This window comes from Parabacteroides caecihominis (genome assembly GCF_023656785.1).
Lineage (GTDB): Bacteria > Bacteroidota > Bacteroidia > Bacteroidales > Tannerellaceae > Parabacteroides > Parabacteroides segnis.
On the sequence record NZ_JAMOKS010000042.1, the window covers coordinates 1 to 57,071 of the forward strand.

At 42.5% G+C, this 57,071-nt stretch carries 39 protein-coding genes; 33 read left to right on the forward strand and 6 right to left on the reverse strand.

Going from position 1 to position 57,071, the window contains the following annotated elements:
- Both NBH14_RS24535 and NBH14_RS24540 read left to right on the forward strand, forming a co-directional pair.
- Positions 1-213, forward strand: a 213-nt coding sequence (locus NBH14_RS24535) for a hypothetical protein (RefSeq protein WP_250817823.1), incomplete at its 5' end; no start/stop codon positions are given.
- Positions 167-976 carry an alpha/beta hydrolase gene (locus tag NBH14_RS24540; RefSeq protein ID WP_186958535.1) on the forward strand — a complete coding sequence of 270 codons (810 nt, stop codon included), beginning with the start codon at positions 167-169 and terminating at the stop codon, positions 974-976. The genes NBH14_RS24535 and NBH14_RS24540, both read left to right, overlap by 47 nt.
- Positions 977-1,012: 36 nt before the next feature.
- On the opposite strand, the gene NBH14_RS24545 is transcribed toward NBH14_RS24540, so the two are convergent.
- The gene (locus tag NBH14_RS24545; protein WP_010801405.1) at positions 1,013-1,333 is read right to left on the reverse strand and encodes a YbjQ family protein; all 321 of its coding nucleotides are present in this window, start codon (positions 1,331-1,333) and stop codon (positions 1,013-1,015) included.
- Between the two features lie 10 nt (positions 1,334-1,343).
- Positions 1,344-3,602, reverse strand: coding sequence for a GH92 family glycosyl hydrolase (locus NBH14_RS24550; protein WP_186958534.1), 2,259 nt, complete (start codon positions 3,600-3,602; stop codon positions 1,344-1,346).
- 166 nt (positions 3,603-3,768) lie between these two features.
- On the opposite strand from NBH14_RS24550, the gene NBH14_RS24555 reads away from it, so the two are divergent.
- From NBH14_RS24555 to NBH14_RS24575, 5 genes are all read left to right on the forward strand, one after another.
- Positions 3,769-4,023 (forward strand): sigma factor, encoded by a 255-nt coding sequence (locus tag NBH14_RS24555; RefSeq protein WP_007655888.1) that lies wholly within the window; start codon positions 3,769-3,771, stop codon positions 4,021-4,023.
- Between the two features lie 18 nt (positions 4,024-4,041).
- Entirely contained in the window at positions 4,042-4,362 is a 321-nt protein-coding gene (locus NBH14_RS24560) for a PG0215 family putative anti-sigma factor (protein ID WP_128134000.1), read from the forward strand.
- Between the two features lie 80 nt (positions 4,363-4,442).
- Positions 4,443-4,721 carry a LysO family transporter gene (locus NBH14_RS24565; protein ID WP_007655885.1) on the forward strand — a complete coding sequence of 93 codons (279 nt, stop codon included), beginning with the start codon at positions 4,443-4,445 and terminating at the stop codon, positions 4,719-4,721.
- Positions 4,718-5,344, forward strand: coding sequence for a LysO family transporter (locus NBH14_RS24570; RefSeq protein WP_186958533.1), 627 nt, complete (start codon positions 4,718-4,720; stop codon positions 5,342-5,344). Before NBH14_RS24565 ends, NBH14_RS24570 begins: the two co-directional genes overlap by 4 nt.
- 36 nt (positions 5,345-5,380) lie before the next feature.
- The gene (locus tag NBH14_RS24575) at positions 5,381-5,977 is read left to right on the forward strand and encodes a restriction endonuclease subunit S domain-containing protein (protein WP_186958532.1); all 597 of its coding nucleotides are present in this window, start codon (positions 5,381-5,383) and stop codon (positions 5,975-5,977) included.
- A 116-nt stretch (positions 5,978-6,093) separates the two neighbouring features.
- Here NBH14_RS24575 and NBH14_RS24580 read toward each other — a convergent pair whose 3' ends face one another.
- Positions 6,094-9,378, reverse strand: a complete 3,285-nt coding sequence (locus tag NBH14_RS24580) for a S41 family peptidase (RefSeq protein ID WP_186958531.1) — start codon at positions 9,376-9,378, stop codon at positions 6,094-6,096.
- Between the two features lie 268 nt (positions 9,379-9,646).
- Here NBH14_RS24580 and NBH14_RS24585 point away from each other — a divergent pair, with 268 nt between their 5' ends.
- The 22 genes from NBH14_RS24585 to NBH14_RS24690 all read left to right on the forward strand — a co-directional run bounded on the left by NBH14_RS24585 (position 9,647) and on the right by NBH14_RS24690 (position 46,097).
- Entirely contained in the window at positions 9,647-10,312 is a 666-nt protein-coding gene (locus tag NBH14_RS24585; protein ID WP_186958530.1) for an MIP family channel protein, read from the forward strand.
- Positions 10,313-10,442: 130 nt separating this feature from the next.
- A complete protein-coding gene (locus NBH14_RS24590; RefSeq protein WP_186958529.1) occupies positions 10,443-13,685 on the forward strand; it encodes a S41 family peptidase in 3,243 nt (1,080 codons plus the stop codon).
- A 175-nt stretch (positions 13,686-13,860) separates the two neighbouring features.
- Positions 13,861-14,433, forward strand: a complete 573-nt coding sequence (locus tag NBH14_RS24595) for an RNA polymerase sigma factor (protein ID WP_186958528.1) — start codon at positions 13,861-13,863, stop codon at positions 14,431-14,433.
- A gap of 85 nt (positions 14,434-14,518) precedes the next feature.
- Complete coding sequence (locus NBH14_RS24600; RefSeq protein ID WP_186958527.1) at positions 14,519-15,526, forward strand: FecR family protein; 1,008 nt, start codon at positions 14,519-14,521, stop codon at positions 15,524-15,526.
- A 511-nt stretch (positions 15,527-16,037) separates the two neighbouring features.
- Positions 16,038-19,169, forward strand: coding sequence for a SusC/RagA family TonB-linked outer membrane protein (locus tag NBH14_RS24605; protein ID WP_250817824.1), 3,132 nt, complete (start codon positions 16,038-16,040; stop codon positions 19,167-19,169).
- A gap of 12 nt (positions 19,170-19,181) precedes the next feature.
- Entirely contained in the window at positions 19,182-20,684 is a 1,503-nt protein-coding gene (locus NBH14_RS24610) for a RagB/SusD family nutrient uptake outer membrane protein (RefSeq protein ID WP_186958525.1), read from the forward strand.
- Between the two features lie 83 nt (positions 20,685-20,767).
- On the forward strand, positions 20,768-21,946 hold the full coding sequence (locus tag NBH14_RS24615) for a sialidase family protein (RefSeq protein WP_186958524.1): 1,179 nt from the start codon (positions 20,768-20,770) through the stop codon (positions 21,944-21,946).
- A gap of 90 nt (positions 21,947-22,036) precedes the next feature.
- A complete protein-coding gene (locus NBH14_RS24620; RefSeq protein WP_186958523.1) occupies positions 22,037-24,322 on the forward strand; it encodes a family 20 glycosylhydrolase in 2,286 nt (761 codons plus the stop codon).
- Positions 24,323-24,337: 15 nt separating this feature from the next.
- The gene (locus NBH14_RS24625) at positions 24,338-25,360 is read left to right on the forward strand and encodes a nucleoside hydrolase (protein ID WP_186958522.1); all 1,023 of its coding nucleotides are present in this window, start codon (positions 24,338-24,340) and stop codon (positions 25,358-25,360) included.
- A 115-nt stretch (positions 25,361-25,475) separates the two neighbouring features.
- Entirely contained in the window at positions 25,476-26,624 is a 1,149-nt protein-coding gene (locus NBH14_RS24630; RefSeq protein WP_250817825.1) for a Gfo/Idh/MocA family protein, read from the forward strand.
- A gap of 285 nt (positions 26,625-26,909) precedes the next feature.
- On the forward strand, positions 26,910-27,464 hold the full coding sequence (locus NBH14_RS24635; RefSeq protein ID WP_250817826.1) for an RNA polymerase sigma factor: 555 nt from the start codon (positions 26,910-26,912) through the stop codon (positions 27,462-27,464).
- Positions 27,465-27,488: 24 nt separating this feature from the next.
- Entirely contained in the window at positions 27,489-28,742 is a 1,254-nt protein-coding gene (locus NBH14_RS24640) for a FecR family protein (protein ID WP_186958520.1), read from the forward strand.
- Positions 28,743-28,896: 154 nt separating this feature from the next.
- Positions 28,897-32,370: a TonB-dependent receptor gene (locus NBH14_RS24645; protein WP_250817827.1), complete on the forward strand. Its 3,474-nt coding sequence runs from the start codon at positions 28,897-28,899 to the stop codon at positions 32,368-32,370.
- Between the two features lie 26 nt (positions 32,371-32,396).
- Complete coding sequence (locus NBH14_RS24650) at positions 32,397-33,863, forward strand: RagB/SusD family nutrient uptake outer membrane protein (RefSeq protein WP_186958518.1); 1,467 nt, start codon at positions 32,397-32,399, stop codon at positions 33,861-33,863.
- 24 nt (positions 33,864-33,887) lie between these two features.
- Positions 33,888-36,002 carry a nucleoside hydrolase gene (locus NBH14_RS24655; protein WP_186958517.1) on the forward strand — a complete coding sequence of 705 codons (2,115 nt, stop codon included), beginning with the start codon at positions 33,888-33,890 and terminating at the stop codon, positions 36,000-36,002.
- 170 nt (positions 36,003-36,172) lie between these two features.
- A complete protein-coding gene (locus NBH14_RS24660; RefSeq protein WP_186958516.1) occupies positions 36,173-37,183 on the forward strand; it encodes a nucleoside hydrolase in 1,011 nt (336 codons plus the stop codon).
- A 56-nt stretch (positions 37,184-37,239) separates the two neighbouring features.
- Complete coding sequence (locus tag NBH14_RS24665) at positions 37,240-37,914, forward strand: SGNH/GDSL hydrolase family protein (protein ID WP_007655849.1); 675 nt, start codon at positions 37,240-37,242, stop codon at positions 37,912-37,914.
- 145 nt (positions 37,915-38,059) lie between these two features.
- Positions 38,060-38,638, forward strand: a complete 579-nt coding sequence (locus NBH14_RS24670; protein ID WP_186958515.1) for an RNA polymerase sigma-70 factor — start codon at positions 38,060-38,062, stop codon at positions 38,636-38,638.
- Positions 38,639-38,709: 71 nt separating this feature from the next.
- Positions 38,710-39,735 (forward strand): FecR family protein, encoded by a 1,026-nt coding sequence (locus NBH14_RS24675; protein WP_186958514.1) that lies wholly within the window; start codon positions 38,710-38,712, stop codon positions 39,733-39,735.
- A gap of 169 nt (positions 39,736-39,904) precedes the next feature.
- Entirely contained in the window at positions 39,905-43,237 is a 3,333-nt protein-coding gene (locus NBH14_RS24680; protein WP_186958513.1) for a SusC/RagA family TonB-linked outer membrane protein, read from the forward strand.
- A gap of 12 nt (positions 43,238-43,249) precedes the next feature.
- Positions 43,250-44,917, forward strand: coding sequence for a RagB/SusD family nutrient uptake outer membrane protein (locus NBH14_RS24685; protein WP_186958512.1), 1,668 nt, complete (start codon positions 43,250-43,252; stop codon positions 44,915-44,917).
- 7 nt (positions 44,918-44,924) lie between these two features.
- A complete protein-coding gene (locus NBH14_RS24690; protein WP_186958511.1) occupies positions 44,925-46,097 on the forward strand; it encodes a purple acid phosphatase family protein in 1,173 nt (390 codons plus the stop codon).
- A gap of 338 nt (positions 46,098-46,435) precedes the next feature.
- Here the strand turns inward: NBH14_RS24690 and NBH14_RS24695 are convergent, their stop codons facing one another.
- Positions 46,436-46,807, reverse strand: coding sequence for a hypothetical protein (locus NBH14_RS24695; protein ID WP_186958510.1), 372 nt, complete (start codon positions 46,805-46,807; stop codon positions 46,436-46,438).
- Positions 46,808-46,906: 99 nt separating this feature from the next.
- On the opposite strand from NBH14_RS24695, the gene NBH14_RS24700 reads away from it, so the two are divergent.
- Complete coding sequence (locus tag NBH14_RS24700) at positions 46,907-47,434, forward strand: 3'-5' exonuclease (protein WP_186958509.1); 528 nt, start codon at positions 46,907-46,909, stop codon at positions 47,432-47,434.
- A gap of 146 nt (positions 47,435-47,580) precedes the next feature.
- Here NBH14_RS24700 and NBH14_RS24705 read toward each other — a convergent pair whose 3' ends face one another.
- Both NBH14_RS24705 and nhaC read right to left on the reverse strand, forming a co-directional pair.
- A complete protein-coding gene (locus tag NBH14_RS24705) occupies positions 47,581-48,771 on the reverse strand; it encodes a dicarboxylate/amino acid:cation symporter (RefSeq protein ID WP_186958508.1) in 1,191 nt (396 codons plus the stop codon).
- Positions 48,740-50,206 (reverse strand): Na+/H+ antiporter NhaC, encoded by a 1,467-nt coding sequence (gene nhaC, locus NBH14_RS24710; RefSeq protein ID WP_186958507.1) that lies wholly within the window; start codon positions 50,204-50,206, stop codon positions 48,740-48,742. The genes NBH14_RS24705 and nhaC overlap by 32 nt, the downstream gene beginning before the upstream one ends.
- A gap of 338 nt (positions 50,207-50,544) precedes the next feature.
- Between nhaC and NBH14_RS24715 the strand changes: the two genes are divergently transcribed.
- From NBH14_RS24715 to NBH14_RS24725, 3 genes are all read left to right on the forward strand, one after another.
- Positions 50,545-51,543 carry a FecR family protein gene (locus tag NBH14_RS24715; RefSeq protein ID WP_186958506.1) on the forward strand — a complete coding sequence of 333 codons (999 nt, stop codon included), beginning with the start codon at positions 50,545-50,547 and terminating at the stop codon, positions 51,541-51,543.
- A gap of 122 nt (positions 51,544-51,665) precedes the next feature.
- A complete protein-coding gene (locus NBH14_RS24720) occupies positions 51,666-55,061 on the forward strand; it encodes a TonB-dependent receptor (RefSeq protein ID WP_186958505.1) in 3,396 nt (1,131 codons plus the stop codon).
- A 12-nt stretch (positions 55,062-55,073) separates the two neighbouring features.
- Positions 55,074-56,696, forward strand: coding sequence for a RagB/SusD family nutrient uptake outer membrane protein (locus NBH14_RS24725; RefSeq protein ID WP_186958504.1), 1,623 nt, complete (start codon positions 55,074-55,076; stop codon positions 56,694-56,696).
- Positions 56,697-57,071: the final 375 nt, after the last annotated feature.

The following is a 57,071-nucleotide window of genomic DNA, read 5'->3' on the forward strand; positions in this document are numbered from 1 at the left end:
GAGAAGTTAAGCCCAACCACGTCGATGGTACTGCGTAAAAGTGGGAGAGTAGATAGCCGCCGTTTTAGAGTCACAGACTCCAAACAAATGAAAGGAATCAATCGTAAGGTTGGTTCCTTTTTGCATTTAGATAAATCGTTTATCTTTGTCCAAAAATCAATGCTTTATGATCAAGTCTTATATCTTATTTGTTTTCTTTTTTATCTCCGCTAGTCTTTCTGCACAGGAGAGTATTAATTATGCTGTAGTAAAAGATATCCCTTACCGGACTACAGGTGACCCGTATGGTCTGGAACGTTGCAAGCTGGATGTCTATTATCCTGAAAACGGGAAGGACTTCGGGACGGTTGTTTGGTTCCACGGAGGTGGTTTATCCGGTGGAAGTAAATTTATCCCGGAAGAGTTGAAGAACTGTGGTTTGGCTGTTATTGCTGTAAACTACCGCTTATTACCGAAGTGCAGTATTAAAGACTGTATTGATGATGCAGCAGCTGCGGTAGCTTGGACTTTTAAAACGATAGAGAAATACGGAGGTAGCCGGCAACGGATATTTGTTTCAGGCCACTCTGCCGGTGGTTATTTGACCAATATGATCGGATTGGATAAGAAATGGCTTCAGGTCTATTCTATAGATGCTGATTCTATCGCTGCATTAATACCTTTTAGTGGGCACGCTATCAGCCATTTTGCTTATAGGGAGTCTTTGGGCATGAAAGAAACGCAACCTAGTATCGATGAATATGCTCCGCTTTATTATGTGCGTCCGGATGCTCCTCCTTTGATTATTGTATCAGGCGACCGCGAAATGGAAATGTTGGGGCGTTATGAAGAGAATGCTTATTTCTGGAGAATGATGAAGGTGGCCGGGCATAAAGAGACTTATATCTATGAATTGGATGGATACGATCATGGCTCGATGGCGGCACCGGCTTTTCATATACTAAAGAACCATGTCAGAAGAATTTTAGGGGAATAGAAACAGATGGGGGACTTTTTATCCCCCATCCGTATTTTATTCATATCGAACTGCGGTACCGGCAGCTGTAACCATCAGCATGCTTCCACTTCCTCCTACAGTTTCATAATCCAGATCGACAGCAATAACGGCATTGGCTCCCATTCGTGCAGCCTGCTGGCTCATTTCCTGTAAAGCCGTTTCTTTTGCTTCACGCAATACGCTTTCATATGAACCGGCTCGTCCGCCTACTATATCGCGTATTCCGGCAAAGAAATCTTTGAATACGTTTGCTCCTATAATTGTTTCACCGGAAACGATCCCGTAATATTGGGTAATCTTTTTCCCTTCGATGTTGTTTGTTGTAGTCAGTAACATAATTTTCTTTTTATGGATGCGTATTGGTCATTTCAAATACGAGTTTGCCGCCTTTCGCCATTTCGGCATGTGAGAAGAACGGGGTTTCGAGCTCCTTTCCATTCAAAGTAACCGTCCGGATATATTTGTTTTCCGGACTGTTGTTTTTAACCACGATCTCGAAAATGCCGCCTTTTACGTGAATTAAGGCGTGATCTACCATCGGACGGCCCAATGTGTAAACCGGAATACCGGGAGCAACCTGATAGAATCCCAGGGCACTCATTACGTACCATGCTGACATCTGTCCGCAGTCTTCATTCCCGATGATACCGTCAGGCTTGTTTGTATAGAACTCGCGCATAATATAATCCAGACGTTCCTGACCTTTCCATGGGGAATCTGTCCAGTTATACAGGTAAGCCATGTGGTGGCTCGGTTCGTTTCCGTGGGCATACTGACCGATCAGGCCGGTGATGTCGCCGGATGCATGTTCGCCGTCAACCTGTGAAGAGGTAGTAAACAAGGTATCCAGACGTGTTTCCAGTTCTTTCTTGCCACCGATCGTAGCAATGAAGTTGTCCATATCGTGCGGAGCAAAGAAACTCCACTGGAAAGCATTTCCTTCCGTATAATCGCTTCTCATATGAGCCGAATAACGCGGATTGAACGGTGTACGGAATGAGCCGTCACCCATGATCGGACGCATCATCTTTGTTTCCGGGTCCAGATAACGTTTGTAATATTCTCCTTTGGCAGCATAAGCCTGAGCCAATGAATCCAGTCCCGCTTTGGCTGCGATCTGCGAGATACACCAGTCTTCGTAGGCCATTTCCAGTCCCCATGAAACGGATTCGGGAACAGAGTCGGCAGGAACGAAGCCATATTTCTCTTTGAAGTACGGATGGAGGGTAATCAGATCCAACTCACGTGTCCCTTTGAACTTTTCTGCCAGGTCTTCACGGTATACGGAAGAACGGGCACCGGCTTCCGCCCATGTTTTCAGGTCACCGTCTGCCAGGTCTTTGGAAACCAGGTCAGCCAGAACAGATACAGCCGGGTAGCCGACCATACAGCCGGTATAGCTTGAAGCCAACGGCCATTTGGGAAGAATACCACCTTCTTTATATCCTTGTACTAACACTTTACCCCAGTCGGCAGCCAGTTCCGGATTGATGATCGTCATCAGCGGGTGAAGGGCACGGAAAGTATCCCACAGGGAGAATACGGAATAATTAACGTATCCCGGTTCCGCCTTATGCACCTTTTTGTCCATACCCAGATAGCGGCCGTCTACGTCCTGATAAGCGAACGGTGCGATCATCGTATGATATAATGCCGTATAGAAGTTGACCATTACGGTCGGGGCAGCGCTCTGAATTTCAATTGCGTTCAGGGCATCGTTCCATATTTCAGCCGATTTGATGCGGGTCGCTTCGAAATCCCATCCCGGAAGTTCTGCTTCCAGATTCTTTTCGGCTCCGTCAGTATCAACCATGGAAAGGGCTACCTTTACGTACAGAGGTTCCGCCTTTTCCGGGAACTTATAATGGAATTTCAGGTCTTCTTCCGTATTGATGCGCAGGAACAAAGAATCCTGACGTAATTTGCCCCCGATATATTGGTAAACGGTTTCGATTGGCTCAGAGAAAGTAATCCGGTAAGAAACCGAATGGAAATGTGCCCATCCCTGTGTACGTACCGTACCTTCTACCGTCGAGTCGTTAACAAACAGGTAACTGTTATCTACCAGTTTGTGTCCCCAGTTCGGTTGCAGGATATGTCCCAGGTCGAGCATGACACGGCGGTCTTTGGGATTATCGTAAGTATATTTATGAAAACCGACCTTGTCAGTACTCGTCAGCTCCACGTTTACACCGAAGTTATCCAAACGTACGGCGTAATAACCCGGAGTCGCTTTTTCGGTATCTTTATTAAAAAGTCCGACCGGTTTGATCGAATCGCCTCCGGAGAAAGGCAATAGAGCCACATCACCCAGGTCGCCGATACCGGTACCGGAAAGGTGCGTATGACTGAACCCATAGATTTCGCGATCGTCATAATGGTAACCGCTGCTGGCATCCCAGCCCATGATATGCGTATCCGGACTGACCTGTACCATAGCAAACGGGCGGGTGGCACCGGGGAAAGTATGTCCGTGGAATCCGGTTCCTATGAACGGGTCGACATACTTGATTTCGTCACTTAATAACCCACTGTTGGGAGCCGGCTTGCATCCTACCAGCAGGCAAAGTAAAACTGCCTGAAAGAATAAGATCGTTTTCTTCACTGTTTATTTTGATTTAGTTTAAAATTAGCGGACTAAAACTATTTAATTAGCACAGCTACAAATATAGTGAAAAAGAACTATATACAGATCTTTTTCCTCTCATGAATGAAAAAAGTCACAAAAAACTGCAACCTTTTACCGGGCTGTCTCGTCTAATATAACAGAGATGAAAACAGATGAGTTCATAACAAGGATATTGCCTTTAAAAGACAACCTGTTGCGGGTTGCTTACAGGATCACCGGAAATGCAGAGCGTTCCGAACAGATCGTTCAGGACGTGATGTTGAAGGTCTGGGGAGAGCGTGCCGCCTGGATTGTGATAGAGGACATTCCATCTTATTGCCTGATGGTGACACGTAATATGGCGCTGGATACTATTAATTTGCAACGGAAGCGGACAGAAAGTTTTACCGTCAGATAACTCTTTTATAGAAATAATATGGATTATAACCGTATTACATCGTTATTAGACAAATACTGGGAATGTGCGACCACCATTGAGGAAGAACGGGAGTTACGTCACTTTTTCTCGTCAGACGCATTACCGCCTGAGTTGCGTCCTTATAAGGCATGGTTTCTGACACCAGGAGCAGAGACACTGCCGCCTTTAGGGAAAGAGTTTGACTTGAAGGTGTTACAGCAGATCACCCGGGAGAAAAAGCTACGCCGCCTCCGTCTATTTTATTCTTTTTCGGCATTGGGGCTGGTCATACTGGTTCTTTTGACAATCCTCTTGCTGACATCTTCTTTTATGTTGTAAAGTTGCTGTGTTTAATATGAAGCCTTGCGGATTTGTTCTGCAAGGCTCTTTCTGTTACCTTTGCGGAAAAATAACAAACTATGTTCACGGTAATCGGAATCATGTTCGGAGGCATCGCCGTAGGATATCTATTGCGCAAAGTCGAACTGCTGCAAAAGATAGGCAAACCTATTTCTTATACGATCCTGCTATTGTTGTTCCTGCTGGGTATTTCGGTGGGGGCCAACGATGCTATTGTAAACAACCTGACAACATTAGGCGGACAGGCTTTCCTGATCGCTCTGGCCGGAACGACCGGAAGTGTTTTAGCCGCCTGGGGAGTCTATCATTTCTTTTTTAAGGAAAGGAGGAGAGAATGAAAGGGAGCCTGATTGTAGTCGGTTTCTTCGCGCTGGGCTGTATTCTCGGGTGGAGCGGGTATCTGCCGGAGGTGGTCGTTAAGAACGATATCACCATGTATGTGCTTTACTTGCTGATGTTTCAGGTCGGGCTGAGTATCGGGAGTGATAAGAAGCTGAAAGATATATTGTGCAGTATCCGTCCCAAGCTGTTACTGGTTCCGTTGGCTACTATTATCGGGACGCTGACGGCCTCGGCTTTGGTGAGTTTACTGATTACAAAATGGAGTGTGTTCGATTGCCTGGCGGTAGGAAGTGGTTTTGCCTATTACTCATTGTCTTCTATCCTGATTACGGAGTTGAAAGAGGCGTCGCTGGGTGTACAGATGGCGACGGAGTTAGGAACAATCGCATTGATCGCCAATATCATCCGTGAGATTATGGCTTTGCTGGGAGCTCCCCTTTTTGTCAAGTATTTCGGACGATTGGCTCCTATCTGTGCCGGTGGTGCCACGACGATGGATACAACATTACCGATTATTACGCGTTATTCAGGAAAGGATCTGGTATTCGTTTCTATCTTTCACGGCATTCTGGTCGATTTTACGGTACCGTTCTTTGTCTCTTTTTTCTGTTCAATATAAAAATGCTGTTGATTAACAAATAGAGTAGGAGCTTTTATGAAACACTTACTGATCGTTCTATTGCTGATAGTCTCATTCGGTGTAACCGCTCAACCGGCACGAAGACTGGAAAAGCCGGCTGCGGATGGTCCTATCCCTGTAGGACAAGCTGTTTTTTACGGTGAATTTGTTCAGCGACTGAAGAAATTCAAAAGTGGCGGTTATCCTCAGGATATCCGGTTGATAAATATTGAAACGAACGAGGTGCTTGTCTTCCGGGTGAAGTCGACCTTTAAGACTTCGAAAGAAAATCAATTCTGTTACCTGATCGAACCGGGAACGTATGCAATCTTGAATTATTGGTGGACCGAAAGCAAATGGTATGGCGGCCGTTCTTATATGGAACCTATTTATAAGGGGGAAGATTCCATTCAGGAAACCGAACGGAAAATAAAAAGCAAAGAACAACGCCCCGATGAATTAGTCCTGTTCAAATTCACTGTCGCTGAAAATACATTGAATTATGTTGGAACATGGCATTTCGAGAACTCCCCCGTTTTCTTCACCAACGACAAGGAAAAAACTGACGAAGAAATGCAGGATAAATACAAAAAACTTGATTTTCGGTCTTCCCGCACGGCTATACCGGATTAATCGTTATTCTGTTTATCTGTAATAGCGACCTGTTTGTCGGGTATAAAACGGGTATAAAAGAAGGAGGTTGTATCAATAAAAACTTTGATGCAACCTCCTTTTTTATGTTCTGATTCTTATTTCTTTACCGTCTGCAACATAACTTTCACGGCTTCTTCCAGTTGATGGTCTTCACCTTTCAACTGCGATTCCGGAGTGTTGTAGATTTCGATATCCGGTTTCAGTTCATGGTTTTCCAGGTAATTGCCCTGCATATCCTGAACGCCTACCTGTGGAATACCGAATACGATGGACGGGTCGATCTGTGATTCCCACCATACGGCAGTCATGGTTCCCGGGACAGGAGTACCGATCAGTTTACCGATACCCAGAGTCTTGTATACCCAAGGGAAACCATGTGCATTCGAGTAGTTGTCTTCGCAAACCAGTACGCACGACGGTTGCAGCCATTTGTTGAACGGATCGCTGCCGATGTACTGCCCGCGAGGCATGAAACGTTGGTACTCTTTACCACTCAACAGGGTTGCCAGGTCGTCGTGCAACCAGCCTCCGCCGTTATGACGGGTATCTACAATCACTGCTTCCTTATTGCGGCAACGTCCCAGCAGTTCGGAATAGACTTCGCGGAAACTTTCACTGTTCATGCCCTTAACGTGTACATATCCGATCTTGCCACCGGACAGTTCATCCACTTTTTTGCGGCAGTTTTCTACCCAGCGTTTGTACAACAGATTGGACTGTTCGCCGTAAGAGATCGGTTTCACCTGTTCTTCGAAACGTTCTTTTGTTGCCGGGTTGTAGACGGACAACAGTACTTTCTTTCCGGCTTTGCCGCTCAGTAACGGATAATAGTTCTCACCGCTCTTGATAGGTTTCTCATTGATCTTTTCAATGATGCAACCCGGTTTGATCTTCGTATCAGCTAATGTCAACGGCCCTTTGGCTATAATCTCGGCAATCTTTAATCCGTCGCCGGTATAGCTGTTATCGTAGAATGCACCCAGGCAGGCTGTAGCCGGAGCGGATGACGATGAATAATACCGGGCACCGGTATGTGAACCATTCAGTTCGCCCAACAGTTCGGACAACATTTCCTGGAAGTCGTAATTGTTGTTGATATGCGGCAAGTAACGGGCATATGCTGTTTTGTATCCTTCCCAGTCGATGCCGTGGATAGTCGGATCGTAGAATTTATCTTCCACCTGACGCCATATATGATTGAAAATATATTCGCGTTCCTGCGGCGGGCGATAAGAAAATTCAGCCTTGAAGGGGATACCTTTGGTTTTGCTGTCTTTGATCTCCACCTTTTTCAGCTGGCCACCGGATACCAGGAACAGGTTCTCACCCTTCTTGTCGGCAAACATTCTTCCGCCACCGACACCTTTTATCAGTATTTTGGTTGAATTTTCCTTGAAGTTACGTTCCCACAGGTCGTAACCGCTTTCGAAAGCTGCACAATAGTAGAGTTTGTCTCCTTTCGGTGTCAGTATGGCATCACCCATATTTGAAGAGTTGATAGTCAGACGAATGATGCGGTCTTTACGGTTTTCCAGATCAAATTTCAATGGTTCGACAGGCTTGTCCGCATCGTCTTTCTTGTCTTTATCATCTTTCTTCTTGTCATCTTTTTTAGCTTTGGAATCCTTTTTATCCTCCTTTTTGCCGTCTTTCTTATCCTTGTCTTTGTCCTTATCTTTTTCTTCATCTTCCGCCAGGGCAAGTTCTTCCTTGCTCAGGCGGAATTTGTCGTATGCTTCGGCATCGAAAAACATGATATAGGTATCATCCTGTGCACCCCAACTGCCGTGGCTACGGTAACCGGCACGGTCGGACGACCAGATCATGGCTTTACCGTCGAGCACCCATTTCGGATCACCATCAGAGTATCCGCTTTCGGTCAGGTTGGTAATATCTCCGCTGCCATCCGCCTTTACCAGGGCAATATCCTTATTGTTCCATCCGCCGATAGCGATATATTGCACCAGGAACCATTTACTGTCGGGTGACCATTGGTAAGTCTGGTCGCCATCAGCATATGAATAATTGTATTTACCATCCAAGACAGTACGTACTTGCTTGCTTTTCAAATTGATGACGCGTAAAGTGGTACGGTCTTCCAGGAATGCTACTTCTTTACCGTCAGGAGAATAAGTAGGCTGGAAAGAAGTCTTGTCGGTAACTACCAGCGGTTCTTCCTTGATCTCTTGTGCGTAAGTAAAATATTTGTCGTCTTTACGAACCAGGCTGCTTTGATAAATGCCCCATGTCTCGCCGCGTTCAGCCGAGTAAACCAATGAACGGCCGTCAGGACTGAAATCTATATTACGCTCTTGCTGCGGCGTATCGGTGATCTGACGGGTTGTTTCATATTCAACCGATGTAACATATACATCTCCTCGTACGATAAAGGCAACCTCTTTCCCGTTCGGAGAGACAGCGATACTGTTTGCCCCGTTCGACATCAGGCGATGAATCAGATTATTCTCGGTCTGGTCGGAGATGATGTTCACCTTTACCTTAGCGGGTTGTCCGCCTTCTTTAACCGTATAGATCTCACCGTCGTAGCCATAGCACAAAGTCCCGTTCTTGTCGGAAGTCAGGAAACGGACCGGGTGTGTCGTATGGTTTGTTATCTGTTTGCCGCTCTTGCCGGTCAGGTCATTCTTAAAGATATTGAAACTGCCTTTTTCTTCACTCAGATAGTAAAAGGCATTTCCGTCCGGAGACCATACCGGATCGCGGTCTTCTCCACGGAAAGAGGTAATCTTTTTGAATGTACGGTCATTATCTAATGTACATAACCAGATATCGCGGGTAATGGAGGATTGGTGGTGTTTACGCCAGGGATCTTCATATCCTTTGGAATCGTTATACAACACCTGTTTTCCGTCTTTACTGAATGCCAGATTTTCCATAGCCAGCGAGGAGAATAATTCCGGGCGTCCTCCTTGGGTGCCGACCTGATATATCTGGGCGAACAGGGAAGAAGGGAACTGACTGTCTTTTACATCCTGCTGGATAGAAGCTGAATAAAGGACATGGTCGTTGTCGCTGAATGTTTCCGGATATTCGTTTGCCGAATGTACGGTCAATTGCGTAGGGGCACCTCCTTCTTTATTCATGATGAATACATCGAAATTTCCGTTGCGGTCGGAAGCGAATGCGATCTGTTTTCCGTCGGGCGACCAGACCGGACGTGTGTCGTGGGCCGGATGGGTTGTCAACTGGGTGGCTTTACCACCTGTGGTCGGAACGGTATAGATATCCCCTTTATAGGTAAAGGCGATCATCTCCCCGTTCGGAGATATTGCCGGATAACGCATCCATAGCGGATCGTTCTCTGCAAATGCGGACCCTGTCAGCAAGAGGGCCGATGTTAAGATCAGTAATTTTTTCATGCGTTTATTAATTTCCGTAAAAATACGAGATTATTTTCATACAAATGTCATATTTAACATATTCCTAATAAAAACTGTTCCGGGGATATAATTCAACAGCACGACAAGAGATCGTATTCCTTCCTCTTTTTTATGTTCGAAAAACGGAACTAAAATGCCGAAACAAAGCAAGATAAGCGAATGTTTTATAAATGAAGTATAGTCAATAAGGCGAGATAGTTTATTTATTCCTATACAAATACTATTTAAAAACAAATTTAGGTCACTAATGAAAAAGTATGTAGCAGAAATGATCGGGACGATGGTACTTGTCCTGATGGGTTGTGGTAGCGCAGTATTTGCCGGAACCATTCAACCGTTTTCTTCAGTAGGTACGTTGGGCGTTGCTTTTGCCTTCGGGCTGGCCGTTTTGACGATGGTTTACACGATCGGGAAGATTTCCGGTTGTCATATTAATCCGGCTATTACGCTGGGTATGTTACTCTCCAAAAGGATTTCAGGAAAAGATGCGGGAATGTATATGATATTCCAGGTGATCGGGGCGATCATCGGCTCGTCCATCCTGTTTATTTTGGCTAAAGATTCCGGTTCGGCGACAACATTGACCGGAGCAAACGGTTACCATGATCTTGTTCCGGCCTTTGTGGCAGAAACAGTCTTTACGTTTATCTTCTTACTGGTGGTTTTAGGTTCAACATCCAAAGGTGCCAATACCAAGTTTGCCGGTATCGCTATCGGTTTAGCATTGGTTTTGATCCATATTGTTTGTATTCCTATTACCGGAACATCGGTGAATCCGGCACGTAGTATCGGTCCGGCTTTGTTCCAGGGAGGTGAAGCTCTCTCACAATTATGGTTGTTTATCGTAGCCCCATTCCTGGGAGCGGCTATCGCTGCATTCGTCTGGAAAGGGATTGATACGGAAGAAGCATAATCCTTATATATTATATTTATATTTTATTCCCCCGGCAGGTTATACTGTCGGGGATTTTTCTTTTAACAAAATGATATTGCCGTACCATGTAATTTTTTACCTTTGCCTGTAGACTAAACTAAAATATAACATGAACAAGAAACTTATTCTTTCCTTGCTCGCTTTAGCCGGTGTTTCTGCCTTGATGATGGCAGCGGATGATGCACGCCTGTTGCGTTTCCCGGCGACGAACGGTAATGAGATTGTTTTCTCGTATGCCGGCGATCTTTATAAAGTTCCTGCAAAAGGAGGTGAAGCTCAACGTCTGACCTCGCATGTCGGGTATGAGATGTTTCCCCGCTTTTCTCCTGATGGTAAAACAATTGCTTTTACAGGACAGTATGATGGAAATACGGAAGTGTTCACTATTCCTTCTACCGGAGGCGAACCTTTGCGTGTAACCTATACGGCGACTAACGCACGTGATGACCTGGGGGACCGCATGGGGCCGAACAATATCGTGATTGCCTGGACACCCGACGGCAGTCGTATTGTTTACCGTAACCGCATCAGCAGCGGCTTTGACGGTAAATTATATACGGTAGATAAAGAAGGAGGCCTTTCAGAAGTTATACCTTTGCCTGAAGGTGGTTTCTGTAGTTATTCTCCGGATGGAAAACAGTTGGCTTACAACCGTGTAATGCGTGAATTCCGTACCTGGAAATATTATAAGGGAGGTATGGCTGACGATATCTGGATTTATAATCCGGAAAAGAAGTCTGTCGAAAATATAACGGATAATGTGGCTCAGGATATTATTCCGATGTGGATAGGTGATGAAATATTTTTCCTTTCTGACCGCGACCGGACAATGAATATCTTTGTTTATAACACAAAAACGAAACAAACGAGCAAAGTCACTGATTTTACAGAATATGATGTAAAGTTCCCTAGTGCGAATGGTAAGACTATCGTATTCGAGAACGGTGGTTATATTTATAAAATGGATGCTACGGCGAAAAAGCCGGAAAAAGTAGAGATCAAACTGACTTCCGATAATATCTATGCCCGTAGTGAAATAAAGGATGGTTCGTCATACCTTACCAATGCTAGTATTTCTCCTGATGGAGAACGTGTGGTAGTAACTACACGTGGTGAAGTTTTCAACCTGCCTGTGGAGAAAGGTGTGACAAAAAATATTACCCGTTCGCCCGGACAGCATGACCGTGAAGCCCAATGGTCGCCTGATGGAAAATATATTGTTTATATTTCGGATAGTACGGGCGAAACAGAACTTTACCTTCAGGATGCCACTGGTGGTGAACCTGTTCAATTGACAAAAGATAACGATACTTATATCCGTTCTTTTGAATGGAGTCCCGATTCAAAATCAATTGTTTATACCGATCGTAAGAACCGGGTAAACCTGCTTGATGTAGCTGGAAAGAAAACAACCGTATTGTTTCAGAACCCGATGGCAGAGATACGTGACGTAACCTTCTCACCGGATAGTAAATGGTTGACTTATAGCCGTCCGGCGGAAAACCAAGTAAGTATGGTGTATGTTTATGATATTGCTGCACGTAAGGAATATCCAGTTACGGATAAATGGTACGACTCTCATTCTCCTGCCTTTAGTACAGACGGAAAATACTTGATCTTCGCCTCTTCACGTGACTTTAATCCGACTTATGGCTCTTTGGAATGGAACCATGTTTATAATAATATGGGTGGTGTTTATCTGGCGTTGCTTCAAAAAGATACTCCTTCTCCATTCCTTCAGAAAGATGCCGAAGTAAAAGTTGCTAAAGAAGAGACGGCTAAGAAAGAGGATAAAAAGAAAGAAGATAAAGATAAGAAAGATGTTTCGGCAGAAACCGTTGTAAAGATTGATCAGGAAGGTATAACCGATCGTATTATCAAACTTCCTTTACCGGGCTCTTACTATGGCGGTTTTTATTCGGATGGTGAAAAAATCTGGTATTATGGTCGCGGCGGAGCAAAAGTGTACGATTTGAAAAAGCAAAAGGAAGAAACTGTTGCTGACGGAGCCTCCATGTCTGTTACACCGGGAAGTAAAAAGGCTCTTTTCTATAAAGGAGGACAGATCTATGTGACCGACATACCTTCCGGCAGTGTTGATCTGAGTAATGCTGTCGATCTTTCCAATATGAAGATTACGGTGGATTATCCGAAAGAATGGGCACAAATATTCGATGAGGCATGGCGTGCTTACCGTGATGGTTTCTATGTGGAGAACATGCATGGCGTGGACTGGAAAGCGATCAAAGAAAAATATGCCGTTCTTCTTCCTTACGTGAAGACTCGTCTGGATCTGAATTATGTGATCGGTGAAATGATTGGCGAACTGAATTGCGGCCATGCTTATGTGAATCCGGGTGAACTGGATCGTCCGGAGCGTGTGCAGACTGGTCTGTTGGGTGCTGAGATTTCACGTGACAAGAGTGGATTCTTCCGTCTGGAAAAGATATTACCGGGAGCATCCTGGAGTAAAGACCTGCGTTCTCCGTTGACAGAGCCGGGTATCGAGGCGAAAGCCGGAGAGTTTATCGTGGCTATCGACGGGATTCCGACTAACAGTGTAAAGGATATGTATTCTTTGTTGGTTGGTAAAGCCGGTATCCCGACAGAACTTTCATTGAACAGCAAGCCTGAATTGGGGGGAGCTCGTAAAATTGTGATCAGTCCGTTGGCTGAAGAATATTCGTTGTATCATTACAACTGGGTACAGGATAATATCAAGAAAGTGGATAAAGCGACTAACGGCCGTGTGGGATATATCTATATTCCGGATATGGGCGTAGACGGTTTGAATGAATTTGCCCGTTATTTTTATCCGCAGTTGGATAAAGAAGGTCTGATCATCGACGACCGTGCCAATGGTGGTGGAAATGTATCTCCGATGATTCTGGAACGTCTTTCCCGTGAACCGTATCGTCTGACCATGCGTCGTGGTTCGAACCATATCGGTACTGTTCCGGATGCCGTACAGGTGGGTCCGAAGGTTTGTTTGATCAATAAATATTCTGCATCGGATGGCGACCTGTTCCCCTGGGGATTCCGTGCTTTGGGACTGGGTAAGCTGATTGGAACCCGTACCTGGGGTGGTATCGTCGGCATTAGCGGCCCACTGCCTTACATGGACGGAACAGATATCCGTGTACCTTTCTTCACCAGCTATGATCCGAAGACGGGGCAGTGGATTATCGAAAACCACGGTGTTGACCCGGATATCCTGATCGACAATGATCCGGTAAAGGAATGGAATGGCGAAGACCAGCAGCTGAACAAGGCAATCGAAGAAGTAATGAAAGATCTTCAGAACCGTAAACCGTTGGCTCCGGTTCCGGCTCCGAGGGATTTCAGCAAGTAATGTAAATCTTTCAATATATATAGAAAGGATATCTCACACATGGGGTATCCTTTCTTTATTTACAGGCGCAAATCGCTTTTTCTCTAATACGAAGAATATGCAATAATTTGATTTGCGATGAATAAAGTTTATTATTTCATATATTTGTGACCATTAATAAGGAAATGGGGAAAGCATGTTAGAGGAAAGGAGATTATTGAAAGAGTTAACCGAAGGATCAGAGTTTAGTTTTAATACTCTGTATAACCTATGGGCCTCCAGACTGTACCATTTTGCATTCTCATATTTGAAATCAGACAGTGCGGCGAAAGATGTCGTACAGGAAACATTTGTAAAGATCTGGTCTAATAGAACGGGTATTAATCCGGATGCCTCTTTTAAGGCTTATTTATTTACTATTTCCTATCATTTTTTATTGAAAGAACTTCGCCGTCAATTGAATCATCCGCAGATGGAGGATTATCTGGACTTTAAAAAAGAACTTATTTCGACTGATGACGTAGAAGCTAAATATGATTTCGACCTTTTTCTAAAAGAGTTGGAAGCTGCCAAGCAGAAACTGACACCCCGGCAAAGGGAAATCTTTGTTTTGAATAAGGAATATAATCTTTCCGTTACAGAAATCGCTTCCCGGCTATCTATAACGGAGCAAGTGGTGCGTAACCAACTTTCTGCCGCATTGAAAGTGTTGCGCAACGAATTATCCAACTATTCCTATTTATTTATACTTTTCACGATTTATTTCTGAAAATATGTTTTATAGCATGCAGAAGCGTATGTTATAAATTTAACCTTTCAGGATATTACTCATAAACGAACGAAATTTCCAGTTTATGAGTACATCATTATATAGAAATTTGAAAGATTGGTTAACGAAATATCAGACTGAACAAATTAGTCGGGAAGAATTTCGTGAACTCAGGAAAGAAATCAATAATCATTCGGATGAGGAACTTTTCCCTGTATTGTTTGATAGTTGGAATAGTTGGGATAATAACGGAAGTTTATCGTCTGAAGATGCCCAAAGTTTATTGGTTCGTATCCGGCAAGAGGTGAATATAATACCTGCTTCTAAAGTTCGAAAATTTAACTGGCGACAAATTGCTGCAGCTATAGCATTTCTGATTATGGGAAGTTTGTCAGTTTATTTATATGTAGATAACCGTGAAATTACTCAGTTAGCGGACCGGATCATGGAAGTTAAAGTCGGAAAAGGAGAGCGAGTTTCAATTACTTTACCGGATGGAACGGCTGTAAAGCTTAATTCAGAATCTATACTTTCTTATAAACAGGATTTTGGGAAAAAAGACCGGCGTGTATCTCTTTCCGGTGAAGGATATTTTGATGTGCAAAAAGACGTGCAAAAGAAATTTGTAGTGAATACCGAATTTATGGATATTGAAGTAACAGGGACTTCGTTCAATGTATATGCTTATTCAAATAAGGATATATTGGAAATGGCATTAGTGCAGGGGAGTGTGACTGTTTCTTCTGTTTGTCCTCCTTTTGAGAGACTGAATGTGGTTCCAAATGAGAAAGTAATTTATGATAAAAAAACGGGGACAATGAAGAAAATAACGACTTCGAATGTATTGGAAACAGCCTGGGTAAGTAAAGAATTAGTGTTTAGATCGGAACCGATGGATGCAGTATTAAAGAGAATAGGGCGGAAATATGGTGTCTCTTTTGAAATTATGGATTCCTCACTTGTTAAGGATACCTATACCGGTGTGTTTGATAAGGAAGAGATTGAAGAGGTTATAGATATATTGAAAGTGCACTATGGTTTTGATTACAAAATAAAAGGGAATGAAGTTCAACTTTTTGCGACAAATAAATAGAGTGTTAACCTTAAAAAAATAAGAATTATGAAAACATAGGAAAGGGAAAAAATATCCGGAAAGCGGGCAGGCTCTCCGGATAAATCGTCGAATTCAGTTTCGCGAAGCTATGTGATAGCATAGCAGTAAAAAACTAAAAGTCAACTTTAAATTTTTTATTATGAATATTATTCAACACTTAATTAAGTTAAGACGTAAAAGTACGAATTTTTGTGTAACAAACTTGTTACTTGTACTAAGTTTTATCTTTTTAACAACTATACCAGCGAATGCGCAAACAGGTAATGTTAACCTGAAACTAAAGAATGTCACATTGCCTCGTCTTTTTCAGGAAATAGAAAAGCAATCAACTTACCGTTTTTCTTATCGGGATGCTGATCTTGCGGGAAAAGCCCTTGTTACAGTATCAGTGAAAGAACGATCACTAGAAAGTGTATTAACTGATATTCTATCGAAACGACATCTTCAATATCAGATATCGGGTAATAAGATTCTGATAACTGTTTCTTCTATGCAAACTCCGAAATCGACAGAAAAAAAAGAAGTTAGCGGAGTTGTCGTTGATGAAAGGGGCGAACCTGTTATCGGTGTCAATATTTCGGAGAAAGGAACGACCAATGGAACTATTACGGATATGAATGGTCGATTCTCTTTCAAAGTAGGCAATAATAGTAGTTTGCTCGTTTCCTATATCGGATATGACGGTCAGGAAATATCCGTTAGAGGGAAAAACCGGTTTAATATTACTCTAAAGGAAAATCTTCAGGCTTTGGATGAAGTTGTCGTTATCGGATATGGTACGCAATCACGTGAATTGTTGACGACGTCAGTTTCAAAGGTTGATAATAAAGTGCTGGAAAACGTGCCTTATGGTAATCTGGCATCTGCTCTGCAAGGGGCTGTTTCCGGAGTGAGGGTACAAAGTACTTCTGGACAACCCGGTGAGGCACCCCGTATTGTTGTACGTGGTGGTACTTCTATTCAAAATCCGGACGGGGCTGCTCCTTTATATGTGGTCGACGGCATTACTCGTGATGACATCAATCATTTGTCAAGCAATGATATCGAATCCATACAAGTATTGAAAGATGCTGCGTCTACTTCTATTTATGGAGCAAAAGGATCGAACGGTGTTGTTATTGTAACGACTAAGTCGGCTAAGGCTGGTAAAGCTTCGGTTTCTTATTCATATGACTTTACCATATCGACTATAGGAAAAAAATATGAAATGGCGAATGCTAAAGATTATTTGACTTTGCATCGTACAGGTATGGTCATGCAGGATAAATTCCCGGATGCAACCAGTGAATTAGGACTGGCAAAAGGCTATGGTACGGGAAATAATTTAACGAATCAAACAGCATTCACAACACAGTATCTGAATGATTCGAACAGACATAAACTGAATGAGGGTTGGATAAGCATGCCGGACCCCATAGATCCTTCTCAGACGTTGATATTCCAAGATAATAAAATGTCGGATTTGGCTTATCGCACCGGCTTTTCCCATAATCATCATGCAGAAGTGAGTGGTAGTTCCGAACGGGCAAAATTCTTGGCCGGTATAGGTTATCTGAAAAACGAAGGTACTTTACGTGCAACGGATTATAATCGTTTTTCTTTCAATATTAATGGTGAAGTAAAGGTTTTGGATAATTTGAACGTTACAGGAAGAGTGTATTATTCTAATACAAGAACTCACACGTCGCCTTTTAACTCTGCTGTTTCGTTTTATAGAAATGCCAGTTTGGCTCCGACTGCCAAGATTTATTTTGAAGATGGCTCGTATGCTCCCGGTTCACAATGGGGTATGAGTAATCCGTTATATTCCATGTCAATTGCGAAATATACGGATAAATCGGAGAACTATACGCTATCTCTGGGGGCGGATTGGACGATATTACCGGGGCTTTCTTTCAAACCTCAAATAGCCCTGTATAAAACGAATACGGATAAAAATCGTTTTATGCCGGCATATTGGAATGGACCGAATCAACAGGTAAAGACAAGAGAAGCTTCTGCTAATCATAATGAATGGTCTCATTACCAGGCGGATGCCGTATTGGATTATACGAGGACATTTTGGGAGGATCACCATTTTTCTGCTATGCTGGGATTAAATTATACTGAACGTATTATCGATGCAATTACGGCTGCTGGTAGAGGTGGGGCTACGGATAATATTACGACTGTGAACGGTATTGCGGAAAGGACTGCGGCTTCAAGTTCGAGTTCTACGCATAAGATGATGGGATATTTCGGTAGAATTAATTACAATTACAAAAACAAATACCTGTTATCTTTTAGCGCCCGTTATGATGGAGCCTCTAATTTGGGACGTAATAATAGATATGGATTCTTTCCCGGAGTTTCGGGAGGTTGGCATATTGATCAGGAGAATTTCTACCCGGACGGATTGAAGAAAATTGTGAAGGCCAAATTGCGTGCCAGCTATGGTGTGAACGGTAATATCAATGGACTTGCCGATTGGGCTGCCGACGGTAATTATAGTGTGGGACAAACATTTTTTGGAAATCCCGCTATCCGTATCAGTTACCCGGCAAATGATGATGTGAAATGGGAACGTTCGAAGACATTCGACATCGGTGGTGATTTTAAATTCTTGAATAGCCGACTGAATATTACGGCTGATTATTTTAGAAGGAAGACCGATCATTTGATTACAATGTTTACGTTACCGCCATCTACAGGTCTGGGGGATGTTTATACTAATTTGGGAAGCCTCGAAAATAAAGGTGTAGAACTGGAAATCAATGCCGAAGTACTCCGTTTTGGGAAAGATGGCAGTTGGACGATCGGGTTTAATGCATCAAGAGTAAAGAACAAGATTTTGGAGTTACCGGAAAATGGTGTGGAAAACAATCGTATCGGAGGTGAATATGTATGGGATGCATCAAAAAATCAACATACCTGGCAAGGTGGCTTGCAGGAAGGAGGAACTATGGGGGATATGTTCGGATATAAACAATTAGGTATTTATTCAACCGATGAAGAGGCTGCCAAAGCTCCGCAAGACATGCTTATAACTATTGAAGACAGAACAAAGTTCGGAGGTGATGTAAATTGGTTGGATGCAGACGGTGACGGTAAGATCGATTCGAAAGACCGGATATATGTGGGAAATCAATATCCGAAATGGACGGGTGGTGTTTCCAGTAATTTGTCGTTCAGCGGTTTCGACTTCTATGTAAGGGCAGACTATACAGCCGGACATACGATTTATAATTGGGCGAGGATGTTTTTGGATTACAGTTTGTTCGGAGACAACAATATGACGCAAGATGTTGTAAAATATTCCTGGAAACAGCAAGGAGATGTGACGGATTATCCTCGCTTCTACAGAGGTAATTTTACACAGTGTAATGCAACGGGTGCAAGACCTGGATCGATGTATTACGAAAAGGGTAATTTCTTGTGCTTCCGTGAGGTGACTCTTTCTTACTCTTTCTTGCCTGAAATATTTAAAAAAGCGAGAATCAGTAACGTCCGTGTATCTGTAACAGGTAGTAACCTTTTATACATTACGAGTTATAAAGGCTTGAATCCCGAGGATGGTGGAACCGACGACGGACGCTATGCAATGCCTAGAAACGTGACTTTTTCAGCTAATCTTACATTTTAAAAACATGACGTTATGAAAAATAGAATCAGAATAATTAGAAACGCAATAATAGCCGTCTTGTTTACTTCATTAGTAAGTTGTGATGTGCTGGATGTAGAACTACCAAGTGTTATCAGTGGCAATTCATTTTGGAAAACAGAAGAAGATGTCAAGGCTGCAATTCAGGGAATGTATACCTACTTGAGAGAGGTTGACGAAGAATTGTTTTTATTGGGCGAATCCCGTGCCGAAACATCCGGTTTGAATGCAGCAGGCAGTAGCGGTGGATATGATATTTATTTTAATAATACGCTTACTTCCGCAACGGTTGGAGCCTCTTGGAAACCCTTCTATTCGTTGATAAATTCGTGTAACTTGATTATTAAATATGCGGATGGCATCAATTTTAACTCCCAAGCAGATAAAAACTATTATTTGGCACAAGCTTATGTGATGAGAGCTTATGCATATTATGTAATGGCTCGTTCCTGGGGAGACTTGATTATCCGTACTGAACCGGTAGAGGGAACAGACCCTAAAGTGCTTTATAAAGAGAGATCATCTGTCGGAGAAGTATTTACACTTATCAAAAGTGATATTGATAAATCGATTGAATTGTTTGCCGACCATCCTAATAGCGGTGCGCCTGCCAGCGGAAGAATCTATTGGAATAAACCTGCGGCAAATGCTTTAAAAGGTGATGTTTATCTTTGGACGGGAAAACGGCTGAACGGAGGGGAAAAGGATTTCACAATTGCTTTGAATGCTTTGAAGGAAGTTAAACAACCGGGAGTTGATTTGATTGCTGATTTCAGTAAAATATTTGATGTTGGTAATAAGTTCAACTCGGAACTTCTGTTTTGTGCTCATTATCAGAAGGACGAGAGAAATCATAACTTTTATTGGCATACCTGGATCATTCAGGCTGGCGTTCCGGGGAATATTGATGAGGAAACGAAAAACACGATTTTCCCAACAGGTGGTGGACAGTCACTTACTGCCCCGACGAAATTACTGATCGATTCTTATGATCCCGATGATACCCGAAAGGCTAGCACGTTATATGAAATATATACCTATGATGAGGACGGTAACCGGGCATATTATCAAAGCGTGTGTATGAAGGGTAAAGGATTGGTTGAAGCCGGGCACAGATACTTTATGAGCCATGTTATTCTTTATCGGTATGCAGATGTCTTGTTGATGATGGCGGAAGCGAAAAATGCTCTGGGTATGGATCCTTCCGATGAAATTAACCAGATAAGAAAAAGAGCTTATGGAGAGAATTTTGACAAACATATTTTTGTCAGCGGTTCAAAAGAATATAATGATGAAGTGATTCTGAAAGAACGCTTGTTGGAGTTTGCCTTTGAATGTAAAAGATGGTGGGATTTATTACGTTTTGACAAAGTGTTCGATTTAGTTCCGTCTCTTCAGAATAAGAAAGGAAAAGATTATCTGAAATTATTCCCTATAAGTGATGATTTGTTGAGTAAAGAACCCATGGTAAAACAAAACCCGGGATATGATGACTAACTCATAATAATAAAATTCTCAAATATAAATTGAGTACAAAATTTTATTATTGAAGTCTATAATACAAAACAAATACTAAAAAGATGAGAATATTTCTAGTAATACTATTTGCCTTATCCTATTTTTCAGGCAATATGCTGGCAAAAGATCTGAGTAAACAGTCGGGAGTACGAAAAATAAAAGATGTGGTTGTATACGACGACCCGCAGTTTTACGTCGCATTTCCTTCTGTTGTAAAAAGCGGTGATGACTATCTGGTCGCTTTTCGTCGTGCACCCAACAGGGTTATGTTGGGAGAACCATATCCGACGCATACCGATTTGAATAGTTATTTAGTGATGGTCCGCTCCAAAGATGGTGAAACTTGGACAAAAAATCCCGAATTAATTTATGCACATCCTTTTGGCGGATCCCAGGATCCCTGTCTGTTGAAACTGAGAGACGGAACGTTGCTTTGTACGAGTTACGGTTGGACACACCTCAGAGAGGATGCGATAGCGAAGTTGAAACAACCTGTTTACCACGAAGGAGGATGGGTAGCCATGGGGGGGTATATTATGCGTTCTTTTGATAATGGCAAGACATGGGAAGGACCGATCTATCCTACCGCAGTGAAAGATGGAATTTATAAAGACCCAATGGGAAACCCGTTATCAGCTTATAACAGAGGTGCCTTGTATGAAGGTAAAAGTGGAAGAATTTTTTGGGTAGTAGCAGCCATGGATGATTACCCGCTTACAAAAACATCTAATCATCTGCTTTATTCGGACGATAAAGGGCTGACCTGGCAATACGCAAGTATCGTGGCGGCTCATGAGAAATTCATCTTTAATGAAGCTTCAGTTTATGAAACACCGAAAGGTGATATAGTCGCATTCATACGTACCGAGAACCCGGAAACACGGGCCTGCATCGCTCGCTCTACAGACGGTGGAAAAACGTTCAAATGGCAACCTATGGGTTTTTACGGACATCCACTGGCGGCTGTAAGGCTACCGGACGATCGCGTGTTTCTGACATACGGTTACCGGGAGAAACCCTGTGGCGTACGGGCCCGGATTTTAAATGCAGAATGTACGGACTTTGCAACCGCAGAGGAAATCGTGCTTCGTGATGATAACGGGCCTGGTACAGACGTGGGCTATTCGTGGCCGGTCGTACTGGATAACAACAGAGTGTTGGTCGTTTACTATATAACGAGAGACGACGGTCAGCGTTATATAGGAGGTACGATCCTGGAAGTAGACCCAAAGAAAAAATAGCATATTGATTTTCTGCTTAAATTAAGAGGGGGAGAGGTCGACAGACCTCCCTCCGCTTTATAACTCCTAACATGTAAGATATAACTCAAAATGAAAAGATACTTCGTATATCTGTTTTTTTATTCTTTCATATCCTGCCATCTTTCTGTGGAAGATAAAGTGTACAATTCCGGAATACATATCATACCGGAACCCTTACAGCTGGAAGTTCGACAAGGCGTCTTTCCTATCAGCAACTCGACCACCTTATCACTGAAAAATGGTGATTGGGAAAAAGAAGCCTCTATATTAATGAATAAGCTGGAAGAAGCAAGCGGATATAAACTCTCTTTTTCGGATAACTCTTCCAATAATTGCATTAGGTTCAAAACGAATGAAAACCTGGGAGAAGAAGGATACGAAATAGAAGTAGACGACCGGCAAATATCACTTTCGGCCGCCACAGAAAAGGGTATGTTTTATGCTATACAAACATTCTTCCAACTCTTACCGGCAGAAATCGAAAGTGTGAAACCATTGAAAATGAAACTATCTGTTCCTGCTGTTAAAATTGCAGACCATCCACGGTTCAGTTACAGAGGAGTGATGATAGACGTGAGCCGCCATTTCTTTACCGTGGAAGAACTGAAAAAACAGATATCCGTGATGGCTATGCTTAAACTGAACCGTCTGCATTTGCATCTGACGGATAATCAGGGATGGCGTATCGCTATCGATAAGTATCCGCAACTGGTTGAATATTCTGCCGTACAGGAAACATATAATGAAGAGTTATACGGACCTTGCTATTATACAAAAGAAGATATAAAAGAACTGGTAGCCTACGCTGGCCGTCATCATATAGAAGTGATACCCGAGATAGAGTTCCCGGGACACAGTTTGTCGGCCCTGGTTCCTTTCCCCGAATTGTCATGCAGTGGCGGACCTTTTAAAAGTGAACAGGTCTTTGGCTATGAAGAGAATGTCTTTTGTGTAGGCAACGACTCCGTGTTCGCCTTTATGGAAAATGTATTGACGGAAATAGCCGAACTATTTCCAGCCCGCTATTTGCACATCGGAGGAGACGAATGCGTTAAGAGATATTGGCAAACATGCCCCCGTTGCCAAGCGTTAGCCCAAAGGCTGAACCTCCGCCCAACTCCGGAGCATTCTGTAGAAGAACAATTACAAAGCTATGCCATCAAGCGGATGGAGCGTTTTATTTCCGGAACGTTGGGTAAACGCATGATCGGTTGGGAGGAAATTCTGGAAGGCGGATTACCTGAAGATGCAACCGTGATGAGCTGGAAAGGCACTGAATGCGGAGCCAAGGCAGCAGCCACAGGCCATGATGTTGTTATGGCCTCCATGGCCGACGGGCTTTACCTATGTGCTGCACAAGGCGCCGATGAAGTAGAGCCGGCTGCTATGGGCGGACAGTCTTACTTGAAAGACGTATATGAATTCGAGCCGCTTCCAAAAGAATTAGCTCCCGACAAAAGAAAACATGTAATCGGTACCCAAGCATGCTTATGGAGTGAATGGACGACCTCCGGAGAACTGTTGGAATACATGCTCTATCCGCGGACCGTGGCTTTGGCGGAAACAGCCTGGACAACACCCGAAAAGAAAAACTGGGACGACTTCCTACGCCGTCTGGAAAACATGCAGGTCCGTTTGGATTTAAAAGGCATCAATTACCACATTCCGCTTCCGGAAGGAGAGTTGACGACCAACAAAGTCTTTACTGGAGATTCTGTCGTTTTGGAATTTAAAAACAGCCGTTCCCTGCCTATGGTCTATACGACGGACGGAGCAACTCCCGACATGCATGCTCCCTCTTTGCCGGAACGGTTAGTACTGCACCAGCCGTGTACGCTGAAAGTCTGTACAAAGACAGCAAGCGGCAAACTTAGTCCGATACGCACTATAAACGTTAAAAAGCAAACACCTATACCCGCTATTGACGGTATTTGCAACGGACGAATCCGCCTTCAGCAGGCAAACGGCCTTTTTAAGGATCATAACGATTTTGCAAAAGCCGTATACGAAACAGATACAATAATAAACTCTTTTGCTGCATATAATAACAATAAATTCGATTTCAAAACTCCCGGATTGGCATGCTATTCCGGCGAAATCGAAGTACCAGAGACGGGTATTTACACTTTTAAATCGAACGCGGATGAGTTGTGGATTGCAGGAAAACTATTAATCTGTAATTCCATCTCTTCTCGCTTTTACGAGAAAAAGACGCAAATCGCCCTCGAAAAAGGTGTTCATGCCTTCGACCTCGTGTTTTCCAACCGCTTGAAAGAAGGATTTGCCACCTGCTGGTACCCAATCGATTTTCAATACCTTCCGCCTTCCGGTGGCGAGTGGATAAAAAGCAATTAAAATTTTGTACAAACCATGAAGCACATATATAAACTATTATTGGCAGCCACCCTGTTGGGAAGTTGCCAAACCGACGGAAGTCAGACGGATTTGAATATAAACAGAAATCCGAACGAACTCTTCCTGAATACAACTCCCCATAAAAAAATGATCGTCGACGTCGACATGTGTACCGATGTAGACGACGCTTGTGCCCTGCGGATCGCAACAGCACTCGACGACGACGGCATCATTGACCTGCAAGGAGTAGCCTTTTCCGTAAACGGTCCCAATAACCTCGATGCTTTACGCGGTTTTCTCCTTCACGAAGGCAAGCCCGATGTATTGATAGGAAAAAGCGCGGTAGCCAACCCGCCTGAAGAATCACCCTACTGGGATCTGATGGCCGAATATAGCGATGGCAAGGTGAATTCCTGCGAAGCTGTAAAAATGTACCGCAAAATACTCGCCGAAAGCGATACCCCGGTCGATATCGTTACAACCGGCTACACCACCAACATCGAGTGCCTGCTGAAAAGTGAACCTGACGAATACTCCGGGCTTACGGGCCAGGAACTCGTCAAAAGAAAATGCGGACAACTCTACGTCGTAGGTGCTACCTATCCGGAAGGGCGTTGCAACAACATCTGGTTTGCCCCCGCAGCCCGTACGGCGGCAGATTATATCAGCAAGCATTGGCCCTATCCGATACTCTTTTTCACAAACGATGTAGGCGGATTGCTCGTATGCGGCGCCGGCTTGCAACAGGTAGACACCGAACGCAAAGACATCGTAACCCGTGCCTTATACGCATTCGGAACCGATACCGGACGGCTTGCCTGGGATCCTTTCGGCGTATGGTGTGCCGGATATGCCTGTGGTAAAATCAACCGGCTGGGCTTCAAACGAGTAAATATATTCATAGATACCGAAACGGGTCGCAATACATTTGCCGATGCAACCGATGGAAAGCACTTTGTCATCTATCCGCTATGCGACAACAAAAATTATTATAATGCCATGATGGATCACTTGTTAATCAAAAAAGCCAAACTTTAATTGCTGACCGAATTATTTAATACCCATTTAAAACACATTTTTAAATAAATAAAAGAATATGGAAAAGATAAACAGACGACAGTTCATAAGCCAGTTCGGACTGGCCACAACAGCCATGTGCGTTTCGCCACATTTCGCATTTGCCAAACCACTCGCTTCGGATAAGAAAATCCGTCTAGGCGTAGTTGGCGGCAATTTCGGTTTAGGTTTCTTCTTCCATGAACACCCCAACTGCATCGTTGAGGCTGTGAGTGATTTGGACACTCAAAGAAGAAACAAGCTGATGGAAGTCTACCAATGTAAAAAATCATACGAATCACTGGAAAAACTGCTCCGCGACCCCAAAGTCGAAGCCGTAGCCCTTTTCACCCCGGCACCTGACCATGTGCGCCACACGATCCAGTGCCTGAAGGCCGGCAAACACGTGCTCTGTGCTGTTCCGGCCGCCATGACCGAAGAAGAATGCCATCAGTTGTTTGAAGCCGTGAAACGCTCCGGACTCACTTACATGATGGCTGAAACAACCACCTACCGCGAAGAAACCATGATGGCACAGGAGTTCTATCGCGCGGGCAAGTTCGGAAACATCTTCAGCAGTGCGGCTCAGTACTATCATCCCGGCCTGGAAACCTTGTATTTCGACGACAACAAGAAACCGACCTGGCGACATGGCCTTCCACCTATGCTATATCCTACGCATGTTACTTCTTTCCTGATTGCCGTCACCGGAGAAAGGCTGAGAAGCGTAACCTGCAACGGTTGGGGCGATGGAAGCCCGTTGTTGAACAACAACCCTTTTAATAATCCCTTCTGGAATGAGACTGCACTTTTCCGCACCGACAAGGGCAACTCCTTCATGGGCGAGGTATGCTGGAGAGGTGCGCTGGTAGGCGTTGAAAGAGGTGAATGGCATGGCGACAAAATGAGTTACTATTCCGAATATAAAGGCCTGGGTTCGCATCAGGTAGTCTCCAGCGAAATGCAGGGTAAAGATGAAGGTGGCTTCGTTGTCGACGAACCCGAAATGCACTTTGTCGAAATGAAGCCCTTTTGGAAGACTGGCCTGCCCGGAAAGATCAGCCATATCAGCGGACACGGCAACTCGCATTGTTTCATTACCCACGAGTTCATTAGCTCGCTTGTGGAAAACCGCAAGCCCGGGGTCGACGTACATGAAGCGCTGGCTTACACCATCCCTGGTATCATTGCCCACAAATCGGCTATGCACGACGGCGAGTTATTGAAGATACCAGTATTCGATTAAACATTTCCACATTTATAAAATAGACTCTGAGTAATACATTTTTACATTTTTTTTTCATGCTATAGAGTTGTGTGATAACCGATGCAGCCAGTCTGTGACAGATCGGCTGCATTTATGTAAATTCTGCCTCCAGTGATACTCTACTCCTAAGGAATGGCTAATGTAGGCAGTTCCCTGACTTATTTCCCCTGTTGGATATAAAATTTGAAAAATTTCAGTAAGAAATTGAGTACAATTTTTTAATATTAAAGTCTGTATAATAAATAAAGGAAAATGAGCGACCAGATGCACATAGATAGTCTATGGAAGCGCTTTCTTAAAGGCGACGACCGTGCATATACAGAGTTGTACAATCTGTATATAGACGACTTATTCGCTTACGGCGTGCACTTTACCACCAACCGCGAGTCGGTTAAAGATTGTATTCAGGAGGTTTTTATCTCTCTATATAAAGATCGTTCCAAACAAAGGAAAGTAAATAATATAAAAAGTTACCTCTTTGTATCGTTGAAAAACGAACTGTTCGATCTGTTCAAAAAAAGTGTTGAATATTATCAGATAGAGACAATAGAACCTGTTTTTCAAACGGAATATTCCGTAGAAGACCAGTACTTGAAAAACGAAGCTGCCAGCAATAATGTCGCCCGGGTGAAAAAACTTTTGCAGGTCTTGTCGCCCAAGCAAAACGAAGTGATCTATTATCGCTATGTAGAAGAAATGTCGTACGACGAAATAGGCGAGCTGATGCACATGAACAACCAATCCGTTCGTAACCTGGTTCATCGCTCTATTCTGAAGATTAGAGAACTCATGCATAATGATATATTTGTTCGTTTTTGATAAACTGATTATTGGATAAACAAGATGGAGAAGAAATATAAGGAATATACAGTAGATGAATTATTGCAGGATGATTATTTCATATCATCTATCTTGCATCCTACACAGGAGAGCCGCGAGTTTTGGGATTTTCTGATACAAAGCGGTAATCTGTCGGCTCAGGATTTTGAAGAAGCAGCTTTTTTTATCGAAGTGGTGAACTCCCGCAAAGAAAAACTTCTTCGTAAAGAAAAAGAAGCATTGTGGAGCAAAATAGAAATAGAAAATAAAAGTTCGCTAAAGAAAAAAATACGCACGCTTTATGCCGCCTGTTTCTCGGCTGTGGCATGTGTTTTCATTTTGCTGGGTGTATCGTTCTATTTCTTTTATGAAAGCAACCAGCAGGGAGATAATATGATTGATATGATTGCCGCTTTCAAAAAAGAGAAGAATGTACAGCCAGGATCAGAGATTTGCTTGGTGTTGTCGGACAACAAACAAATGAGATTTGAAGAAGACAATACAGATGTCAAATATGACGATAAAGGAGAAATAAAGGTCAATTCCCAGACGGTGATGGAAGGAAATAAGGATAAAAAGGCAGTTGACAATAAAGAAGAGAAAGAGGCGACAGTCACCTATAACCAGTTGATCGTGCCTAAAGGCAAACATTCCACCTTGTTGCTGTCCGACGGCACCAAACTTTGGGTTAATGCCGGGTCGCATGTCATATTTCCCGTGTCGTTCAAAGGCGATAAGAGGGAGATCTATGTAGATGGCGAAGTCTTTCTCGACGTAACCCGCAACGAAGGTAATCCCTTTGTTGTGAAAACAGACCGGATGGCTGTCGAGGTGTTGGGTACTTCCTTTAATGTCAAGTCGTATGGTAATGAAAAGACGGATGATGTCGTATTAGTGACAGGCTCCGTTCATGTTCGTACGGAAACAGGTCGGAAAGCCGAGTTGATTCCCAATCAGCGGTTCCGGTGCACATCGACCGGTGATGTGGACATTCAGACTGTAGATGTATATGATTATATATCCTGGAAAGACGGTTTGTTGCAATATAAAAAAGAACGTCTGTCTGTCATATTGCAGCGATTGTCGGATTATTATGGAAAACCGATCCGATGGGAGCCGGAATTGGAACGCCTGACTTGCTCGGGTAAACTGGATTTGAAGGATGATATGGAAAAAATCTTGAATGGATTAACCAAGATGATTCCCGTAAAATTCGTGAAACAAGATGATTGCTATTATTTTAGCGTAACCCCCTTAAACAGCAAGCCTATGGAGTAAAGAGTATAAAAAACCGGATAACATACCCCTACATTATCCGGCATGATTCAAATTGAAAATTTCACAGAGTATCAACTTAAATCAATACAAATGTATGATAAATAATTTAAAAGGCAGCCATACGCATGCCGTTTTTAGTAGATTTATTCGGATTATGAAACTGATAAACCTATTCTTCATAGCAGGTATATGTTTCGCGAATGCCGCAAGCAGTTATTCGCAGTCCACTTTGTTAACCTTGGAAGCAGACAACAATACCCTGGAAGAAGTATTCAAAATGATAGAAAAAAATAGCGAGTATGTTTTTTTCTATAGTGACAAGGCGGTTAACCTAAAGAAAAAAGTCAGTATTAATGTGAAAGACCAGACGATCGATAAAATACTCGATCAAGTATTGCTGCAAACCGGAAACGCTTATTCGATCGACGACCGTCAGGTGTTCATCGGCGTTGCAGCAAAAAACAATTCGAATTCCGTTCAACTGCCCGCGGTTGCGCAGGTAGAGCGCATTGATGTGACAGGCGTTGTTCAGGATAAAGCAGGAGAACCTGTTATCGGAGCAACTGTTGTGGAGAAAGCTAATCCGACGCATGGTACCATTACCGACCTGGACGGCCGTTTTGAGTTGCGCGGTGTACCTAAGAATGCTGTATTGCAGTTCTCTTTTGTGGGTATGCAGGCACGCGAAGTAGCTGTAAACGGAAAAAACATGTTGAATGTCACTTTGGAGCTAAATACAGTTCTGGATGAAGTCGTTGTCATTGGATATGGCACACAGTCAAGGGCTACATTGACTACTTCTGTCTCCAAAATGGATACGAAGGCGCTCGAGAGCGTACCTTATGCCAACCTTGTTACAGCGTTGCAAGGAACCGTATCCGGTGTCAGAGTACAGTCAACGACCGGACAGCCGGGTGCAAGCCCCCGTATCATTGTGCGTGGCGGTACCTCTATCAATAACCCCGATGGCGCCGATCCGATTTATATCGTAGACGGCGTGATCCGCAACGACATTGATGGTATTAATTCGGATGATATCGAGTCTATGCAGGTACTGAAAGATGCCGCATCCACTGCCATCTATGGTGCACGCGGATCAAACGGTGTTGTTCTGATTACAACGAAAACCGGTAAAGCCGGGAAAACCAGTATCACTTATAAATATGACCTTACACTTTCCAAAGTAGGAAAGAGATATGATATGGCATCTGCCCGCGACTATATCTATTATAGCCGTATCGGACATCAGATTGCCGATCAGCGCTGGGGATTCGGCCTGAATGATCTTTATACGGCTACAGGTGCCGGTACAGGTAACGACCTGACAGCGAATACAACCTATACGACACAATATCTGACTCCGGAAAACCAGCATAAGTTGAACGAAGGATGGGAAAGTATGCCCGACCCGGTTGATCCGTCGAAAACGATCATCTTCAAAGGAACGGACTGGCAGGACGTGTTGTTCCGTACAGGTGTTTCACACAATCATAATGTCAACATTTCGGGTGGTTCCGAAACGGCTACTTTCAATGCCAGTGCAGGCTATATGACGAATGAGGGTACCGTTATCACCACTCATTACGATCGTTTGACATTTAACTTAGGTGGAGAAGTGAAACTGCGTCCTAACCTGAAGGTCGGCGGACGTGCTTCCTACAGTAAATATACCAATAATGGTGTGAATGAAACAAGTATCTTTGCTCGTGCCATCGGACAGGCGCCGACAACGAAATATACTTTCGAAGACGGTACGCTTTCTCCCGGTATCAAAGGGAACGGAAACCCGGCTTATCATTTGCATCGAAATACCAATAAGAATAGCGATGAGAATATTACGTTTATCTTCGATGGAAACTGGGAGATTATTCCGGGCCTGACATTCGCGCCGACATTCTCTATCTGGAAAGAAGCTGCGGATAGTTATAGCTTTACTCCCTCTTACAAGGATGGTGTGAACAACCTGAATACTGTGCGCCCGGCTAGTGCCAGTTATTCTAAATGGTGGCAGACACAGGCTGATGCCGTATTGACATACAATAAAGACTTTACAGATCATCATCTGAATGTCATGGCTGGTTATTCCTACTATTTCAAGTCGAGCTACGGTATGTCGGCCAGTGGAGATGGTGCGTTGACCGACTTGATACCGACGTTGAATGCGGTTTCCAATTACAAGCATATGAGCAGTAATTTGTCGAAGCAGATTATGCTGGGTTATTTCGGAAGAATCAATTATAACTACAAACAGCGTTATCTGTTGTCGGTGAATGCCCGCTACGATGCTTCTTCCATGCTGGGTAGAGAGCATAAATGGGGATTCTTCCCCGGCGCTTCTCTCGGATGGAATGTACATGAAGAAGCTTTCTGGAAAGATATGAATGCAGATGCTTTCCGTTTGAAACTGAGAGGTAGTTATGGTGTCAATGGTAATATTACCGGTATGGGACCGTATACGGCGCAGGGTGAATACTCTGTTGGCCAGGGAAGGTATATGTGGGTAAACGGAATTGCGAATACGGTTTTGCCGAATGAAGATTTGCAATGGGAAGAATCAAAAACATTCGATGTCGGTGTGGATGTCGGTTTGTTCGATCAACGTGTGGATGTTATTTTCGATTATTTCAATCGTAGGACCGATAATTTGGTTACGCAGTTGCCGATGCCTTTGTCGTCCGGTTTTGATGTGATTACTACGAACTACGGTAGCCTGAATAACCGGGGTATCGAAGTCGAGGTAAAGGTGCAGGTAATGCCGAAAAAATCCGAATTACAGTGGGAGTTAGGTTTCAACGCTTCTCATGTGAAAACCAAAATTCGTAAACTCCCGGAAAACGGAGTGGAAAGAAACCGGGTAGGAGGTTATTATGCTTGGAATCCGGAAATCAATGATTACGACTGGGTAGGTGGTCTTCAGGAAGGTGGCCGGATCGGTGATCTCTTTGCTTGGAAGTCGTTGGGAATCTATGCTACCGATGAGGAAGCGAAGGCTGACCCTGTGGTTGATATGATGGACCCATATGAAGACAAGACCAAATACGGTGGTGATACTCGCTGGTATGATGCCGATGGAAATGGCGAAATCAATGAGAAAGATATTTGTTATATGGGTAATACGTATCCGAAGTGGACAGGCGGTATTTCAAGCTCCTGGAGTTGGAAGAATTTCGATTTGTACCTGCGTATGGACTATATGACCGGACATACTATCTTTAACGAACAGAAGATCTTCCTTTGTGGACGCTGGGCAGGTAACCTCAATATACCGCAGGAAATGATCGACAAGAGCTGGAAAAATCAAGGAGACGTAGCAGCACTTCCGGTGTATATACCGAATGAAGATTATAACTTGTGGAGAGGTGGCGATTGGTATGGATTGGGTATGATGAATTCTGAATTTTATGAATCAGGTAATTACCTTTGCATCAGAGAACTTACGTTGGGCTATAGATTGCCGCTTACAGGTGTTATGAATAAAATTTTTCAGAACCTGAAAGTGAATGTAACCGGAAATAATCTTCATTATTTTACAAAATATTCTGGTGCGAATCCCGAATTCGGAGGAAAAGATGCAGGGCGTTATCCGCTTCCCAGAAATGTGATTTTCGGCGTATCAGCTACATTTTAATTTAATTTCGTAAAACTCGATAAGTTATGAATAAGTATAGTCATTTATTTATATGCCTGTTTGTTCTGGTGTTTTGCTCATCATGTGGGGATCTGTTGAATCAGAAGCCGGTGAGTGCTATTACAAACGAGTCTTTTTGGACGAATCAAGATGATGCAACAGGGGTCTTGACGCATTCGTATGTACAACTCCGGGATATGTCGTGTGGTGAGTTGTTTACGTTGGGAGAATCCAGAAGTGATGTGATTACGAGGGCAGTCACAGGGGATATCTATGAGCGGTATTATAAAAATACATTGAGCCAGGAATTACCGGGACCCGACTGGACTTCACTCTATAAGATTGTGAATGAGGCGAATCTGCTTATTAAATATATACCTCGTATCGATGCGGTTGAGGCCACAAAAAATAACTTGTTAGCAGAGGCTTATTCATTGCGGGCTTATCTGTATTTTGTGTTGGTTAAGACCTGGGGCGGAGTTCCGCTCCGGGTAGAACCTACCGAAGGTTACAATCCGGAAACCGTACAGAAAGGCCGGGCTACAGTGGAGGAGGTTTTCAAAGTGATAAAAGAGGATTTGGATAATGCAATCGCTTTGTTCCAGGACAATACCTTCTGGGCTTCCAGGAACCGTTTCTCCCAGCCGTTTGCCAATACGTTGAAGGCTGATGTTTATTTGTGGACAGCTAAACGGTGCGGCGGAGGAAATGCCGATTTGGAGACTGCTTTAGCGGCTTGCAATGAGGTGCTGAAGGCTGATGTGGCGTTGCTTCCGAATTTTGCCGATCTGTTTGAATTTGGTAATAAAAGCAATGAGGAGATAATCATGTCTATTGCAAACACTATTTATGATGGTGGGGAGAATTATTTTAAGGATAACTATTCCGGAGCAGACGGCGGTATGATAGATCCGATTAGCGGAGAGGTGATAGGTACTACCGGGAATGGTATGGCTTGGACTGTAAGCGATTTGGTTAAAAATCAATTTACAGATGACGATAGCCGGAAAGAGGCTTCGTTTGTCGATGGGGTGAGATATGGTGAAAATAATGAGATGATATATCCGGCTTTGATTCGTAAAGGGCGGGGTGTCGTACAAAATGGTCAGAGATATTTCAGGAGTGATTTCGTTTTATATCGCCTGGCAGACGTGCTGCTTATGAAGGCAGAAGCCAAGAATGCACTGGGACAGGATCCGTCTGAAGAGATGAACCTGATTAGAAAGAGAGCGTATGGTGATAATTTTGACAAACACATCTTTGTGAACCGGTCTAAAGAATTGAATGACGACGAGATTCTGAAAGAAAGGTTGCTTGAATTGGTTTTTGAAGGAAAAAGATGGTGGGACCTCATACGATTCGGAAAAGCATTTGATATAGTGCCTTCATTAAATAATAAGAAAGGGCAGGATCACATGTTGTTATGGCCACTTAGCTTGACTGTATTGACTCGTGAACCGCAAGTCGGACAAACTCCCGGCTGGGGCGACTGATTCTCATAAAAATAGAATATAGGGATGAGATATTTACTTGTTAGTGTGATAATAAGTATTGGTATTGGTCTGTTTGGTTGTAAACAAGAACAGAATGCTGGGGAAAATACATCACTTCCCCGGCATGTTCAAGTACGAAACGTGATTATTGATGCCGATACGGATAATGAACTGGATGACTTGCTAGCCATTACTGCTGCGTTGAAGTCGCCTAAGCTGGAAGTCATCGGAATGACTGCTGCGCAATGGGATGGAAGGAATAATACGGTGCGGGAAGGACATGATCCTTGGTGGAATGATAATTCTGCCTATACCAGTTGGCTGATGAATGCCGTATTGGTGCAGTTATTAGACCGGACAGACCTCCCTTTGCCTGTTGGAAGTGAGAGGAAGATCGTTTATAAAAAAGGGAGTCCTGAAAACAACTCCCGCAAAAGTGAGGCAACGGATTTTATTATCCGCAAAGCTTCAGACTTGCCTCCGGGCGAAAAGTTGACAATCATTAGTACCGGAGCCCTAACGAATGTAGCATCTGCTGTAATGGTGAAGCCTGAAATAGCTAAAAAGATAGCGCTTTATTGGCTTGGGCAAACCTATGATTTTGAGAAGGATTTATGGATAGGCGAACATGAATTTAATGTGGCTAATGACTTGGAGGCCTTTGATCTTCTTTGCGATGCAGAAGATTTGGAGTTCCATATTATGCCTAATAACGTAAGTGGATTACTGCGTTTTCATAACGCTCATTCGATCAATAAGCTTGAAAAGGTGGAAGGTATAGGTACTTTTATAGCGGATCGGTGGAGAAAAAGGATTGGAGATAATATGACTTCTTCCTGGACCATGTGGGATGTCGCTCTTATTTATGCGATTACAAATCCGGAATGGGCGGAAGAAAAGAAGGTAGATACTCCTCCGGGCACAACCAAAAGAAAGGTCGATATATATACGAATATCGATGCGGAGAAAATGGAGAATGAGTTTTGGAATGCTTTAGGTTGTAATGTCCCAGAGGGACAGCAAGCGGCAGCACAGCCACAGATACGAAAAGTAAAAGATGTGGTTATTTATGAAGATCCTAAATTTCATGCAACATTTCCTTCGGCTGTAAAGATGGGCCCCAATGAGTATACGGTGGCATTCCGGCGTGCTCCGGACAGAAGAGTTTTTGGTGAACCTGGGAATGCGCATGTCGATCCTAACAGTTATTTGGTACAGGTTCATTCGAATGATGGTGAAAACTGGACGAAAGATCCGGAATTAATCTACGCCCATCCATTTGGAGGTTCACAGGATCCTTGTTTACTGAAATTAAAGGACGGAACTTTACTTTGTGCCAGTTACGGATGGGCTTTTTCTTCTCAGGAGGGGATAGACAATTTAGGAAAACCTGTTTTGCATGAGAGTTGGCATGGAGGCGAAATTGCATTTTTAGGAGGATATATCTTGCGCTCTTTTGATAAGGGGAAAACATGGGAAGATCCGATTATTCCTCCAACGCTGGATTCGGAAATTTATATCAGCGCAACGGGGGAACCTCTGCCGACTTATAATAGAGGGGCTATGTACGAAGGTAAAAACGGCAAGATTTATTGGATTGTGGCAGGTCATGATCTTGCCCCGTTAGGAAAAACCAGTAATCATTTACTTGTATCTGAGGATAAAGGTGAAACCTGGCAGTATTCCGGACTGGTTGCTACCGATGATAGTGTTGCATTCAATGAAGCTTCCGTTTATGAAACGCCGAAGGGAGACATAGTCGGTTTTCTGCGGACTACTTTGTACGATCATGCATGTATTGCCAGGTCGACCGATGGAGGAAAGACTTTTAAATGGAAATCAATGCAATTCCAGGGGCATCCTTTGGCGGCTCTGAGGCTCCCTGACAATCGTGTGCTGCTGACATATGGCTATCGTCACAAGCCTTTTGGCATCCGGGCAAGAATTTTGAATGCAGAATGTACGGATTATGCCATTTCCGAAGAATTTATACTTCGTGATGATGGTGATGGACCGGATCTAGGTTATCCTTGGCCGATTATGCTGGAAGATAATAGAGTTCTTGTGGTTTATTATTATAATAAAAATGGTCATCGTAATATTGAAGGCACCATTTTGGAAATAGACTGTAAAAAATAAAGAAAAAGATATATACCTTTAAATTCTGAGATCATGTAAAAAACGCAGACAGAACAGAAGACGCAGATAAACGCAAATTTATTTTATTAAATCTTTGCTATAATCTGCGCTCTGTCTGCCTTAATATTAATTACCCTTCGGTGACGAGTGGATAAAAAATGAAATACGAGATGAAAGATAAATTGAAAATAATTCTGTTGGTCTTCTTTTTGACCGGTTGTAAGACGTACGAGAATCGGCTGGAAGACAGAAACGTGGATGAACTGTATTTGAATACCACTCCCGGAAAGGAAATGATATTGGATGTTGATATGTGTACGGATGTGGATGATGTATGTGCGGTAAGGATTGCAACAGCTCTTGATGATGATGGTACTATCGACTTAAAAGGCATTGCATATTCAATAGTCGGAAAGAATAATCTGGAAGCTTTGAGGGGGTTCCTGCTATATGAGAATAAACCGGATGTATTGATCGGAAAAAGTATGGCAGACAATCCGGATGAATCTCCTTATTGGGACCTGATGGCAGCATATAATGACGGTAATGTAAATGCGTATGAGGCTGTAAAAATGTATAGAAAAATATTATCCGAAAGCCATACTCCTGTGGATATTGTCACTACCGGGTATACGACAAATATAGAAGCTCTGTTGAAAAGCCAACCGGATGAATATTCTGATTTGCCGGGGCTTGAGTTAGTAAAACAAAAATGCGGACAGTTGTATATCGTCGGTGGAACTTATCCTGAAGGGCGTTGTAACAATTTCTTCTTTACTAAAGAAGCCAGATTGGCTATTGATTATGTAAGTAAGACCTGGCCTTATCCGATACTATTTTTTACAAATGAAGTGGGGGGAATACTCAGGTGCGGTGGTCAATTACAGGCTGTGGATATAGATAAGAGTGATATTGTAACTCGTTCATTGGTCGCGTTCGGGACTCAAAACGGTCGTCATGCTTGGGATCCTTTTGGGGTATGGTGTGCCGGATATGCTTGCGGAAAAATCAACCGGTTAGGTTTCAAACGTGTAAATATAGCCATAGATACTGAAACGGGACGTAATACATTTACAGATGCCGCCGATGGAAAACATTTCGTGATATATCGGTTATGCGATGATGATAATTATTATAATATCATGATGGATCATTTACTAATAAAAAAAGCCAAACTTTAATTGTTAACACATCAAGGATTGAATTAGTAATAATGTAACTTAATAAAAATAGTAGTATGAAAAACGTAAAAAAATGGTTGATACTAAGTATTTGTGTATTGGCCACAACTTCATTATTTGGCCAACAGGCAGTCGACTGGGCCAATTTCGAACGGTATGCAGAACAGAACAAGACTGTAAAAACACCTTCGAAAGTTGTATTTATAGGAAATTCGATTACCGAAGGTTGGTGGTATGCCGATTCGTTGTTCTTTAAGAAGAATGAGTTTATAGCTAGAGGAATCAGCGGACAGGTCACATCTCAAATGTTGGTTCGCTTCCGTAAAGATGTGATCGACCTTAAACCTAAAGCGGTAGTAATCCTTGCCGGAGCTAACGACATTGCGGAGAATAACGGTTATATCTCTTTGGAAAATATCAAGGGAAATATTGTTTCTATGATTGAATTGGCGAAACTTCATAAGATAGATGTGATTCTTTGTTCTGTTTTACCTGCTTATGACTTTAGTTGGCATAAGGGATTGGAGCCGGCGGAAAAAATTATTGAGCTGAATAAAATGCTTAAAGCATATGCAGACCGTAATAGAATTACCTATGTAGATTATCACTCTAAAATGGCAGACGAAAGGAATGGATTACCTGAAAAGTATTCCGGAGATGGGGTACATCCTAATGCGGAGGGATATAAGGTCATGGAAAATATACTTCTGCCGGTGTTGAAACGGTACTAGCGTTGATTCTTTGATCAAAAAAACAGTTTTTTAATCCATAACTACTAAAATGAAAGATGAGGGTATCCAACGGATACCCTTTTTTCTGTTTTTTGTTTTGTCATTTGATAATTCTTTTACCTTTGCACAGGTAACTGCATACGTTATGGATAAGGAATCACAACACATCTGTAATCTTAGGAAAGGAGACATTACATCTTTTGAATATCTTTATACTGTTTGGAGCGGTAAACTCTACAACTTTGTTATGCGTATTTCGAAAGGGGATAGTTATCTGGCGGAGGAAATAGTACAAGCTGTATTTATCAAGGTTTGGGAAGGGAAGGAGTCTCTTGATCCCGGAAAATCGTTTGGAGCTTACCTTTGTACAATAGCCAAAAATCAACTCGTAAATATTTATCAGCACAGAATGCTGGAACAGCTCTATCAGGAAAAAGTAATAGCCTCCGAACCAACAGAAAACACAACTGAAAAAGAAGTCGATTATCACTTACTGGAAGAATACATTGACTCATTAATAGACCAACTGCCTCCTGCCCGTAGAGAGATATTTGTTCTAAGCCGCCGGAATATGCTGACTAATAAGGAAATTGCAGAAAAACTCAACCTTTCGGAAAATACGGTGGAATCACAGTTAACCAAGGCCATTTCATTCATGCGCAGCCGGATAAATCAACACTACGGTTTATCTGTTTCTTTACTCCTTTATTTATTAATTGATTAATAAAAGTTAAATACACGAGGGCAGGTAACGGATTTGTATCTGTAGCCTGTATACCTAATAGACACAATAAAATGGAAAAGACTGATTACATACAATTATTTGATAAGTTCCTGTTGAAGCAGGCTTCTACAGAAGAAATTCAGGTTCTTATCCAATGGCTGAAAAGCGAAGGCTCTTTTCAGGATTGGGCGGAGGAGGAATGGAATGCAGCGGCTTCAGAAATGGATACGAAATTACAACGGAAGTTGTTTGGACAGATAAAAGAAAAGATCAGTCAGATAGATAGGACGTGTTTGCCGGAAAAAGAGAATAGACCTCGCAAACTCTATCTGTGGTCCGCCCGTGTTGCTTCTGTTATTTTATTATTGTTGATGACGGGCTTGTCTGTGTATTATTATACCATGAGCCAGATGATTATGCCTGATATGATTGTTTCTGTAGAGAAAGGACAAAAGGCAAATGTTGTACTCCCTGACGGATCGAAGGTTTGGGTTAATTCGGATTCCCGGTTGTCTTATGGTAGCCGATTCAATCAAAAAGAGAGAGTTTTGTCTTTGGAGGGGGAGGCCTATTTTGAAGTGACGCCAGATAAGGACCGTCCATTTATTGTAGAGACGGACGAACTGGCTGTCCGTGCATTAGGAACCAGTTTTAATGTAAAATCTTATGAAGAAGAGAAAGATGCTTCAACTGTCCTCATGACCGGCAAAGTGGAAGTTACATCAGACTATGATCGTCTTGTCTTAAATCCGAATGAAAGGATCGTTTTCAATAAACAGACCGGACATATGGAAAAAAGTACTGTAGAGAATACCGGTGATTATATCAATTGGAAATATAATGCACTGACATTTAACGGTGAGACATTTGAAAACATTGTTCATACGCTGGAACGATATTATAATACCCGGATTGTATTCGAATCGGAAACATTGAAAAAATATCGTTTCACAGGAACTCCAGGTAATACCAGTCTGGAAAGTATATTGCAGATATTATCTCTGACTTCTCCTTTGTCTTATGAAGTAAGGGATAGTATGATTATTTTACGGGAAAATGTAAAACAGAAAGCTTATTATGAAAAAGCATTGAAATAGATAAATAATTTGTTTAACACTTAAATATTGGGATATGGAAAACACTGGATAGAATGATAAAAAAAGGGATAGTGCCAGACACCATCCCCTACTGTAATTTATAAACCGCACTTCGGTATCTCGCAAATAACAAGTGCAATTAATAAATACCTTTAATCTCTACAAATTTATGAATTATTTAATTAGCAGGACTATTTATGTCCTTAAAAAACGGCAATTTAGCTGGGTTAGATTAGTTTTATTTATATTGTTGATATCTCCCTCCCTTTTGGGACAGATATCGATAAGTATACAAAAACAAACTTTACGTCAGGCTTTGAAGGCTATCGAACGTTCAGGTAATTATCAGTTTTTCTATAATGAAGATTTATCCAGTCTGGATAAAGTAGTGTCCCTGTCGGTAAAGGATGCTCCGATAGAAGATGTATTGGATAAACTATTGTATGGTACGGATATCACTTATAAAAAAGAAAAGGAAAACCTGATTGTGTTGACATTGAAAGCAACATCTGTTGCTCAGAAGCAAGAGAATCGGACTGTAAAAGGGACCGTTGTCGATGCTGCCGGCGAACCTGTTATTGGGGCAAATGTGGTGGAAAAAGGAACAACAAACGGTACAGTAACTGATTTGGATGGTAATTTTACATTGAATGTGTCTGCCGGTTCAACCTTAAGTATTTCTTATATTGGTTATACAGAACAATTTGTTTCAGTAGGCAACCAATCAACATTCAATATTAAATTGATGGAAGATACACAGAAGCTGGAAGAAATTATCGTTGTTGGATATGGTGCTCAGAAAAAAGTCAATCTGACGGGATCTGTTGCTTCTATTTCCAGTCAGGAACTGGTACAACGCCCTATTACATCTGTTGCATCCGGTATCCAGGGAATCGTTCCCGGTCTGACCATTACATCCGGTCAGGGGCGTCCGGGTTCCAGTGATAACACCAGTATCCGTGTACGTGGTACGGGTACATTAAACAATTCAGACCCCTATATATTGATCGATGGAATAGAGTCCGGTTCTATGAATCAGATTGATCCGAATGATATTGAGTCTATTTCTGTACTGAAAGATGCGGCTTCTGCTGCAATTTATGGTTCGAAAGCAGCCAATGGGGTAATTCTGATTACAACAAAGCGTGGTGTTTCCGGGCGTCCTGTTGTTTCTTATAATGCTACTTTCGGTTGGCAGACAGCAACCGGTTTTATCGAAAGAATGAACTCCGCTGATGCTGCTACTTATTACAATAAAGCATTGGAGTCAAGTGGTAAAGCCCCCCGCTTTACTGAAGAAGATATTAAGTTGTTTCGTGACGGCAGCGATCCTTACGGACATCCTGATACCGATTGGAATGATTTGGGTTTCGCGGGAAATGGCTTTATGCATCAACATAATATCAACCTGTCAGGTGGCTCGGAAAATATAAAGTATATGGCTTCTGTCGGTTACCTGAATCAAAATGGTATTATGAAACACAGTAACCGTGAGCAGTTCAATATGCGAACCAATTTGGATGCCAAATTATCGGATCATATTAATGTGCGTGCGAATATGTCGTTTATTCATAACGATTATGCAGACCCGACGAACTCGTATGTAGGAGGCGGTTCCGACCAGATTATCCGTCAGTTGAATCGTATCGCTCCCTGGATACCTTATAAGAATGAAGATGGAACGTATGGTACCATCGGTGACGGAAATCCTGTAGCCTGGCTGGATCTGGATCAGACATTGAATCGTAACAATCAGAATTTCTCTGGTATCCTGGCTGTTGATTATAACATAATGAAAGGTCTGAAATTTACAGCGCAGGGAGCGTATGTATCCGATGTTCAGGATAGAAAAGAATTTGTCAAGGATATTCAATACAATACGATCAAATATCATGGTCCCAACTCATTGGATGAACGTACTTACCTATGGGACCGTACTTCATTGGATCTGTTGGTCAATTATGACAAAAGTTTCGGGAATCATAACCTGAAAGCAATGGCCGGCTATCGTATTGAAAAATATAATTATAAGTATACGAAGGCTTATCGTCAGAGTTTCCCGAATAATGATATGACGGATATTAATGCCGGTACCCAGTCAACCCAGACAAACGAAGGTTATTCCCGTGAATTGGCTATGATGTCTTATTTTGGACGTATCAATTATGACTATGCAGGAAAATACTTGTTCGAGGCGAATTTCAGGGCGGATGCTTCTTCCCGTTTCAGTCCGGATAACCGTTGGGGATATTTTCCATCTCTTTCAGCCGGATGGCGTTTGTCTGAAGAAGGTTTCATGGAAGGAGCCAATGACTGGATGCAATCACTGAAAGTCCGTGCATCATGGGGCCAGCTTGGAAACCAGGAGGCATTGGATGATTATTATCCTTGGTTAATAACTTATGCGATTGGTTCAAGTAGCGGGGGTAACTATCCTTTTGACGGAAATGTAAACACTGGTATTATGCAGAAAGCTCAGAAATTATCTACCATTTCCTGGGAAAAGTCGTCAAACTGGGGTATCGGTTTTGATTTGAGCGTACTTTCTTGCCTGGATTTTACAGTCGATTATTACAATCGTAAAACAACCGGTATTATTATGGATGTGCCTGTTCCCGGTAGTTTTGGATTAGATCCGTATAAAGATAATGTGGGAGCCATGCGTAATTCAGGTTTTGAAGTGACAGCAGCTTTCCGTAAACAATGGAATGACTGGAAATTCTCAGCAACAGGGAATATGGCTGTGAATAAAAATGAAATTCTGAATCTGGGTGGTGTCAATGAAATGTTGGATAAAGATAATGCCTATTTTATCAATCGGGTAGGCTCTGCCTATAAATCATTTTATGGTTATGTTGCTGACGGCTTGTTTAGAAGTCAGGAAGAGGCTGATGCTTATACTGAAAAATACGGTAATCCGTTTGGTAATGCATTTAAAGCCGGTGATATTAAATACAAAGATGTCAATGGAGACGGTAAGCTAACTTCTGCCGACCGTGATGTCTCCGGATCAGAGCAACCAAATGTTACTTTCGGTCTGAATTTATCTGCTTCCTGGAAAAATTTTGATCTGTCGGTATTTATGCAGGGAGCATGCGGTGTGTCACGTTATTTTAACAATGAAGTATTTGGTGAATTTACAGGAGATAGTTCACATCCTTCGACAGCCTGGTTTGATGCCTGGTCGCCTGAAAATCCGGATGGAACCTTCCCGCGTGTTGCGGAGTCAGACCGAACCAGCAGTAGTCCGAGTAACTATTCTACATTCTGGATCTTTAAGACAAATTATTTACGTGTCAAAAACATCCAGTTCGGATATAATCTGCCGGATAACTGGTTGAAAGGAATTGGCGTTTCACGTGCCAAGATTTATTATTCAGGTGAAAACTTGTTTAAGTTTGATAACCTGCCGGTTAATATCGATCCGGAAGCTCCTTCTGGCCGTGGTTCTCATTATCCGCAGGTATGTACAAATTCAATTGGAATAAATATAACCTTCTAATATACAGGAATTATGAAATCATTAAAATATCTTTCTCTTTCTTTGGTCGCATGTGGAGTTGCATTGAGCTCCTGTGATGATTTTTTCGATACGAAACCGTACGATCAACTCTCTCCTTCTACTTTCTGGCAGACGGAGGATGACGTTTATAGTGCAGCTACTGCATGTTATGATAAATGGAATGAGGCGAAAAACGGCTCTACAGATATTCTCTATGCTGATTGCCTTTCTGATATTGGATTTAATTATAGTAATACAAGTTATCTGAAAGTGACGGGTAACGGAGCAATGACGCAGGCTGCGACTGTGACTTACTATAATTATGAAACGATCCGTCGGTGTAATACTTTTCTGGAAAATGCAGAGAGTGTGGCTTTTGCAGATGAGGCAGAAAAGAAAGACCTGTTTGCCCAGGTTCGTACGATCCGGGCATACCGTTATTTTCATATGAACTTTTGGTATGGAGGTGTTCCATTGATTACCGACCTGCCTCAAACATCTGCAGAAGCACAGGTTGAACGTGCTTCTGAAGAGACTGTGAAAAAGTTTATTTATGACGAACTGGATGCTGCTATATCCGACCTGAAAGATAAACCGTCACAGCGTGGACGTATTGCCAAAGGAACGGCTTTGGCAATCAAAATGCGTGCAGCCTTGTATTGGGGCGATCTTGACCTGGCTATGAGTGCTGCCCGTTCGATCCAGAATCTGAACCAATATGAACTGGATCCTAATTTTCAGGAAATGTTTAGTATTAAAGGGCAAGGATCGAAGGAGATCATTTATGCCATGCAGCATGTTAGCAATACCTATGCATTTTCCAATATGATCCGTATGTTTAATAATCAGGACGGAGGTTGGGCTTCAATGGTTCCTACCCAGAATCTGGTTGATATGTATGAAATGAAATCCGGGTTACGTCCGGAAGAAGAAGGCTCCGGTTATGATCCTGTGCATCCTTTTGCAAACAGAGATCCCCGTTTAGCTCTGACGATTCTGTATCCGGGTATGGATTGGGTTGGTTCCGACGGAAAACAGCGGGTTATTAATACCTTGGATAAAAGTATTGACGGCGGTTCGAATGCCGACTATATGGATGCCGCTGATAATTCATCAAGAACCGGTATGATCTGGGCCAAATATACAGTTCCGCTGTCTCAGTATTCGGCATCATTAGGAAATGAAAATACGTGTCCGATTCTTTTCCGTTATGCGGAAGTCTTGCTGACAATTGCGGAAATTAACGTAGAAAAGAATGAGAATACAACAGAAGTTTATGATATACTCGACCAGCTTAGAGCACGCTGTGGCCATGTTGCTGTTGACAGGGCGAAATATAATACGCAGGAAAAACTCCGTGAACTGGTTCGTCGCGAACGTTGTATTGAAATGGCAGGAGAGGGTTTGCGCAGAGCTGACTTATTACGTTGGAAAGACCAGAATGGAAAAATGCTGGCAGAAACGCTTATGAACGGCACATTGTATCGTATGATAGGTACTGTAAATGTAAATGAACCTGACCGTGACTTACGAGCAACTATTTCTGCTCCGACAGCAGAAAATGAGTCGTTGCGTAAGATTGAAGACCGGGTGTTCCGTCCATACAACCGTTATTTGCCATTTCCACAGGCCGAATTGGATAAGAACCCGAATTTAAAACAGAATGAAGGATATGAATAATAAGTATATGAAAAGGCTATTTTTAAGTTTGATCTGTATCTGTATCTCTGTGCTTGGTTTTGCACAAGATCGTATTACAATAAAGCATGGTCCGTATCTTCAAAATTTGAAGGAAACGGAAGTAACGGTTGTATGGATGGCAGGCAAGCCGTCTGTCGGATGGGTAGAACTGGCGCCGGATGACAATAGTGATTATTATCAACAGGAACGGCCGAAATATTTTGACTCGACTAATGGAGTAAAAAATACATCGTTATTACATGCTGTGAAAATAACCGGTTTGACCCCCGGTACAAAATACCGTTATCGGGTGTATTCGCAGGAAGTGCTGGATCACCAGGGGGTGGAAGTGATGTATGGTAAGGTTGCTGCGACTGATGTTTATGGAGCCGAACCATTAATCTTTACAACCAATGACCGGAATAAACCGGAGACATCCTTTGTTATGATCAATGATATTCACGGTCGTACGGATGATATTCCTCAATTATTGAAGGTGGCTGATTATAAGAATACGGATATGGTGATTTTCAATGGGGATATGTTGAGTCAGTTGAAAAATGAAGAAGAATTGTTTACTGGTTTCATGGATGTATCGATCGATATGTTTGCCAAGGAAACGCCTATGTATTATGCCCGTGGAAATCATGAAACCCGCGGTATTTTCGCAACTTTCTTCCAGCATTATTTCTCACCGAAGGAGCCGCATTTGTATTTCCTGCTTCGCCAGGGTCCGATCTGTTATATTTTCCTGGATACAGGTGAAGATAAACCGGATTCGGATATTGAATACAGTGGCATAACTGATTATGATAATTACCGGACGGAACAGGCTAAATGGTTGGCAGAAGCTGTAAAATCAAAAGATTTTACAGAGGCAAAATACAGAGTGGTTATTGCACATATGCCTCCGTTGCCTGACAAAAGGTTATGGCATGGACAAAAAGAGGTCCTGGAAAAATTTGTCCCTGTTCTGAATAATGCAAATGTCGATGTCATGCTGAGTGGCCATTTACATCATTATTTTAATAATAAGCCGACATCTTCTGTGAAGTTTCCTGTAATAGACAATGCCCACAAAACAGTAGTAAAAGGTGTTACGAAAGATAATAAGCTGGAATTAAAAGTAATGGATCTGGAAGGAAAGATGGTTGATCAGATAACATTAATCGCAAAATAAACAGATTACCCATTGTTATCTCTATACAAAAAATTAAAAAAGGAGATTATCCCGATGAAGCCGGAGATAAATCTCCTTTTTGTCTCTAATGAAATCAAGAAACATTGTGTGGAAATCCACTTTCGGCAGTTTTGTCTGTATAAAAACAGGCAGTTGAGCCTACATGCTTTTGGGGAAAGGATGCTGACTTCTTTATTAGGAAATTGTCAGCCGTAAGGAACAGATCTTTCACTACATACATGGTTTTCATCTCCATAGTTCAAGTCTATTTCACCCTCTCGACTCATCTGCTTTAGCTTCTTACGCTGCGATGATGTTGGAACAGGGGGATCATTTATTCAATGAAACTCCGTATATAATATCTCTTCGGCATGTTCAACCTGCGATACATGCCCTGTTTTGCTTTGGGGATCCAACAAGGTCCAATGATTGACCACATAAAGTGACACATTTTCTCCGATCAGTTTCTTCAGGCGATCTTCGGTCAGACCTTTTTCTAAACCCCTGTTGATGTATAAATGCCTATCTACGTCTTCCAGACGTAAATAAATGTCTTTCGTTTTAGGGTCGCTCTTGATTTTTGCCAGTTTTCCTTGTAGTAATGAACATTCATCCTTTTGAGGGTTACTAATAGGTCTAAAAGTTAATGCACATAAAATAAGAAACAGGCCTGACAGAGAGAATAATAAAATCATGGTTTTCTTTTTCATACGGTGAGCTTTTAAAGTGTTACTATGATTAATAACGGGTTACAATGTCTTTTCGTATGTTTTTATCTTTATCTTTGCCATAATAACTAATAAACTTATATGGAACGCTTTGCCGCAATAGATTTTGAGACCGCCAATGGGAAACGCAGTAGTGTATGCAGTGTCGGGATTGTCATTATAGAAGATAATCATGTGATCGATCAGGTATATAGCCTGATCCGCCCGTATCCTAACTATTATACCCAGTGGACAACGGCAGTTCACGGACTGACACCGGAAGATACGAATGAGGCACCTGACTTTGAAGAAGCCTGGGCGAAAATTGCACCGAAGGTTGCCGATTTGCCACTGGTTGCCCATAACAGCCCATTTGATGAAGGATGCTTGAAAGCTGCACATATGGCCTACGAACTGGCCTATCCCAAATATCAGTTCTATTGTACCTGCCGGCTGTCACGAAAAATGTATCCTTTTCTAGTGAACCATCAGCTACATACTGTGGCTGCCTATTGCGGATATGACCTGAGGAATCACCATCATGCAATGGCGGATGCTTATGCCTGTGCACATATCGCTATTACAATGATGCGGGAAAAAGGTGTAAATACGTTGCAGGAATTATTATAAAGGTTTTTCAGATACACCTAGGTCTAATTCGATTTAGAGGTAGGTGTAAATGAATTTAGAGGTACGTCTAAATCAAAATAGACGTACCTCTTTTTTATTTTTCATTGGGAAGACTTTCAATGAATAATGTGATGTCTCCTGAAAAACTATTCGGTTATGTTGGGCGAAGTCTGTTGTTTTCCGGCAATCTTATCTACTACAATCGCAATGGCACCGTCTCCGGTTACATTGCAGGCTGTTCCGAAACTATCCATTGCAATGTAAAGTGCGATCATCAGCGCCTGCAATGTCTCATTGAAACCGAGCATACTTTGCAGCAATCCCAATGCCGCCATGATCGCTCCTCCCGGAACTCCCGGTGCGGCTACCATTGTTATACCCAGCATCATGATGAATCCTGCCATTCCGGCGAGTGTGACCGGTTCTCCGGCCATGTACATGATCGCCATGGCGCAGGCCGTGATCTTCATCGTACTTCCGGAAAGATGGATGGTCGCGCAGAGAGGCACTACAAAAATTGCGATTGTCTCGCGGACACCGTTCTTTACCGTCTGGGCAAGTGTCACGGGAATAGTGGCGGCTGACGATTGGGTCCCTAATGCGGTGGCATAAGCCGGCAGCATATTCTTTAACAGCCGGAACGGATTCCTGCCGCTGATGCTTCCGGCTACCGTAAACTGGATGAGCAAGAGCAATACATGGAGCACGAATATCACAATGATGACTTTCAGGAACATTGTTATGATACTCATTACCTGGCCGCTGACTGTCATATTCAGGAAAATACCGAAAATATGCAGGGGAAGCAACGGGATGATTACCGCTTCGATCAATATGGTTATAATTTTCTGGAAGTCATTAAATGCCTCCCGCAGTGTATTACCGCTGATATAGGATAGTCCCAAACCGATTGTGAATGATAGGAGCAGGGCCGTCATTACATCCATCAGAGGCGGCATGGCTACCGTAAAGTAGGGCGTTAGCATGAAATCTTCCGGATTATCCATGGCTGTCAACTCCGCATTGGCCGGCAGGATATGGGGGAAGATCGCCGAGCTGCTGAAAAAGGTAAAGAAGCCTGAAAATATAGTCGAGCCGTAAGCTATCAAAGCCGTAATGGCCAGTAGTTTTCCGGCACCTTTCCCTAAATCGCCGATGGCGGGCGTTACCAGCCCCAGGATGATAAGGGGGATGGAGAACGACAGGAAGTTGCCGAACAACGAATTGAAGGTCACAAAGATACGTGCGATACCATTCGGTAGAAACTGGCCGAATAATACACCGGCAGCAATGGCAATGACTACTTTAGTCAGTAGCGATACTTTCAGCTTTTTCATTTATCCGTTTGATTTTAAACCCGATGGCAGCAACTGTGATGCTCATTAACGGGCTGATTAGATTAAAGAAACAATAAGGTAAATATGTGAATGTGGCGACACCCAGGATGGTTGCCTGTGTCATACCACAAGTATTCCAGGGGATAAGAACAGAGGTGACAGTCACCGAATCTTCCGTCGTGCGGCTTAACAAACGGCTCTCATATCCTTTTTTCTGGTAAATATCCTTGAACATGTTACCGGTCAGGATGATGGAGATATATTGGTCGGCAGTGCAGATATTAAGAAACAGGCCGGAGGCAACCGTTGAAGCAACCAGTCCGACAGTCCGTTTCATAAAACGGATAAATACGGAAGTAATGCTTCCCAACATTCCGCTGGCCGTCATGGCACCACCAAAACACATGGCACAGATAATCAGCCAGATCGTATTCATCATACCGCTCATACCCCGTGTGGAAACCAGGTCATTCAAATCCGGATTCCCCGTCTGGACCTGGGTACTGCCGTAGAAAGTCATGATCAACCCTTTGAACTGCGATTGCATATCCTGAACCGGCAGACCGGATATTTCCTGTAACAAGTGGGGTTGGAAAAATAAGGCGAATATGCCGGCCAATGTTGCAGAAATGAACAGGGTGATGATGGACGGAATACGTTTGGCGATCAGAATCCCTGTTATGACGGGTACGATCAGCAGCCATAAAGAAATATGGAAAGTTTCTCTCAGCGAGGCAGAATACATGGCAATCTGGTCGGTCGCAGTCGCTTCATGTGCGAAACCGGCTACGGTAAAGATTGTCAGTGTAATGATCATGGACGGCACTGTCGTGATCATCATATATTTGATATGCTTGAACAAAGGGGTATCCGTTACCGAAGAGGCGAGGACCGTTGTATCCGAGAGCGGAGATATCTTGTCCCCGAAATAGGCGCCGGAGATAATCGCCCCTGCAATCCATCCGTCTTCAAATCCCTGTGCCTGCCCGATTCCCAGCAGGGCGATCCCGATGGTTGCGATTGTTGTCCAGGAACTGCCGGTCATAACGGATACGATCGCACAAATGATACAGGTTGATGCCAGAAAGAAACTGGGATGAATAATCTGCATCCCGTAGTAGATCAGTGTCGGGACGACTCCGCTAATCATCCAGCTGCCGGATAAAGCACCGATGATCAACAGAATGATCAGCGCGGTAGCCACACCGGAGATATTATTGACCATCGCCAGTTCGATCGCTTTCCAGCGAACTTTGCTGTATCCCATGGCAATCAGGCAGCAAACAGCTGTTGCCGTAAGCAACACCACCTGACTTCCTCCACTAAGCGCATCACTGCCAAAAGTATGAATTGTAACAAACAGGAGGGCTACCAAAACGAGTATGGGAACCAGTGAAAGTAAGGGGGAGGGTATCCTTTTGGGAGTATGATCCATTATTATATATATGCTTATGAATTATTTGCCTGCAAAAATACGGAAAATAATGTATATATTGATATCCTGGATTTCATTATCCCAATGACAGATCATCCAAATAAATAAAATTGACAAAATCCCGAATGCAGTTAAGCATTTTTTCGTTTAAAACGAGCTTTATCCCCGTTTAAAACGAATTAAATCTTGTTTTAAACGGATCTTGCCTTCGTTTTAAACGAGTTTTTGCGGGATATTCGTTTTTCTTATAAAAAAAGTAGTGCTTCATATACCCTCCTTTCTTTTTTCTGCGCCTTTATTAAATGAGTGAGGAACTCATATACTTTTAATTGGAATAAATGGATCAAATAGACAATTACATACAATCATTCCTGAATGGTACTTTAGATGCTGAAGGTCATGCCGCTTTACGGCAATGGATCAAAGAAGCTCCGGAGAACAGGACTTATTTCCATGATACGGTTGCTGTCTGGAAAGCAGGCGGTATTGTATCTAATGCGGATGATTTTAATGTAGAAAAAGCTATCAGCAAATTTAAAAAGGAAAATAAATCATCTAATCAGATAAACTTCTATAAGTATGCATTCAGAGTTTCTGCTGTGGCGATTGTCTTTTTGCTCTGCGGTATTTCTTCTTTATTCTTTTTATGGCAATCGGAGAAAACGACAGTGGAAGCGCTTGAGGAATATAAAGAATATGTAGTAGAGGTTCCTGCTGGTGCAAAATCTAAAGTTACATTTCCGGATGGCTCTGTTGTCTGGTTAAATGCCGGAAGTAAAGTTAAATATGATTCGAATTTTGCGAAGGAATCAAGAAATGTGGCATTATCGGGGGAAGGATATTTTGAAGTAAGCAAGAATGAAGAATTACCTTTTGTGGTGAATACCGGCAATTTATCAGTTAAAGTACTCGGTACAAAGTTCAATCTGAAATCCTATGAAGAAGACTCTGAGGTGAAAGTAACCCTCAAGGAAGGAGCGGTAAGGGTCGGAGATTTTCTGGCCGATGCCGCCCCGGTCGTGCTGAAACCGAACCAACGGTTTACATTAAGGAAAGCAGACCTGGCAATGCAAGTCGATTCGGTGGATGCCAGCCATATAGAGAACTGGCGGAATGGAGCGATGATATTTGACAAAGTGTCATTGGAAGAAATAGCTAAAGAACTGCAACGCCTATATGATATACCTGTCCGGATAGAGAAAGAATCTTTGAAGAGGATAGTTTACTATTCGGATTTTCAAGAGAACGTAACCGTCGAAAAAGTTTTGGAAATATTATCCTCCGGAAATAAATTCAGATATGAGGTAAAGCCGGAACTTATTAGAATTTATAATTAACATTAAGTCTAATCTTTAAAATGAATGTGAATGAAGTAAAAGCAAATCTAACAAAGGGGTAATAACCGTAGATACCCCCATTTCTTAAGTAATTAAAAAGTTAAATCTTAAACAAGTGAAGTATGAAAAAAACATTTAGAAAATCTATTCAGGACTTACTGTCTGCAAGGGCAGGACGTTTGGCAAACTTGGCTGGTGTATTTCTTGTTGCCGGAACGCTTTCGCTTAGTGCGAGTACGTATGCAACTGAACATATGCTTTCTTTAAATCTTAAAAATGCAACGATCCGTGAGGCTATTGAATCCATCAAGAGCCAAAGTGAGTTTTCATTCAGTCTGGATGTGAAAGACTTGAATTTGGATGAGAAAGTTTCTGTATCCCTGGATAATAAGACAATTAATGAAGTATTGGCGGTATTGTTTAGCGGACGTAATGTCCGATACGAAATCAATGACCGCCATGTTGTGATTACCCGTGCCGGACAGGTAGGGGCGAGTGCTGTGATGCAGCAGGCTAAACAAATTACAGGCCGTGTGCTGGATGCTAATAATGAACCGGTTATCGGCGCGAATGTGGTAGTTGAAGGAACGACAATCGGTACGGTGACGGATGTGGATGGTAATTTCTCATTGGATGTGCCTGCTGGAGCGACATTAAAGATTTCTTATATCGGTTATATCGAACAGAGTATCCCTGTGGGGAATAAGTCTGTTATATCTGTTATCCTGAAAGAAGATTCACAGGCATTGGATGAGGTGGTTGTAGTCGGTTTCGGTACACAGAAGAAATTAAATTTGACTGGTGCGGTAACGGCTGTGACCGGTGAAGAAATGACAAAACGTCCGGTTACGAATGCGGCAACCATGTTACAAGGACAAGTTCCGGGTTTGCGTGTTAACCAGGGGTTGGGTGCACCGGGTGCTGAAGCAACCACTTTCCGTGTGCGTGGCCAGGGTACTTTTTCGGATGCCGGTTCCGATCCGCTGGTATTGGTAAATGGTGTTCCGGGCAGTATTTCTAACCTGGACCCGAGTATGATTGAGAGTGTTTCGGTATTGAAGGATGCTGCTTCAGCCGCTATCTATGGTGCGCGTGCTGCCAATGGCGTGATCCTTGTCACAACGAAACAAGGGGCAGAAGGGGATGGTAAAGCGCATATTGCTTATCATGGCAATGTGGCTATTTATAATCCGACCCGTATGTACGATCTGGTGACTAATTCTGCCGAATATATGGAATTGTTTAACCTGGCCAAAAAGAACTCCGGTGCCGGGGAACGTTATACGCAGGAACAAATTGATGCTTACCGGAATGGTGGCGGCAGCGAACAATATCCTAATTTTGATTGGTTGGATTATATGTTTAATCCGGCTGTCGTCCAAAATCATAATTTGTCGATTGCAGGTAATGCGGGAAAAACTACGTATAATGTGGCTTTGAATTTCGTAGACCAACCAGGTACGTTGAAAGGTTTCGATTATCAAAAGTATAATGCAACGGTCGATTTGACTTCACAAATTACGGATTTTATCAAGATTGGAACATATACCAATTTGATGTATGGTGATCGTGATGAACCTCGTCAGGGACAAAGTGACGTGTTGTTGTCAACCATGTCACAGGCCCCGACTTACATGCCGTGGTTGCCGGATGATGGTTCAGGTGTGACTCGTTGGACAGGTTCTGCTTATTCGCACGAATCTCACAATAAAAACATGCCGGCCATTATCGGTACAGGTACGAACAAGAATTATCAGGATTTCGATGTGAATGCCCAATTGTGGTTAGATATCAATTTGGCTAAAGGGTTGACTTGGTACACGAAAGGTGCTGTTCGCTTACAATCTAACAAATGGAAGGAATGGGGAGGATCTGATGTCCCTGTTTATGATTATCATACAGGTGAACAAACCGGTTATCTGGATAGAGGAGCAAACGGTTTGACGGTAGAAGACCAGCGTCGTTTTTATACGAATTTGTATACCTATTTGAAGTATGATTTTACAACTCCGAACCAGTATCATAACTTCAATATCATGGCAGGTTATAGCCAGGAATCTGAAAAGTATGAAACGGTACGGGCATTCCGGAAAGAGTATGCTTTCGATTTACCGGTAATCAATGCTGGTTCTAATGCAAATTGGTCGAATTCGGGTACGTTGGAAGAATGGGCTATTCAGTCTGTGTTTGCGCGTTTGAATTATAATTTTAGAGAACGTTATTTGTTTGAAGCAAATATGCGTTATGACGGTACGTCTCGTATTTCTTCAGAAAATCGTTGGGGTATCTTCCCGTCATTCTCTGCAGGTTGGCGTATTACCGAAGAAGATTTTATAAAAGATCTGAATTTGAATTGGTTGAATAATGCTAAGATTCGTGCTTCTTGGGGACAATTGGGTAACCAAAACATTGGTTTGTATCCTTATCAGGCTATGATTGCTGGAGTCTCTAACTATCCGTTTGATAAGAAAACAGAAACAGTGGGTTATCAGCAGACAGCGTATGCAAACCGTGATATTAAATGGGAAACTACAACAATTACCGATTTGGGTGTGGATTTGCAGGTGTTTAATGGTTTGAATGTGACGTTTGACTGGTACAAGAAGAAGACAACAGACATTTTGCGTTCTTCACAAGTATCTGATATTTTAGGCTTGAGTGCTCCGACTGTCAATAATGGAGAAGTTGAAAACAAGGGTTTTGAAATTGCTTTCAATTATAACAACATGATTACGGATGGTGTCTTCAAAGGTTTGCAATACAATGCCGGTATTTATTTTGACCGTTCAAGAAACAAATTGACTAAATTTGGTGCAGAAGAAATCAGCGGTTATAATTTGAGAAGAGAAGGCCTTCCTTACAATGAGTATTATATGCTGGAATGTATTGGTATTTTTGCAACGGAAGATGAAGTGAAAAATTCACCGAAACAGTTTAATGATAATACGTTGCCAGGTGACTTGAAATATAAGGACCAGAATAATGATGGTGTGATTGACAACGATGACCGTGTGCCTATTTCCGGACGTTTCCCCGGATTTGAATATTCTGTAAATGCTGGTGCCAGCTGGAAAGGTTTTGACTTGTCTTTGCAGGGACAAGGTGTTTCGGGTAAGAAATGGTATACAAATGAGTGGGGTATTTATCCATTCCGCCAAGGTTCTGCTCCGACACGTGAATATGTAGAAGGCATGTGGACGGAAGAAAATCCGTATAATGCTAAGCATCCGCGTCTGTATTTTGATAATTTGGGCGGTAATAAGAATACCAGACCAAACACTTATATGCTACAGAATGCTTCTTATTTTCGTTTGAAGAATTTGACGTTCGGTTATACTTTGCCTAAATCAGTTACGGATAAAGTAAAGATGTCGAGAGTCCGGGTTTATTTCTCGGGGGATAACTTATTGACATTTACAAAATTCTATGGTTTGGATCCGGAACGTGAAGGAGATGGACGTGCTGCTGTTTATCCTCAGAATAGGATTTGTTCATTTGGTTTGAATGTTGAATTTTAAAAGTAGAATGCAATGAAAAAAATAGTAAATATTATATTGGTTTTGGCTTTGTTGGTGGGTTCTACGACTTCTTGTAGTGATTTTTTACAGAAAGATCCTCCTTCTTCACCTTCTCAGTCTATTTTTTGGCAGAAAAAGAGTGATTTCCAATCTGCATTGGCTGGTAGTTTTTCTATGGTATATGAATGGCCGGGAGTCATGTCGCAGATCGTGGCTTGTTTTGATAACCTGACTGACAACTCCATTTGCCAGCATGATGAGGATACATACGGAAAGACTAAGACGATTGCTTTAGGTGATTTGGACCCGAATACTTCGGGGTATGTGACTTACATGTATAAGCATTGTTACCAAGGTATAGCTCGTGTTCATTTGTTGATGGAGAATTTGGATGCTTATCAAGGAACTGATATGTCTGCTGACGAGAGATCTTTTATGCTTGCGCAAGCGAAAGCATTGAGAGGCTATTTTTATTCTTGGTTGTACCAGTGTTATCGGGAAGTGCCTTTGGTTACAGAGTCTTTGACAATGGATAATATGTATCAGGCGAAAGCTTCACGTGCTGATATTTATGCCCAGATAATGAAAGATTTCGATGATGCTATTGCTGCTTTGCCGGACAAACCTTATTCTGACGCTCAAATGTCCGGATATTTCTCTCCGGGTGCTTTGAAAGCATTTAAGGCTCGTTTGATGTTGGCCGAAGCCTATGATGATAAAGGAAATGCAGATCCTTCTAAAATGGGGGAAATTGTGTCTTTGCTGGAATCAATCAAGGGGTATAATTTGGCAGATAGAATGCGTGATAACTTTATATCTTCCATGCAACTGGCTTCTCCTGAGATTATGTTCTCCGTTCGTTACTTGGCTCCTAATACAACTCATAGTATGGACTTGTATTATGCAGCATGGACTACTTGCGGTGTGACTCGTGATTTGGTAGATGCATTCGAGTGTACAGATGGTCAGAAATGGGGTGAATCTCCGTTGACTGTCCCGGTCAATGAATCTTTACTGGCTACTGGAGAATTGGGAGATGCCAATAAAGCAGAAAGGGCTAAATTGTTCCAGAATCGCGATCGCCGTTTGTATGAAACGGTTTGCCATAGTGGCGAAGCTGATTTCTCGATGGACGGACAAGAAGGAGGTTCGGTGACAATTACCAATCAGATGCAAACCGGATTTGGTATGATGAAGTTGATTCAGCCGACAAAAGAAATGCCGAGTTATTCGACTATATCTGATGCGGATGTTATCATTTTACGTTATGCCGAAGTTTTGATGATGATTGCTGAAGCAGAAAACGAAGTAAACGGACCGACACAGAAAGTGTATGATGCGGTTAACCGGATTCGCGTTCGTTCCGGTCAACCGGAGTTGCCTGCTGGTCTAACAAAAGATCAGATGCGTGAACGTATTCGTAACGAATGGCGTGTAGAATTTGTATTTGAAGGTCATCGCTATTTTCAGCTGAAACGATGGAAGTTAATGGATGAACTTGTGAATGGTGCGTCAGACCCTGCTTTGCCAACTTATATAAAGGTCTTTAAGCCGGCATTCTATTATTTCCCATTACCACAAAGTGAAATTGATAAAGCCGGTGGCGTTTTGGTTCAGGATCCGAATTATAAATAAACCAATTCGTTAACAGTGATGGACAATACCGGATGAATAAATTTATTCCATAAATTGGGTATTGCTATTGAAAATTAACCGCTTTGCGTATGCATTATAGTGACTAAAAAAAACGGTCGTTTATTCTAGTCATTTTTTATGTTGACCAGACAAAATCAATTCGGACATCTAAAAGTACTAAAAATCTGTGAGATACCATCTATTTGGCAGCATAAAAATCAAAAGATTTTCTTGAAAAATAATGACTAAAAAAAACGACCGTTTTTTCTAGTCACACATGATTTTTACTAAAATTTTATGTGGTATGTATTGTGTTGATTTTTAAAGTGATACTGGGGTTTATAGCAATGTCTTTATTGTGTTATGATGGATACT

Excerpts from the sequence above, each read along its gene's own strand:
- NBH14_RS24720 (WP_186958505.1), top strand. The coding sequence starts at position 51,666 with ATGAAAAAAACATTTAGAAAATCTATTCAGGACTTACTGTCTGCAAGG.
- NBH14_RS24670 (WP_186958515.1), top strand. The coding sequence starts at position 38,060 with ATGGATAAGGAATCACAACACATCTGTAATCTTAGGAAAGGAGACATT.
- NBH14_RS24620 (WP_186958523.1), top strand. The coding sequence starts at position 22,037 with ATGAAAAGATACTTCGTATATCTGTTTTTTTATTCTTTCATATCCTGC.
- NBH14_RS24595 (WP_186958528.1), top strand. The coding sequence starts at position 13,861 with ATGTTAGAGGAAAGGAGATTATTGAAAGAGTTAACCGAAGGATCAGAG.
- NBH14_RS24565 (WP_007655885.1), top strand. The coding sequence starts at position 4,443 with ATGTTCACGGTAATCGGAATCATGTTCGGAGGCATCGCCGTAGGATAT.
- NBH14_RS24570 (WP_186958533.1), top strand. The coding sequence starts at position 4,718 with ATGAAAGGGAGCCTGATTGTAGTCGGTTTCTTCGCGCTGGGCTGTATT.
- NBH14_RS24685 (WP_186958512.1), top strand. The coding sequence starts at position 43,250 with ATGAAATCATTAAAATATCTTTCTCTTTCTTTGGTCGCATGTGGAGTT.
- NBH14_RS24580 (WP_186958531.1), bottom strand. The coding sequence starts at position 9,378 with ATGAAAAAATTACTGATCTTAACATCGGCCCTCTTGCTGACAGGGTCC.
- NBH14_RS24700 (WP_186958509.1), top strand. The coding sequence starts at position 46,907 with ATGGAACGCTTTGCCGCAATAGATTTTGAGACCGCCAATGGGAAACGC.
- NBH14_RS24540 (WP_186958535.1), top strand. The coding sequence starts at position 167 with ATGATCAAGTCTTATATCTTATTTGTTTTCTTTTTTATCTCCGCTAGT.
- NBH14_RS24600 (WP_186958527.1), top strand. The coding sequence starts at position 14,519 with ATGAGTACATCATTATATAGAAATTTGAAAGATTGGTTAACGAAATAT.
- NBH14_RS24545 (WP_010801405.1), bottom strand. The coding sequence starts at position 1,333 with ATGTTACTGACTACAACAAACAACATCGAAGGGAAAAAGATTACCCAA.
- NBH14_RS24660 (WP_186958516.1), top strand. The coding sequence starts at position 36,173 with ATGAAAGATAAATTGAAAATAATTCTGTTGGTCTTCTTTTTGACCGGT.
- NBH14_RS24665 (WP_007655849.1), top strand. The coding sequence starts at position 37,240 with ATGAAAAACGTAAAAAAATGGTTGATACTAAGTATTTGTGTATTGGCC.
- NBH14_RS24640 (WP_186958520.1), top strand. The coding sequence starts at position 27,489 with ATGGAGAAGAAATATAAGGAATATACAGTAGATGAATTATTGCAGGAT.
- NBH14_RS24605 (WP_250817824.1), top strand. The coding sequence starts at position 16,038 with ATGCAAACTCCGAAATCGACAGAAAAAAAAGAAGTTAGCGGAGTTGTC.
- NBH14_RS24715 (WP_186958506.1), top strand. The coding sequence starts at position 50,545 with ATGGATCAAATAGACAATTACATACAATCATTCCTGAATGGTACTTTA.
- NBH14_RS24610 (WP_186958525.1), top strand. The coding sequence starts at position 19,182 with ATGAAAAATAGAATCAGAATAATTAGAAACGCAATAATAGCCGTCTTG.
- NBH14_RS24630 (WP_250817825.1), top strand. The coding sequence starts at position 25,476 with ATGTGCGTTTCGCCACATTTCGCATTTGCCAAACCACTCGCTTCGGAT.
- NBH14_RS24675 (WP_186958514.1), top strand. The coding sequence starts at position 38,710 with ATGGAAAAGACTGATTACATACAATTATTTGATAAGTTCCTGTTGAAG.
- NBH14_RS24575 (WP_186958532.1), top strand. The coding sequence starts at position 5,381 with ATGAAACACTTACTGATCGTTCTATTGCTGATAGTCTCATTCGGTGTA.
- NBH14_RS24705 (WP_186958508.1), bottom strand. The coding sequence starts at position 48,771 with ATGAAAAAGCTGAAAGTATCGCTACTGACTAAAGTAGTCATTGCCATT.
- NBH14_RS24635 (WP_250817826.1), top strand. The coding sequence starts at position 26,910 with ATGCACATAGATAGTCTATGGAAGCGCTTTCTTAAAGGCGACGACCGT.
- nhaC (WP_186958507.1), bottom strand. The coding sequence starts at position 50,206 with ATGGATCATACTCCCAAAAGGATACCCTCCCCCTTACTTTCACTGGTT.
- NBH14_RS24655 (WP_186958517.1), top strand. The coding sequence starts at position 33,888 with ATGAGATATTTACTTGTTAGTGTGATAATAAGTATTGGTATTGGTCTG.
- NBH14_RS24725 (WP_186958504.1), top strand. The coding sequence starts at position 55,074 with ATGAAAAAAATAGTAAATATTATATTGGTTTTGGCTTTGTTGGTGGGT.
- NBH14_RS24560 (WP_128134000.1), top strand. The coding sequence starts at position 4,042 with ATGGATTATAACCGTATTACATCGTTATTAGACAAATACTGGGAATGT.
- NBH14_RS24645 (WP_250817827.1), top strand. The coding sequence starts at position 28,897 with ATGAAACTGATAAACCTATTCTTCATAGCAGGTATATGTTTCGCGAAT.
- NBH14_RS24625 (WP_186958522.1), top strand. The coding sequence starts at position 24,338 with ATGAAGCACATATATAAACTATTATTGGCAGCCACCCTGTTGGGAAGT.
- NBH14_RS24590 (WP_186958529.1), top strand. The coding sequence starts at position 10,443 with ATGAACAAGAAACTTATTCTTTCCTTGCTCGCTTTAGCCGGTGTTTCT.
- NBH14_RS24690 (WP_186958511.1), top strand. The coding sequence starts at position 44,925 with ATGAAAAGGCTATTTTTAAGTTTGATCTGTATCTGTATCTCTGTGCTT.
- NBH14_RS24615 (WP_186958524.1), top strand. The coding sequence starts at position 20,768 with ATGAGAATATTTCTAGTAATACTATTTGCCTTATCCTATTTTTCAGGC.
- NBH14_RS24585 (WP_186958530.1), top strand. The coding sequence starts at position 9,647 with ATGAAAAAGTATGTAGCAGAAATGATCGGGACGATGGTACTTGTCCTG.
- NBH14_RS24695 (WP_186958510.1), bottom strand. The coding sequence starts at position 46,807 with ATGAAAAAGAAAACCATGATTTTATTATTCTCTCTGTCAGGCCTGTTT.
- NBH14_RS24680 (WP_186958513.1), top strand. The coding sequence starts at position 39,905 with ATGAATTATTTAATTAGCAGGACTATTTATGTCCTTAAAAAACGGCAA.
- NBH14_RS24555 (WP_007655888.1), top strand. The coding sequence starts at position 3,769 with ATGAAAACAGATGAGTTCATAACAAGGATATTGCCTTTAAAAGACAAC.
- NBH14_RS24650 (WP_186958518.1), top strand. The coding sequence starts at position 32,397 with ATGAATAAGTATAGTCATTTATTTATATGCCTGTTTGTTCTGGTGTTT.